Consider the following 56,757-nt stretch of genomic DNA (forward strand, 5'->3'; position numbering starts at 1 on the left):
GCGCCCAGCGGCAGCGCGAAGTGGCGCTCAGCGGCGGCGCACGGCCGCAGCGCGAAGCGGCGCCTGGCGGCGGCGCACGGCCCGAGACTCGCGCTGGCCGACGGTTCTCGCCCTCTGCTGTCTGGCCGAGACACCGCCGGCCGGACGAGACGCCGTCGTCGTGCCGAGACGCCGCCGGATCCGGCGGCGTCTCGCGAACTCGGCCTCGTCTCGTGGATCCCACGGCGTCTCGCGGCGTCCCGGGCGTCTCGAGGGACCAGCTGGCGGACGGGAGGCGAGGCGATGACGGCCACCGCGCCTCCCGGCCGTCAGGTCGACCCTCCGGGCGCGTGACACGCCGCGTGCCGACGCTCAGGTCGCACGACACGTCGGCACCAGCGGCGCGGGACGGCAAGTCGTGCGACCAAGGCGGGAACACGGCGGCCGCACACTCGCGCGCAGCGGCGGGCGGGACCCCGCCTACGCCTCGCCCGCGGTACCGTCCAGGGCTGCTGCGCTGCCGCCGATCGAGCCGATCACGGCCTCGAGCGGCGCTCCCGACCCGTCGCGCTTCGACAGCCAGTCGGGCAGGGTCCGCGCGGCTCCGTCCGACCCGACGGCGTGCGGCGGCGCGATGCCGGCCCACGCCACGGTCAGACCGTCCTCGCCCTTGAGGAACGCGTGCGCCCGCACTCCCTGCGTAGCACGTCCCTTCGCGGGGAACTCCGAGAACGCCGAGACCTTCGCCCGTCCGGGGTCCGTTCCGGGCAGCGCCCCCGACGCCGTCGACACGGTGGCGACCACCGCGTCCTCGGACAGCGCCACGGACCCGAACCAGATCACCGATGCGCCGGAAGCCAGGGAGACCCCGGCGACGCCGCCCGCGGGCAGCCCCTGCGGCCGGACGCCCGAAGCCGGGAACCGCAGCAGCTGCGCGTTCGACGTGATGAACACGAGGTCGTCCGACTCGGGCGCCTGCGCGGCCCCGACGACGGTGTCCTTCGGCTTCAGCCCGATGGCGACGAACTCGTCCTTGTCCGGCCATGCGCCGGTGGCGACGCGCTTCACGACGCCCTGCGCGGTACCGATGGCGAGCGAGTCGCCCGCCCCTGCGGACAGGTCGACGAGCGCGACGACGGACTCGGTGCGAGCGATCCCGAGGTAGTCGGACACCCGCACGCCGGCGTCGAGCCGGACGGACGCCGGCGGCACCGCGGGGACGTCGACGGGGGAGAACCGCAGCACGCGGCCGGTCGAGGTCAGTGCACCGACCTGCCCACGGACGGTGGAGACGACGGTCGAGCGGACCGCGTCGTGCTTCGACCGCTTCGGCACCCGCACGATCCCGAGGTCCGAGGAGGGGATGTCCACCCGCACGAGTCGACCGGTCGTGGAGAGCAGCACACGGCACGGAGCGTCGGCGATCTGCAGCGACTCGGGGTCGACCGCAGCCTTGCGACCACCGCGCACCGGGGCATCCGCCTCGGTGAGCAGGGTGCGGCGCGGCGTGGCGAACCGGTCGGAGACCTCGGTCAGTTCGACCGCAACCTGGGCACGGAGCCGGGCATCGGACGCCAGCAGTTCCTCGAGCGCGGCGATGTCTGCGAGGAGCTGGTCGCGCTCGCCCTCGAGCTCGAGGCGCGAGAACTTCGTCAGGCGCCGCAGACGCAGCTCGAGGATGTACTCGGCCTGCACCTCGGACAGGTCGAAGACGTCCTGCAGCTTCGTCCGTGCGGCCTCGGAGTCGTCGGACGAGCGGATGACCTCGATGACCTCGTCGATGTCGAGGATCGCGATGAGCAGACCCTCGACGAGGTGCAGCCGTTCCTTCCGACGGGCGAGCCGGTACCGGGAGCGCCGGGTGACCACGTCGAGCCGGTGCTGCACGTAGACGTCGAGCAGTTCGCGCAGGCCGAGCGTGCGCGGTGATCCCTGCACGAGCGCGACGTTGTTGATGCCGAAGCCGTCCTCGAGCGGGGTGTGCTTGTAGAGCTGCTCGAGCACGGCCGTCGGGTTGAAGCCGGACTTGATGCCGATGACCAGCCGCAGCCCGTGGTTCCGGTCCGTCAGGTCGTTGACGTCGGAGATGCCGACGAGCTTCTTCGCCTGGACGCCGTCCTTGATCTTCTCGATCACGCGTTCGGGGCCGACCAGGTACGGCAGCTCCGTGACGACGAGGCCGACCTTGCGCGGCGTGAGGTTCTCGACGGACACCTTCGCCCGGGTGCGGAACGAGCCGCGGCCCGTCGCGTAGGCGTCGCGCACTCCGGAGAGCCCGACGATCGTGCCACCGGACGGCAGGTCCGGGCCCGGCACGAACTCCATCAGTTCCTCGAGGGTCGCCGTCGGGTTCAGGAGCAGGTGCTTCGCGGCCTCGACCACCTCGCCCAGGTTGTGCGGCGCCATGTTCGTCGCCATGCCGACCGCGATGCCTGAGGCGCCGTTGACGAGCAGGTTCGGGAACGCCGCCGGCAGCACGCCCGGCTGCATGATCTGGTTGTCGTAGTTCGGGACGAAGTCGACGACGTCCTCGCCCAGGCCCTCCGTCATCGCCATCGACGGCTCGGCCAGACGGGCCTCGGTGTACCGGGCGGCCGCGGGGCCGTCGTCGAGCGACCCGAAGTTGCCGTGCCCGTCGACCAGCGGCACACGCATCGTGAACGGCTGCGCCAGGCGCACGAGGGCGTCGTAGATCGCGCCGTCGCCGTGCGGGTGCAGCTTGCCCATCACCTCGCCGGTGACGCGGGCGCTCTTCACGTGCCCACGGTCCGGTCGGAGCCCCATCTCCGCCATCTGGTAGAGGATGCGTCGCTGCACCGGCTTGAGGCCGTCGCGCGCGTCCGGCAGGGCCCGCGAGTAGATGACGGAGTACGCGTACTCGAGGAACGAACCCTGCATCTCCTCGGAGACGTCGACGTCCTCGATGCGCTCACCGTCGGGCAGGCCGACTGCTTCCGTGCGTGCCATGGGACCTTTCTGGGAGGATCGTGGGGTGCCCCCCAGCGTACCGAGCGCCCCAGACACCACCGCGAACCTCGCCGACGTGCTGCCGAGTTGCCTCGTCGCGCTCGGCGCCGCCGACGACACGTGGTTGCGCACCACCGGCCGGGAGGCACGGATCACCCTCCGTCCTGCCCGCTCGGTCGTCGTCGTGCTGGTCGACGGCCTCGGGTCGTCCGCCCTGTCGGCCCGCGCCGGGCACGCCCGCTGGCTCACCGCCGCCACCGGCGGCGGCACCCTCAAGCGCCTGCGCAGCGGGTTCCCGACGACGACCGCCGCGGCGCTCAGCACCCTGACGACCGGCCGCTCGCCCGGCACGCACGGCGTGGTCGGCTACAGCGGGTGGGAGCCCGAGGGCGAGCGGGTGGTCAACCTGCTGTCCGGCTGGGACTCCGAGGTGCCGACGGGCTGGCTGCTCGCCGACACCGTCTTCACCGAGGCCAGCGCGCTCGGCATCGAGCCCGTGGTGGTCGGTCCGGCCCGCTACGAGTCCTCGGGGATGACCGCGAACGTGCTCGGCGGTGCCCGGTACACCGCAGCCGACAGCATCGCGCAGCGGGTCGACGCCGCACTGGCGGCGACGGCGTCCGGCCGATCGCTCGTCTACCTCTACGTGCCGGAGCTCGACTCGATCGGGCACAAGCACGGGTGGGAGTCCGACCGCTGGACCGCGGCGCTCGAGTCACTCGACGGCGAGCTCGCCCGGCTCGCGACCCGCGGCGCCGCCGACGTGGGCATCCTCGTGACGGCCGACCACGGCGTGCTCGACGTGCCGGCCGAGGCGAACATCGCGATGGACCCCGCGCTCCTCGTGGACGTCGTGGGGATCGCCGGGGACCCCCGCTGCCGTCAGCTGGCCGTGCGCCCCGGCACCGACGTCCCGGCGCTGGTCGAGGCCTGGCGCACCCGCTACGGCAAGAAGGCGTACGTCGCCAGCCGCGACGAGGCCGTGGCCGCCGGGTGGTTCGGTGCCGTGGACGACCGCGTGCTCCCGCGCATCGGGGACGTCGTCGTGGTCGCGAGGGGGTCGTGGGCCTTCAACGACGACCGCGACCTCGACCCGCGCAAGGAGCCGAAGCGGATGATCGGGCAGCACGGTGCCATGACGGACGACGAGGTCTTCGTGCCCCTGCGGCTGGCGGGCGCCTTCGCGGGCTGACCCGGGCGGGAACGCGAGCAGCCCCGCGACGCGACGAGCGTGGCGGGGCTGCACCGGGCCTCCAGGCCGGACGGACCGGACCGAGGAGGCTGGATCAGGCGGGGTCCTCCGGGCGGGTGCCGAAGACGATCTCGTCCCAGCTCGGCATCGACCGGCGGTTGCGCTTCTTGCGCTCGGAGCGGCCGTCGGTCTCGGGAGCCGATGCCGGACGGTCGTCACGCTCGGGGGCGGAGGCCGGCGAGTCCCAGCCCTGGAGGGGGACGTCCACGACGCTGATGGAGGTCCCGCGGGGCTCGTCCTGCTGTTCGGTGAAGGATGCCGCCTCGCGCTCACCGCGCCGACGGCGGAGTGCCTCGAGCAGGTCGGCGGTCTCGTTGCCGGGCGAGCGTTCCTCGACGGGCGCGGCCCCGATGCGGGGGAGCGGCGCACGGAGCGGACGCTCCTGGGCCTCGGGGGCCGGCGCGTCCTCGGTCTGCTCGACGCGGAAGGCACCGGAGTCGAAGCGCGTGCCGTCGGCGTCGTGGTGGTCGTTCTCCACCGCACGCAGGCGCGGAGCGATGCCCTCGTCGTCGGTGTCGGAGAGACGGTGGGCGTCGCCGTTGTCGGGCGTGAGCGTCGACGTCTTGGGGTCGAAGGACCACTGCGCGTCGTGCTCGACCTCGGACGCGGTGTAGCGGACCCGGACCTGCCACCCCTGCTCGGCGTTCTTCCACGACGCCCACGCGACGCCGGTCGCGTCGCCGGCCTCGAGCTTGGCCTCGATGGCCTCGCCGAAGGTGTCGGGCGCCTCGGCGTCGGTCGGGGTGACCGGGACACGTCGTGCGGCGTCGAGGACGAAGGAGCGCTCGGCGAGCACCGGACCCTCGAACCGCCGGACGTACTCGACGTCGACGTCGAGCGCCGCTGCGACGTCGGCCGCGTCGGCGCCACCACGGATGCGGGCCTGCACGTCCTTCGGCGACACGCGCTTCTGGGGGCCGGCGTCGGGGTTGGCCTGGCGGACCTGGCTCGTCAGCGACGCGGTGACCGGCAACCGGTACTCGGTGCCGCCGTCGGTCGCGAGCAGGAGTGCCCCGGACTCGACTCCGATGACTCTCACGTCTTGCATGGTTGCGCCTCCCGAGCGTTGCGTACGGTCGTGCTCGTACCCCAGGAGTATGCAGCGGTGCATCCCCGTTGCCGCGGAGGCGCACGGGCGTGCCGCCGACTCCCGCACGCCCGCGGACGGTCCTCGTCCGCTGCCGGCCCCGCGCACCGTCCTCGTCCGCTCCCGGCCGCCGGGAATGTCCGACCACCACAGTGGGTTGCACGGCCTGACGATCCCGCACGGCGTTCGGTTTGCGCTCTCGCGGGTCGTGGTGCAAACTGTCGCCGCCGATCACCGGCGACGACCTCTCGACACGAGAAACGGATGGGCATGGCCACCGATTACGACGCCCCCAGGAAGACCGACGAATCCTCTGACTCGGAGTCGATCGAGGCCCTCAAGGAGCGCGTTCCCGACAAGATGTCGGGGGTCGTCGACGATGATTCGGACAACCCCGGCAGCTTCGAGCTCGCTGGACAGGACCTCAGCGACGTCGACCTCGACGTCGTCGTGCTGCCGCCGCAGGTGGACGAGTTCACCTGCGTCGAGTGCTTCCTCGTGAAGCACCGTTCGCAGCTCGACCACGAGTCGAAGCTCGGCCCCGTGTGCGCGGAGTGCGCGGCGCTCTGAGTCGCAGCTCCACCGGAACGGCCCGTCACCCTTCGTGGGTGGCGGGCCGTTCCGCGTTGCGGCGCAGGGCGGGCGCGGGCGTGCCTGGCGGGGGCGGGCGCACCTGGCGGAAGCGGGCGTACCTGGTCGGATCGGGCGTACCTGGGGGGATCGGGCGTACCCGGTCTTCCGGAACGACCAGGTGTGCCCGGAACCGCTTCCTCCTGCACCCGTTGTGAAAGGAACGGGCGGGGCGGGGGCGGTGCGAGCCGCCCGGCCCGCGCGCCCGGAGCGTCAGGAACGCAGGGCGTCCACCACGGCCTGCGGGTTGCGCGCGCTGACCAGCCAGTAGGGCGTCGGGTCCGCCGGGTCCGTCACCTCGACGCGCACGACCCCGCGCACGTACCCGCGGAAGAGCGTCCACGCGCGGGCGTCGAGCGCCGGACCGCGCTGGGTCGTGGCCTCGGCGCCGGTGTGTGCAGTGGCCTCGCCGACGAGCGTCCGCGGCAGGTGTGCACGGCCGGCGCGGAACTCGGTGTCGGTGACCTCGATCGTCGGGGCGAGCGCCCAGAGCAGCACGACCACGCCGAGGTACATGCCGATCGCCACGAGGACGCCGGCCAGGACGCTGATCGGCAGGAACACGAGCAGGCTCGCGGGGATGACGAGCGCCGTCGCCAGGTAGAGGGCGGGCGGGGCCCAGAGTCGTTCGCGGTACACGGTCACCCCTCCATCCCACCACGAGTCGGGGCAGGTCACGGAACGGTCACGGAACGACCACGCTCGTGCACTACCCTCGTCTCGTGACCGAACCAGTCGACGTGCTCTGGACCGGGGAGAACGCCCCCGTCCACGCCCACCCCGGTGATGCCGGAGCCGACCTCGTCTCGACCGAGGCCTTCGTGCTGCAGCCCGGGGAGCGCCGTCTCGTCGGCACCGGGCTCCGGATCGCACTGCCGGACGGCCACGTCGCCTTCGTGGTGCCCCGGAGCGGCCTCGCGGCGAAGCACGGCATCACGATCGTGAACGCCCCCGGTACCGTCGACTCCGGCTACCGGGGCGAGGTCAAGGTCGCCCTGCTCAACACCGATGCGTCCGAGCCGTACGAGGTGCACGTGGGGGACCGCATCGCGCAGGTGGTCGTCATGCCGGTGCCGCGGGTCACCTACACCCGCGTCGAGGAGCTGCCGGACAGCGTCCGCGGCGAGGGCGGCTTCGGCTCCTCGGGCTACGGTGACCACCGCAGCGGCGCACTGTACGGTGCCGCCGACGACTTCCAGGAAGGATTGGGCGCATGAAGTTCGGTCGACGCAAGCGTGACGAGGTCGAGGTGGCGGACGCCGTCGCCGACGACGCCGTGATCGCGGGGACGACGCCGGAGGTCGACATCGCGACCGATGCCGACGCCGACCTCGACGAGGTGGACGCGGTCGCACCGACCGACAAGTCGGCTCCGGCCGACCGTGCCGACAACGGCCCGCACGACGAGACCGAGGCGAACCTGGTCCGCCCGTACGTCGACCTGGGCGGCGTGAAGGTCCTCCCGCGTGAGGGCCTGCACCTGCGCCTCGAGGTCGAGGAGGGTTCGCAGCGCGTCGTCGCGGTCGGGCTCGACTACGACGAGTCCACGCTCCAGGTCCAGCCCTTCGCCGCGCCCCGGTCCACCGGGCTGTGGCACGAGATCCGCGCGCAGATCGCCGACCAGATCGAGCGGCAGGGCGGCCGCGTGGACGAGGTCGACGGCCCCTTCGGTCCCGAGCTCCGCGCTCTCGTGCCGGTCGTCGTCGACGGCTCCGGCGCGACCGACGGTGCACGCGCCGCACGCTTCGTCGGTGTCGACGGCCCCCGCTGGTTCCTGCGCGGCGTGATCGCCGGCAAGGCCGCGGAACAGCCGGACGACGCCGCAGAGATCGAGGAGCTCTTCCGCAGCGTGGTCGTCGTGCGTGGCACGACGCCGATGCCGCCGCGCGACCTCATCCCGCTGCACATGCCCAAGTCGACGCAGACCGCCGTCTGACGACCGTCCGCGACGAACGACCCACGACACGGCCTGGAGGCACGGTGCCGGACCACGACGAGACCCCCCGTCCCGCGGACGCGAGCGACCAGGGCGCGGCTCCGGTCGACGGGACGGCCGCGGGTGCGGTGCCGGCCGGCCCGGTCGCGGGCCCGCCGACGCCCGGTGCGGGCGCGGGTCCGACCGCGTCCGGACCGGCCGTCCCGGCTGGACGGAGGGCCCCGGCCCGGACGGCTGGTGACGACTCCGTCGACGAGGACGTCGTGCCGTCGTTCTCGGCGCAGTTCCGCGCGGCGGTGCAGAACGCCGGCATCGCCCGGGTCGCGCCGGGCGAGGCGCCCTCCGGCCGTGCGCTGCTCGGTGCGGTCGGCGGCGTGCGCGGGCTCGCCGAGTCGGTGCTGCCCGGTTTCGCGTTCCTCGTCGTCTACGCGATCACGAAGGAGCTCGTGCCGAGCGTCGTGATCCCGGTGCTCGTCGGGCTCGTGTTCGTGGTGGTCCGTCTGGCGCAGCGGCAGTCGCTCGTGATGTCCTTCGCGGGCATCGCCGGCGTGGTCGTCTCGGCGGTCCTGGCGCTGGTCACCGGCCGGGCCGAGACGAACTTCATCCCCGGCATCGTCATCAACTCGGTGTGGCTCGTCGGGCTGCTCGTCACCCTGGCGATCCGGTGGCCGCTGATCGGCGTCGTGGTCGGCTTCCTGCTCCCGCCGGACGAGGACGGCTCCCACGTCGACTGGCGTGCCGACCCCACCAAGCGCCGGGTGCTCACGGTGGCGACGTGGATCTGGGTCGGGCTCTTCGCGCTCCGGCTGGCCGTCGAGGTACCGCTGTACCTGACCGCGCAGGTCGAGCTCCTCGCCGCGGTGAAGCTGGTGCTCGGCGTCCCGCTCTACGCGGCCGTGCTGTGGGTCACGTGGTTGCTCGTCCGCACGGTGTTCGTGCGTCGGGAGGACACCGCCGCGGTGTAGAGTTGTCTCGACATCGAGACAGTTTCCCGGGGGCGCGCCAGCACCGTCGGGATTAGGTTTGCCTTGCTGGTGGGACGTTCCGACGCCCGCGATGATGAGGGCACACCGATCAGTAGGGAGGCGGCACAGTGGCTGCAGTCAACAGCTTCGGCTCGAAGGACACGCTCTCGGTTGGGGGTGTCGACTACGCGTTCCACCGGATCGACACGGTGCCGGGGCACGAGAAGCTCCCGTACAGCCTGAAGGTGCTGCTCGAGAACCTGCTCCGCACCGAGGACGGCGCGAACGTCACCGAGGAGCAGATCCGCGCGCTCGGCTCCTGGAAGCCCGAGGCCGAGCCGGACACCGAGATCCAGTTCTCGCCGGCCCGCGTGGTCATGCAGGACTTCACGGGCGTCCCGTGCATCGTCGACCTCGCCACCATGCGCGAGGCGATGGCGCAGATCGGCGGCGACCCGAACAAGATCAACCCGCTCTCGCCGGCCGAGATGGTCATCGACCACTCCGTCGTCGCCGACCTGTTCGGCCGCGAGGACGCCCTCCAGCGCAACACCGACCTCGAGTACGAGCGCAACGGGGAGCGCTACCAGTTCCTCCGCTGGGGCCAGACCGCGTTCGAGGACTTCAAGGTCGTCCCGCCGGGCACCGGCATCGTGCACCAGGTCAACATCGAGTACCTGGCGAAGGTCACGTACACCCGCGAGTTCGACGGCGAGCTCTACGCGTACCCGGACACCCTCGTCGGCACCGACTCGCACACCACCATGGTGAACGGCCTCGGCGTGCTCGGCTGGGGCGTCGGCGGCATCGAGGCCGAGGCAGCGATGCTCGGCCAGCCCGTGTCGATGCTCATCCCGAAGGTCGTCGGCTTCAAGCTGTCCGGTTCGATCCCCGCCGGCGTCACCGCGACCGACGTGGTGCTGACCATCACCCAGGAGCTCCGCAAGCACGGCGTCGTGGGCAAGTTCGTCGAGTTCTACGGCGAGGGCGTCTCCGAGGTCCCGCTCGCGAACCGCGCGACCATCGGCAACATGTCGCCGGAGTTCGGCTCCACCGCCGCGATCTTCCCCGTCGACTCCGTCACGCTCGACTACCTGCGCCTGACCGGCCGGTCCGAGGACCAGATCGCCCTGGTCGAGGCGTACTCCAAGGCCCAGGGCCTGTGGCACGACCCGTCGGTGGAGCCCGCGTACTCCGAGTACATGGAGCTCGACCTCTCGACGGTCGTCCCGTCGATCTCCGGCCCGAAGCGCCCGCAGGACCGCATCGAGCTGTCGAAGGCCAAGGACCAGTTCGAGGTCGACCTCGCCAACTACGCGAGCATCGACCACACGCACGAGGACAAGGCCGTGGCGGACACCTTCCCGGCGTCCGACCCGGTCGCCGCCGCGCCCGGTGACGAGCACGCCGTCGACGACCTGCAGGACGCCCCCGCGTCCGAGGTCCCCGTGCACGCCTCGAGCGCGCCCGGCACGGTGTCGAAGCCGACGTCGGTCTCCGTGGCCGACGGCGACACGTTCACGATCGACCACGGTGCCGTCGCGATCGCCGCGATCACCTCGTGCACGAACACGTCGAACCCGTCGGTGATGATGGCCGCCGGCATCCTCGCGCGGAACGCCGCGAAGAAGGGCCTCAAGGCCAAGCCGTGGGTGAAGACCACCCTCGCGCCGGGCTCGAAGGTCGTCACCGACTACTACGAGAAGGCCGGGCTCACCAGCTACCTCGAGGACCTCGGCTTCTACACGGTCGGCTACGGCTGCACCACCTGCATCGGCAACTCGGGCCCGCTGCCCGAGGAGATCTCGCAGGCCGTGCAGGACAACGACCTCGCCGTCACCGCGGTGCTCTCGGGCAACCGCAACTTCGAGGGCCGGATCAACCCCGACGTGAAGATGAACTACCTGGCCTCGCCGCCGCTGGTCATCGCGTACGCCCTGGCCGGGTCGATGCACTTCGACTTCGACAAGGACGCCCTCGGCACCGACCAGGACGGCAACGACGTCTACCTGCAGGACATCTGGCCCGACGCGGCCGAGGTGCAGGACGTGATCGACACGTCGATCGACACCGAGATGTTCACCCACGAGTACGGTTCCGTGTTCGAGGGCGACGACCGCTGGAAGAACCTGCCGACCCCGACGGGCGACACGTTCGAGTGGGACACCGAGTCGACCTACGTCCGGAAGCCCCCGTACTTCGAGGGCATGACGATGCAGCCCGACGCGGTCTCCGACATCTCCGGTGCCCGCGTGCTCGCGAAGCTCGGTGACTCGGTCACGACCGACCACATCTCCCCGGCCGGTTCGATCAAGGCCGACAGCCCGGCCGGTCGGTACCTCGACGAGCACGGCGTCGACCGCAAGGACTTCAACTCCTACGGCTCGCGCCGCGGCAACCACGAGGTGATGATCCGCGGCACGTTCGCGAACATCCGCCTGCGGAACCAGCTGCTGGACGGCGTCGAGGGCGGCTACACCCGCGACTTCACGACGCCCGACGGCGAGCAGTCGTTCATCTACGACGCCTCGCAGCACTACCAGGAGCAGGGCATCCCCCTCGTCATCTTCGGCGGCAAGGAGTACGGCTCCGGCTCGTCGCGCGACTGGGCGGCGAAGGGCACGAACCTGCTCGGCGTCAAGGCGGTCATCACCGAGAGCTTCGAGCGCATCCACCGCTCGAACCTCATCGGCATGGGTGTCGTCCCGCTGCAGTTCCCGGCGGGTGAGACGGTCGAGTCGCTCGGTCTCGACGGCACCGAGGTCGTCTCGATCTCGGGGCTCACCGAGCTGAACGAGGGCCGCACGCCGAAGACCGTGCACGTCACCGCGGAGCCGAGCGAGCACTCGCCGGCCGGCAAGCAGACGGTCGAGTTCGACGCGGTCGTCCGCATCGACACCCCCGGTGAGGCGGACTACTACCGCAACGGCGGCATCCTGCAGTACGTGCTCCGTTCGCTCGTCTGATCCATCCCGCGAAACGCAACCGAGGCGGTTCCGCGCAGCGTCACAGCGCTGTGCGGCACCGCCTTCGTTGCGCTCTGCGGAGTGCGACCGGACGGACGGGAGGCGCGTGGCGGGGCCGCCACGCGCCTCCCGTCCGTGTCCCGGTCGCGCGGATAGTGTGGGGACCTGCCCCACGAAAGGAGCGCCCGTGAGCCTGCTGAGCAGCATCACGTCGCCGCGCGACCTCAGGCGTCTGTCCGACGCACAGATGACGGAGCTCGCCGCCGAGATCCGACGGTTCCTCGTCGCCGAGGTCGCGAAGACCGGCGGGCACCTCGGACCGAACCTCGGGGTCGTCGAGCTGACGCTCGCGATGCACCGCGTGTTCGACTCGCCGCACGACCCGTTCGTCTTCGACACCGGGCACCAGTCCTACGTGCACAAGCTCGTCACCGGGCGGCAGGACTTCTCGAAGCTGCGCGAGCGCGGCGGGCTGGCCGGCTACCCGCAGCGGAGCGAGTCGGAGCACGACATCGTCGAGTCCTCGCACGCGTCCTCGTCGCTGTCCTGGGCCGACGGGATCTCCCGCGCCTTCCGGCAGACCGGGCAGGACGACCGCACCGTCGTGGCCGTCGTCGGTGACGGCGCCCTCACGGGCGGGATGACGTGGGAGGCGCTCAACAACATCTCGGACAGCAACGACCGCCGCCTGGTGATCGTGGTCAACGACAACGGTCGGTCCTACGCGCCGACGATCGGGGGCATGGCGCGCTTCCTCAGCTCGGTGCGCACCCGCCGTGAGTACCGGGCGCTGTTCGAGAAGTCGCAGGCCGTCGCCTCGCGGTTCGGTGCGCCGGGTCGTGCGTTCTACCGGGGGGTCCGTGGCGGACTCCACGGGTTCCTGGCGCGGTTCACCAACAACGAGGCGCTCTACTCGAACCTCGACATCAAGTACATCGGGCCGGTCAACGGTCACGACCAGCGGGCCGTCGAGGCGGCGCTCCGGCAGGCGAAGGCCTACGGCGCGCCGACCATCGTGCACGCGATCACGGAGAAGGGCCACGGCTTCGAGCCGGCGCTCCGCGACCAGGCGGACCAGTTCCACGCCGTCGGGCACATCGACCCCGAGACGGGGGAGTCGCTCGACGTGTCGTCCGGGCCCTCGTGGACGTCGGTGTTCGCCTCGGAGCTGGCATCGGTCGGTGCGGCCGACGAGCGGATCGTGGCGATCACCGCGGCCATGCTGCGACCGACCGGGCTCCACCGCTTCCAGGAGCAGCACCCCGACCGGGTGATCGACGTCGGCATCGCGGAGCAGCACGCCGTGACGACCGCGGCGGGTCTTGCCTACGGCGGGCTGCACCCCGTCGTGGCGCTCTACGCGACCTTCCTCAACCGGGCGTTCGACCAGGTGCTCATGGACGTCGCGCTCCATCGTGCCGGCGTGACGTTCGTCCTCGACCGCGCGGGCATCACCGGGCCGGACGGGCCGTCGCACCACGGGATGTGGGACCTCGCGCTGCTGCAGGTCGTCCCCGGGATCCGCATCGCCGCACCGCGCGATGCCGCGACGCTGCGCGAGGAGTTCCGCGAGGCCGTCGCCGTGGACGACGCCCCGACGGTGCTGCGCTGGTCGAAGGGATCCGTCGGACCGGACGTCCCGGCGATCCGTCGGCTGCACGACGGCGTGGACGTCCTGCGGGACCCGTCCGAGGGGCAGGAACCCGACGTCCTGTTCGTCGCCGTCGGCTCGATGGTGCCGGTCGCCCTCGAAGCCGCCGGGCTGCTCGAATCGCAGGGCATCGGCGTCACGGTCGTCGACCCCCGGTGGGTCGTGCCGATCCCGACCTCGCTCATCGACCTCTCGCGCGACCACCGGCTCGTCATCACGATCGAGGACGGCGTCCGCGTCGGTGGAGTCGGGACCCGGCTGCGGCAGGACCTGCGTGCCGCCGGGGTCGACACCGGGGTGAACGAGCTCGGGCTGCCGGACGAGTTCATCGACCACGCCTCGCGGTCGCAGATCCTGTCGGACGTGGGGCTCACGGCGCAGGCGATCGCGCGGGACGTCATCGACCAGGTGGTCGGCACGAAGCTGCCCCAGGCGAAGCCGGCGCGGACTCGGGAGTCGGCCGACCACTGAGGTTGGTGCGGCGTCGGTCGGCGCGGCACCGGCGCGAGTCGCGGCACCGTTCGTCCTGCCGGGGCGTGGTTCGGTGCCGGCCTGCCGGCGCGTGGTTCGGCGTGCCGCAGCACAACCGGAAGCACCTCGCGCCACGGGTTCCCGTGGCGCGAGGTGCTTCCGGTTGTGCGGAGTGGCCGAGCCGGCGGCTAGCGCGAGGCGGGGCCGACGATCGCCGGGGTGTGGAACGTGCCGCCGAAGACGCGCTCCGAGGCGCCGGAGCGGTCGAGGTAGGGGCTGATGCCACCGGCCTGGAACGGGTAGCCGGCGCCGAGGATCAGACCGAGGTCGATCTCCTCGACGTGCTCGACGACGTGGTCCTCGAGCATGCGGTGCACCTCGTCCGCCAGGGCGTCCTCGAACCGCTGCTGCATCGTCGCCGCGTCGACCGGCTTCGCGTCCTTCTTCGACGGTGCGACGAGCTTCACGGCGGCGGGGTCGTACCCGGTGACGGTGCCCTTCTTGTCGCGGGTCAGGATCGTGCCGTGCTCCGCGATCCGCTTCAGGCCGTCACCGGGGTAGAAGCGCTCCGGCCACGCCGCGTGGTGCGAGTCGAGCACGTGCGCACCGACGGGCAGGCCGACGAGCTCGAGCAGCTCGAACGGCGACATCGGCAGGCCGAGCGGCGCAGCACCCTCGGCGACGATCTCGAAGGGCGTGCCCTCCTCGACGCCGCGCATCGCCTCGCCGAGCACCCGAGCGAGCACGCGGTTGACGACGAAGCCCGGCTGGTCGGCGGTGATGATCGCGGTCTTCTTGAGGGTCTTCGCGACCGCGAGTGCGGTGACGAGCGCTTCGTCCGAGGTCTTGTCGGCCCGCACCACCTCGAGCAGCGGCATCACGGCCACCGGGTTGAAGAAGTGGAAGCCGACGAGGCGCTCCGGGTGCTCGAGCACCGACGCCATCTCGTCGACCGACAACGACGAGGTGTTCGTCGCGAGGATCGCGTCGGGCGCGATGACCTGCTCGATCTTCCGGAAGACGTCCTGCTTGACCGACATCTCCTCGAAGACGGCCTCGATCACCCAGTCGGCGTCGGCGAACGCGTCGTACGACACCGACCCGCTGACGAGCGCCGTGATGCGGTTCGCGTCGTCGGGGGAGATGCGGCCCTTCTCGCGGAGCTTCTCGACCTCACCGGCGATGCGCGCGACCCCGGCGTCCACGCGGGCCTGGTCGACGTCGGTGATGACGACCGGGACGCCGAGACGGCGGGCGAACAGCAGCGCGAACTGCGACGCCATCAGCCCGGCGCCGAGGACGCCGACCTTCGTGATCTTCTTCGCCTCGACGCCCTCGGGAGCGCCGACGGGCTTCTTCGCGCGCTTCTGCACGAGGTCGAACGCGTACATCGACGCGGCGAACTGGTCCCCGGCGAGCAGGTCGGCGAGGGCGTCGTCCTCGTCGGCGAAGCGGTCGTCGAGCGAGCCCGACTTCGCTGCGGCGACGAGGTCGAGCGCACGGAAGGGCGACTTCGGGACGGTGCCGATCTTCGAGGCCACCTGCTGTCGCGCCACCTTGACCACGGTGCCCCAGGCGGCCTTCTCGAGCATGCCGGGCTCGTTCGCGCGCTTGACCTTCGTTCGGCCGCTGACGACCCCGTCGGCCCACGCGACCGCGGACGGCAGGAAGGTCACGGAGGGGATGAGCGCGTCGCCGATGCCGAGCTCGACGGCGGCCTTGCCGTCCATGAGCCGGTTGTTCTTGAGCGGGTTCTCCACGATGACGCGGAGCGCCTTCTCGGGACCGATCAGGCGGGGGAGCAGCGTGGCGCCACCCCAGCCGGGAATGATGCCGAGGAAGACCTCGGGCAGCCCGATGCCCTGCGCCGCCGAGGAGAACACGCGGTAGGTGCAGTGCAGGGCGATCTCGAGCCCACCACCGAGCGCGATGCCGTTCACGAACGCGAACGACGGCACACCGAGGTCGGAGAGCTTGCGGAGCGTCGCGTGCCCGAGGGCGCCGAGCTCGTGGGCGACCTCGCGCGAGGGGAGCGCTGCCGCCTGCGACAGGTCGGCGCCGGCGGCGAAGCAGTACTCCTTGCCGGTGATCGCGACCGCCTGGATGCTCCCGGCGGAGGCCGCTGCGCGCAGCGTGTCGAGCACGTCGGACAGCTCGCGCATGGTGCGCGGACCGAGCGTCGACGGGCGCTTGTAGTCCTTGCCGTTGTCGAGCGTGACGAGGGCGAGCGTGCCGCCGGACGGCAGCGGCACGTGCTTGACGTACGAGTGGGTGACGACCTCGTCGGCGCTGAGCTCGGTCAGCTGGTCGATCGGGGTGGTGGTCATCGTCAGGCCGCCTTCCGTGCCGCGCTCTTGCTGAAGTTCGGGTTCTCCCAGATGACGGTGCCGCCCTGGCCGAGGCCGATGCACATCGTCGTGATGCCGTACCGGACGTCCGGTCGCTCGGCGAACTGGGCCGCGAGCTGGTTCATGAGCCGGACGCCGCTCGACGCGAGCGGGTGCCCGACGGCGATCGCGCCGCCCCAGGCGTTGACGTTCGCGGAGTCCTGGGCGATGCCGTAGTTGTCGAGGAAGGCGAGCACCTGGACGGCGAACGCCTCGTTGATCTCGAAGAGCCCGATGTCGTCGATCGTCAGCCCTGCCTTGCGGAGCGCCTTGTCGGTCGCGGGGACGGGCCCGACGCCCATCACCTCCGGCTCGACGCCCGCGAAGGCGAACGAGACCATGCGCATCTTCGTCGGCAGGCCGTGCTGCTTCGCGCCGTCCTCGGAGGCGAGGAGGCTCATGGTGGCGCCGTCGTTGAGACCGGCCGCGTTGCCGGCGGTGACCCGTCCGTGGGGCCGGAACGGTGTGCGCAGCGCAGCCAGGGCCTCCAGGGTGGTGCCGGGACGCGGCGGCTCGTCCGCCGTGACGATGTCCCAGCCCTCGCCGGTGTTCACCTCGACCGGGACCACGTCGGGCTGCAGCTTGCCGGCAGCCCACGCGGCGGCGTACCGCTGCTGCGACTGGACGGCGAAGGCGTCCGTGCGGTCCTTCGTGATGGCGGGGAAGCGGTCGTGCAGCCGCTCGGCGGTGCTGCCCATGACCAGCGCGTCGGTCGCGACCATGCGCTCCGCGACGAAGCGCGGGTTCACGTCGGCGCCGAAGCCCATCGGGTGGCGGCCCATGTGCTCGACCCCGCCGGCGATGGCGACGTCGGCAGCGCCGAAGGCGATCGCGCCGGCGAGCGTGGTGACGCTCGTCATCGCACCGGCGCACATGCGGTCGATGGCGTAGCCCGGGACCGACTTCGGCAGCCCGGCGAGCATGCCGACCGTGCGGCCGAGGGTCAGGCCCTGGTCGCCCTGCTGGGTGGTGGCGGCCACGGCGACGTCGTCGACCGCCGCGCCGTCGAGCTGGCTGTTCCGGTCGAGCAGACCGCGCATCGCGTGGACCGCGAGGTCGTCGGCGCGGGTCTTCCAGAACACCCCCTTCTCACCGGCTCGTCCGAACGGTGTGCGCACACCGTCCACGAACACGACGTCTGCTGCTCTGGCCAATCCGGGCCTCCAGATCCTCTTCGATCGAGTCGGGGCACGTTCCGCCCCGACCGGCCGGGCCGAGCCCGGCGACGGTACCGACGCTATGCCCGCCGCCTGGGCGAGCGCATGCCGGTTGGGGTGTTCCTACGAGCCGGTGTTGCTCTCGGCAGCAGGCTGCTGTGCGGCGTCGACAAAGGCGTGCGCGATGATCGACGCCGTCTCCTCGACCTGCCACGGGCGGGCGTCGTGCCCGGCAAGTGCGGCTCCGACGGTCTCGGTCGCGATCGGTGTCGGCGGTTCCCAGGACACCACCCGGAGGGTCTCCGGGGTGAGCAGGTTCTCGACGGGGACGTCGAGCTCCTCGGCACGCGCGACGACGGCGGCGCGAGCGGCCTTGTAGCGGCGGTCGGCCTCGGGGTTGCGGTCCGCCCACGCGCGGGGCGGGGGGAGCGTCGCCTCGCCGGTGCCGCGGAGCTTCGGCAGGTCCTCGGTCGTGCGCCCCTCCTCGACGGCGGCCCACCAGCGGTCGAGTTCCGACCGGCTCGCCCGGCCGGTGAAGGCCTTCACGGCACTCAGCTCGGCCTTCGAGGTCGGGTTCGCCGCCGCTGCGGCGACGATCGCCGAGTCGGGCACGATGCGACCCGGGGCGGTGTCGACCTGGCGGGCGTAGGCGTCGCGTGCGGTCCAGAGCGACCGGGCGATCGCGAGGGCCCGGGCGCCGCGGAGCGCGTGCATGCCGGACAGGCGGCGCCACGGCTCGGCCTTCGGGGGCTTCGGGGCGCGGGTCAGGACGGCGGCGAACTCCTCGGCGGCGATCCGCGACTTGCCGGCGGCGTCGAGCACCGCGGCGAGGGCGTCGCGCAGGTCGGGGAGCAGCTCGACGTCGAGCGCGGCGTAGACGAGCCAGGCCTGGGGGAGCGGACGCGTCGACCAGTCGGCGGCGGAGTGGGCCTTGGCGAGCGTGATGCCGAGGAGCTGCTCGACCACCGCCCCGAGACCGACGCGGGGGAACCCGGCGATGCGGGCACCGAGCTCGGTGTCGAAGATGCGGGTCGGGACGAGGCCGACCTCCTGCAGGCAGGGCAGGTCCTGCGAGGCGGCGTGGAACAGCCACTCCTCGTCGACGATCGCGGCCTGCAGTTCCGCGAAGTCACCGATCGCGATCGGGTCGAACAGGAAGGCGCCCGCACCGCGGCGGAAGACCTGGATGAGGTAGGCGCGCTGCGAGTACCGGTAGCCGCTCGCACGCTCCGCGTCGACCGCGACCGGGCCGTGTCCGGCGGCGATCGCGTCGACCGCCTGCAGGTACTCGTCGCGGTCCTCGATCACGCGCACGGTGGCGTGCGCGTCCTCGAACGCGGGGTCGGCCGAGGCGCCCGACACGGCGTCGCGGGCCTGGCTGGCGGGGTCGGTCACTTCGTGGTCCTCCTCGGAGCCAGCAGGGTCACGCCGTCGGACGCCGGAGGGAGCCCCGCGAGCATCGCGACGATCTCCTCCCAGGCCTCGACGTGCGCGGTCAGGTCCTCGTCGCGGGGCGTCCACGAGGCCCGGAGCTCGAGCTGTGCGCCGTCGCCCTGGGCCGCGAGGTCGCCGTAGCCGCGCGAGATGATCTTGGTCGCCGTGCCCGACGCCCGGTCGTACGTCGCACCGTGGGCAGCGAGCGCGTCGACGAGCCAGCTCCACGTCACGTCGGCGACGAACTCGTCGACGCCGATCTCCGGTTCGAGCGGTGCCTGGGCGAAGGTCACGACGCGGAACGCGCCGCCCCAGCCCTCCGGTTCTGCGGGGTCGTACAGGGCGATGAAGCGGCCGGTCCCGAGGTCGGAGTCGATGCCGTGCACGGCGCCCGACACGTCCGCCGCGAGGGCGATCGAGTGCGGTGCGATGCGTGACGGCGAGGGGATCTCGGTGACGGTCGTCTCGGTGCGGGTCCGGCCCGGTGCGACGAACGCGCGCAGGCGTTCGAAGGCCTCGGGCTCTCGGGATTCGGACACGCTTGCAGACTAGGCTCCGGACCATGTCCCGATCAGCGCGACCCGCCGAGGACGTGGCCCAGGAGACCGCACGATCGGCCGGGGTCGTCGCGCTCGGCGCGGGCATCGCGGCCGCTGCGGTCACCACCGCGGTCATCGGCGGCTTCGTCGCCGCCGTCGCCCGAGCGGTCGTCACGCCCGACCGGAAGCGCGTCGAGCGTGTCCCGATCCACGCGGTCGACACCGGTCGGATGACCGTGACGCTCGAACGGACCGCCGACACCGAGCTGCAGGGGCGCTACAGCCTGTGGTTCGGCGGCGGTACCGGGCACCTGCGCGTCGGTGAGGTGCTCGGCACCACCGACACCACGGTCACGCGTCGCATCATCGCGATCGACGCCGGCGACCCGACCGCGGCTCGGCGCGGGCGCTGGGGCGGGTGGTTCTACCTCACGCCAGGCGAGCTCGACGTGCCCGTCGAGGACGTCGACATCCCGACACCGAACGGCGCCGCGCCGGCGTGGGTCGTCCGCGCCGACGACCCCGACGCGCCCTGGGCCGTGCTCGTGCACGGTCGCGGGGTCACCCGCGCCGAGACCATCCGCGCCGTCCCGGTCTTCCGCGCCGCCGGCTACTCGGTCGTCCTCGCCTCGTGGCGGAACGACGGCGTCGCCCCGCGCAGCGAGGACGGACGCTACGGCCTCGGCAGCACCGAGTGGGAGGACGTCGACGGCGTGCTCCGCTGGCTCACCGCGCAGCAGGCCCGGAGCGTCGTGCTCATGGGATGGTCGATGGGCGGTGCGGTCGTCCTGCAGACCCTCGTGCGGTCGCGGTTCGCCGGGCTCGTCGACGGGATCGTGCTCGAGTCGCCGGTCGTCGACTGGCACGCGGTGCTCGAGTCGCAGAGCCGTGTCCTGAAGCTCCCGCGCCCGGTGCGCAAGGTCGCCCAGCGCATCCTCCGGACGCCCGTGCTGCACCACGTCGCCGGGCTGCACCACCCGGTGGACCTCCGGGAACTCGACATGGTCGCCCGAGCTGACGAGCTCGACGTGCCGATCCTCATCCTGCACAGCGACGACGACGGGTTCGTGCCGTCATCGGCGTCGCACGAACTGGCGCGGGTCCGGCCGGACATCGTCCGGCTCGAGGTGCAGACGACCGCGCGGCACACGAAGCTCTGGAACCACGACGCCGACTGGTTCGACGCACGGATCCTCGCGTGGCTCACCGAGGTGGTGCAACCGACGGACGCGACGAGCGCGCGGTAGACGCGAACGATCGTCGGACGGGAGGCACGGTGCCAGCTGGCACCGTGCCTCCCGGCCGTCCTGGGTCAGGGTCGGTCGTCGTCCTGGTCGTGCGGCAGACGTCGCGCGATCGTCGTCGCGAGGACCGCGGCGCGGTCCGGTGTGAACGCGACGGTCGCGACCACTCCGGGAGCGTCGAGAGCGCAGAAGGGGAGGTCGTCAGCGTCGAAGCGTGCCACTGCGGCGACGAAGGACTCGAGGTCGAGGACCGTGAACCCCCGCTCGGCGGGCAGACCGTACTTGGTCGCGAACGTCTCCGCGGTCGTTCGAGCGCCCTGCTCGACGAGTCTGATGCGGTCGTCGGGCGCGAGGAGTCGGACGAGTTCGAGGGCCCGGTCCGCGCCGGGTGCCGCGGTCGCGGCGAGCAGCGTCGCGAGTTCAGCGGCGCTGATGGTCTCGACCCCGGCGGTACGGTCGGTGACCGTAGCGGACAGGAACGCGCCGTCCGACGCCCGGAGCAGGACCGTGAGGACCTCGTCGCCGAGGTCGACCTACCGGACCAGCACCGGGTCGTGCCCGAGCTCGTCGAGGGGCGTCACGAGGGCATCGTCGCGGGGCGTCCCCGCTCGTCTGCTCCGGCGGAGTGCGCGGGCGATCGCGGCGGCAGGGGCGTCGTACCCGAGCACGTCCGCGTCGTCCGGCACGGCGTCCAGGATCTCGTGGGCTCGGGTGGGACGTCGAGGCGTCTGGGGAGGGTCAGGCGGAGCAGTGGCACGCTCGTGCCGGAGGTCGTCACGTCATGCCTCCACGAGGATGCGGGGAGCAGCCGGAGCGTGTCGGCTGTGGCCGTGCCGACTACCGGACACCGTGACCTCCGTCGCCCTCGTCCGCGGCGCGGATGAGCTGGTCCGGCCGGGGGAGTTCGGCCGGCATCTCCGTCGTGAACCACGGGAGCTCGAAGGAGTCGATCCGGCCGTCGAGCATCCACACGAGGACTTCACCCGCGAGCGGTGCCTCGTCCGTGCGGTAGGCCAGCGATCCCGGCAGACGACCGTCGGGCAAGTCGGCTCGGGGTGTCTCCGCGAGCACGACGTCCCAGATCCTCGGAGCTGTCTCCTGGACGGCTCGCACCGCCTCGGCCTGCTGTCGGAGTTCCGCCGCTCCCGGCGCGGGGAGCGTGTCGAGGAACGCGAGCAGGAGCGACTGGACGCGGTACGCGGCGAGGTCAGCGTCTCGAGTGCCGATCGAGGGTACCGCGACCTCCGGACCGAACAGCCGCTCGAACGCTTCCGAGACGCCGATGACCGAGGGATCCAGGACCACGGAGGCCTCGCCGCTGTGGAAGAAGTCGATGCGGAGGACCGCCCGGGCCGGGTCAGCCGCGGCGCCGAACGGGACGCCGAAGAACTCGCCGTCGATCAGCTGGTCGTTGTCACGGACGAGCGTCAGCATCTCGTCGTGTGAGAACCACAGGCCAGGTGGCGGTGCTGCTCTGAGACGACGGTCCCACTCGTGCACGTTCACCGTCGATCCCGAGCGCACGACGATGTCGAGATCGGTGACGAGCCACCGGAGCGGTGGGACGGTCAGCGATGTGAAGACGTCGTGGAACGCGGGGAGCAGGTGTTCGTCCGACGGCCGTGTCCGGAAGGACAGAAGGCCGCTTTCGGTCTCTGGGTGGTGAAGCCAGATGGCAGGGCCCCCGCCCGGCATGATGATGATCCTGGTCGGGGGCGTCTCCGGTCCGATGTAGTGCCACGACTCGAACTCGGGGTGCGGTCCGGCGGTCAGACGCGAGCCGTCGGAGAACGTCATCGACAGCGTCGAGCCCGTGGCGTGCGCCTCGGTGACCACGAGCGTGTGCAGGCGGAGAGCCGGCACCAGCCCCGACTTGTCGCCCTCCGGATCGATCATCGTTGCGGTGTCCGGTGACCCACCAAGGGAGAACGGACACTCGAGGATGACGGTGGCGCCGTTCGAGAGCAGGAGTCGGAGCGAGTAGTCGACCCAGATGGCGTCGATCGTCTCTCCGACGAGGAGCAGGGGGACGTCCTCGATGGCCAGTTCGCTCATCGTTCGCTCTTCCGCGGGCGGTCCGGATTCGTGCGTGCTCGCTCAGAAGGTTGAGCGGCCAGCTCGTGCATCCGCGCGTCCGCCTCAGTCTTGTAGATCTCACCCCAGGCGATGCTCGCAGGCATGTCATGGGCAGGCTGGTCGACGTCAGGCAGACAGATCTGCACGAAGTGCGGGAAGGCGGGGAACGTCCAGAGGTCTTCGTCCTCGAACCGACTCCACAGCAACAACTCGCTGATGCCGAGCGGGTGACCGAGCTCCCGACCGTGGACGGGTGGATCGCAGCTGACCATCAGCGCATGACGACCGTTCGGGAGCTCGACCGGTCGTTCGACCTCGCACCGGAAGACGGACGAGAACCGCAGGCTGTCCATGGACGAGAGGAAGAACACTTCTTGCATGTCAGAACTCCGGTCTGATGCCGAGATACACGATCAATCGAACAGCTTCGCCGACGCTATCCCCGGTCGGTGCCGAACTTCTTCGAAAGCCGGAAGCCAGCGACGGATGCCGTGATGTGCCTGGATGGCTTTCTCCAAGATCAGCGGCGAGTCGATCGCGCGACGGGGAATCTCCTTCGACTCGGATTCTGTCGCATGCCGAACCTCGGAGCCGCTGAATTCGTGATCTTGACGCCATCGAGTTCGGCAGCCCCGTAGGTGAAGGCAGGCAGATACCGCTCAGAGTCGGCGGCAGCGTGTCCGATCATCTCCCACATTCCTGGTCGAAATCGGGAGTCGAAGATCAGCCGGGAAAACAGCGGTTCCGACCCCGTCAGATCGTCGAGTCTGAGCGACGGGTCCTCGTCAGCTCCGAAGATTCGGTCGAGGATGATGACGTAGAGAGCAGATATGTACTCGCTTACGACCTGGCCGGCCGAGCGGCGCTGGTCGTCGACGGGAATCGTGAACACTTCGCCGATGGACACGTCGGAGACGCTCCTCGCATTGTTCAACATCAAGCGACCGATGCTGTGGTGAGCCTTGAAAGCCCTCTCCAGTACCATTGGCGAGGCGATCGCGAGACGTTGACGCTGGCCCCGGTGCAAGCCGAACTCAGTCCGGGAAGAGTTCCGACGATGATGGCATCGGCACCCAGCGCACCTTCTCGAGAGCGGGATTTCTGGGTGCCACACCGGCAGCCATCATCAGGAACTTCTCGATGAGCATGGGCGATCGCGTCGTTCTCGGAGGGATGGTAGCGGCTTCTTCGGCGGTCGCAGCGCGGGTCCTCGTCTCGTCGAAGCTCGTAAGTCGGACGCCCCCGGTTTCTGGCAGCCCCCAGGTGGAAGCGGGCAGATACCGCCGATTGTCGGTCTGCGCCTGGGTGACCACTTCCCACATTCCCGGCCGGAATCGCGCGTCGTGGGTCCAACTGGCCACGATCGGCGGGTGCATCAGCGCGGCGAGCGCATCGGGGATCGCGACCGGATGCCGAACGAGGTGGTCGAAGACAACGACGAAGACCGCACCCTCGCCGACATGCAGAACTTGACCGACATAGGCGCGATCGTCGTCAATCTTCACACTGAAGACGTCGCTGACCCTGACCTCCAGGACGTCCTTCGAAGCACTCAATACGGATCCCCTCCTGCTGCTTGGTAGCGCGCCTCGCGCATCTGGTGTCGTTTGTTCTCGAGCAACCCATCAGGATTGCCCTTGTTGGTCGGACCACCGTGTCCGCCCACGAGGCGTCGTGTCCGTTGTCCGTGAGCCAGTCCTGCACCGCCGTCACGAGGGACTGTGCGTGCAGCGTGCCCCAGCACGTGTTGCACCCCGACTCGTAGTCGGCCAGGGCGTTGCGGAACGACGACACCGCGCCGGACAGGGAGTCGTCGGCACCACGGGTGCTCGAGGCGAACGATCGGAGATCGGCCGGCACCGCCGACGACGTGCCCCCGCTGCCGCCACCGCCCGCCGGGATCGTGCGACTGCGGACCGAGACCGCATCGGCCTGGAGCTGGGGCTCCGGCTCGGGTTCCGGGGGCTTCGGGTCGTCCTCGGCGCCGAACCACGTCGACACCTCGTGCGCGGCACCGACGAAGAAGTTCTCCTCGCGCTCGCGCTTCCGTGCCTCCCACGCCTTGGCGTCGGCCCGTCGTCGGTCCTCCTGCTTCGCCGCCTCGCGCAGCTCGTCGACGAAGCCGACCAGGGACGACAGCGCGTCCGAGAGCTTGCTCGCGCTGCGGGAGGCGATGCCGGCGTTGTCGGCGAACACCTGCGAGAAGTACCCGCGGAACTCGCGTCCCGCGCTCGTCACCGCAGCGGCACGCGTCGCAGTCTGTCCGTTGATCGCGGACGCCAGGTTGCGCGCCGCGGTCGTCAGTGCGTCGGCGTCGCCGTACGAGTACCCCGTTGGATCGTTGCCGTGGACCTTCGCCATGTCGTCTCCCCCCGATGACACCTCGATCTTGGCACGGGAGGAGCGCGGATGACCATCGGAAGAAATGTCGTACGCGACCATCGAACGGACGGGAGGCGCGTGGCGGACCCGCCACGCGCCTCCCGTCCGTCGGTCAGCTCGGTCTCAGGCGGCGACGGCCGCCTGCACCTGCCGCTGCACCCGACCGAGCATGCCCACCATGCCCCGGATCCGCAGCGGGCTGACCGCCTCGGTGAGCCCGAGCGTCAGCGGGTAGTCCACCGGAACCGCCAGGACCTCGGGTGCGGACAACCCGGACAGTCCCTGCGCCAGGATCGACGCGAAGCCACGGGTGGTCGGTGCCTCACGGGGCGCCGTCGCGTGCATCCGGACCACGTCCGGCGCATCACCTTCGGCACCCACGGTGACGGTGATGAAGACGGGGGACTGGCACTCCTCGACCCGCTCGAGCTCGTCCTCGTGCCCCTGCAGCCGCTCGGGCAGCGCGGGGAGCTCGTCGGAGAACTCGAGGAGCAGCTGGAGGCGGTCCTGCTGCGAGAGTTCGAGGAAGTCGTCGCGGATCTCGGCGAGGGGACGGGGGAGTTCGGTGCTCATCGGGTGGGAACGGTACCCGGCTCGGTGCCCGTGGCGATCGGGACGCGCACGGCGCTGCCCCACTCGGTCCACGAACCGTCGTAGTTGCGGACGTTGTCGTAGCCGAGCAGGTGCTGCAGCACGAACCAGGTGTGGCTCGAGCGCTCGCCGATGCGGCAGTAGGCGATGACCTCGTCGGCGCCCCCGATGCCGGCGCCGTCGCGGTAGACGGCGTCCAGTTCCTGCCGGCTCTTGAACGTGCCGTCGGGAGCGGCCGCGGTGGCCCAGGGGATGTTCACGGCGGTCGGGACGTGTCCGGCGCGCAGGGCGCCCTCCTCCGGGTAGTCCGGGGCCGTGGTGCGCTCGCCGGAGTACTCGGGGGCGCTGCGCACGTCGATGAGCGGCTTGCCGAGGTGCTCGAGCACGTCCTCCTTGAAGGCGCGGACCTGTTCGTCGCGGCGCTCCACGACGGGGTACTCGACCGGGGTGACCTCGGTACGGTCGGTCGTGACCGCGCGGTCCTCGGCGATCCACTTCGCCCGGCCACCGTCGAGCAGCCGGACGTCCTCGTGGCCGAACAGCGTGAACACCCAGAGGGCGTACGCGGCCCACCAGTTGTTCTTGTCGCCGTAGATGACGACGGTGGTGTCGCGGCCGATGCCCTTGCCGCCGACGAGCCGGGCGAAGGCCTCGCCGTCGATGTAGTCGCGCTGGACGGGGTCGTTGAGGTCGGTGTGCCAGTCGATCTTCACCGCGCCGGGGACGTGGCCCGTCTCGTAGAGCAGGACGTCCTCGTCGGACTCGACGACCACGAGGTCGGGGGACCCGGTACCGGCGTCGAGCTGCTCCTGGAGCCACTCGGTCGACACCAGGCGCTCGGGGTGGGCGTAGGCGGCGAACTTCTCGGACGGGTCGACCGGTGCGGTCATCGGGGGTACCTCCAGGCTGCGGGACGAGCGGGCGGGCGAGGCATAGGATCGGTCCTCGGTGCCCGCGGGCAACGGTACGCGGACGTACCGACCGCCACCTGCAACGTGACACCGCACGACATGCTTCCCGGAGGGGCCACACTTGCCTGCACACCTCGTCGACCGTGATCCGCAGGTGACGCCGCAGCAGATGGCCGCCGCGCTCGTCCCGCCGCCGCAGTTCGCCGACGCGTCGTTCGCCAGCTACCGGCCGGACCCCGAGTACCCGTCGCAGGCGGCGGTGCGCGACGCGGTCGAGGCCTTCGTCGCGACGCGGCCGGAGCCAGCGCGGCGCGGGCTGTTCGGCCGCCGCCGCGAACCGGTCCAGCCGGCGCGCTCCGGCGTGTACCTCGACGGCGGGTTCGGTGTCGGCAAGACGCACCTGCTCGCCGCGGCCTACCACGCGGAGCCGTCGCGGAAGACGTTCGGCACGTTCATCGAGTACACCGCGCTCGTCGGCGCGCTCGGGTTGCAGGGCACGGTCGACCTGCTCCGTGGGACGTCCCTGGTGTGCATCGACGAGTTCGAGCTCGACGACCCGGGCGACACGATGGTGATGACCCGGCTCATCAAGGAGCTGTCCGAGTCGGGCACGCGTTTCGCGGCGACGTCGAACACCCCGCCCGGTGCGCTGGGCGAGGGCCGGTTCGCCGCGCAGGACTTCCTGCGCGAGATCCAGGCGATGTCCGACCGGTTCGAGACGATGCGGATCGACGGGCTCGACTACCGCCGTCGGGCCGTGGACGAGTCGGCGCGGGTGGTCGGGGACGTCGTCGGTGCACTGCCCGGTGGGGCGACGACGCTCGACGACTTCCGTGCGGTCGTGGACCACCTGGCGACCGTGCACCCGTCGAAGTACGTCGCGCTGGTGGACGGGCTCGACGCCGTCGGGCTGACCGACGTGCAGGCGTTCACCGACCAGACCGACGCACTGCGCTGGGTGGCGCTCGTCGACCGCCTCTACGACGCGCAGGTGCGGATCGTCGCGTCCGGTACGCCGCTCGACCAGGTGTACCCGCAGGCGATGCTCGACGGCGGCTACCGCAAGAAGTACCTGCGGGCCGCGTCGCGCGTGGTCGCGCTGTCCCGCGCGGCCGACTGAGCCACCGTCGGACGGGAGGCCCGTGGCGACACCGCCACGGGCCTCCCGTCCGACGCGCGCGTCCGTCCGGCCCTCGCGGCGTCCCGTCAGCGGTGTCGGACCCGTCATCCGGTGTCCGGAAACACACCGTTCACACGGGAGCCCCACGCGTTACACCCGCGAAACACATCGTGCTCCCTCGCGAAACGTCGCCTCGCCAGACTCGTCAGCACCCGAGGGCGGTCCCGAGAGCCGCACTGCAATCGCGAGAGGTGAACAGATGCTTGATCAGGGCAACACGGCATTCGTGTTGATCATGGCGGCGCTGGTGTTGTTCATGACACCCGGCCTGGCCTTCTTCTACGGCGGCCTGGTGAAGGCCAAGTCCGTCATCAGCATGATGATGATGTCCTTCGGAGCGATCGCCCTGGTCGGCGTCCTCTGGGTGCTCTACGGCTACGCGATCGCCTTCGCGAACCACGGCGAGGGCACGAACGTCGCGGGCATCGTCGGGTTCTTCAGCATCGACTGGAACCAGATCGGCCTCGGCCAGGCGTTCGAGGAGGCCAAGGCCTCGACGATCAACGCTGCGTACCCGTCGATGGCGTTCGTCGGCTTCCAGGCCACCTTCGCGATCATCACCGTCGCCCTGATCTCCGGTGCGATCGCCGACCGCGCGAAGTTCGGCGCGTGGATGATCTTCGCCGGCGTCTGGGTCACCGTCGTCTACTTCCCGGTCGCCTCCTGGGTCTTCAACCTCACCTCGGGCATGTTCGCCACGTGGGGCGTCATCGACTTCGCCGGCGGCACCGCGGTGCACATCAACGCCGGCGCCGCAGGTCTCGCCCTGGCGCTCGTGCTCGGCAAGCGCGTCGGCTTCGCCAAGGGCGCGCACAAGCCGCACAACCCGCCCTTCGTGCTCCTCGGTGCGGCCATCCTCTGGTTCGGCTGGTTCGGCTTCAACGCCGGCTCGGAGGGCGCCGCTGACGGCATCGCCGCCCTCGCCTGGGTGAACACGCTCGCCGCTCCGGCCGCCGCGATCCTCGGGTGGCTCCTCATCGAGAAGCTCAAGGACGGCAAGGCCACCTCCGTCGGTGCCGCCTCGGGTGCCGTCGCCGGTCTCGTCGCGATCACCCCGGCCTGCGCCGCGCTCACCCCGGGCTGGGGCATCCTGCTCGGCTTCCTCGCCGGTGTGGTCTGCTGCTTCGCGATCGACCTCAAGTACAAGCTCGGCTTCGACGACTCGCTCGACGTCGTGGGCGTCCACCTCGTCGGCGGCATCTTCGGCACGCTCTACCTCGGCTTCTTCGCCGACGACACCGGTCTCATCTACTCGGGCTCCTTCGAGCAGCTCGGCAAGCAGGCCGTCGCAGCCGCAGCCGTCCTGGTCTACTCGTTCGTCCTGGCCTTCGTGATCGGCTTCGCCATCGAGAAGACGATCGGCTTCCGCGTGAAGACCGAGGACGAGGTCGCCGGCATCGACACCGCGGTCCACGGTGAAGAGGGCTACGTGCTCTACGAGGAGCGCGACGAGACCCCGGTCGCGGTCCGCTAGACACCGCACCACCCGCATGACGACGGGCCCCGCGCACACAGCAGGCGCGGGGCCCGTCGTCCTGTGCGGTGCCGGTCACAGTGGTCGCGACCACGGCGCGTGGCGCCTGCCACGCACGGGAGGCGCGGTGCGGGGCGGACCCGCACCGCGCCTCCCGTCCGGTGGTCGCGACCACGGCGCCTGGTGCGCCGTGCTGTCAGGTCACCAGGCGTAGTCCTCCGGCGAGGTGTCGTGGCCCGGGAAGATCTCGTCGAGCCGGTCGAGGGCGCGCTGGTCGAGTCGGATGTCGACGGCGCGCACCGCGGACTCCCACTGCTCCATCGTGCGCGGGCCGGTGATCGGCGCCGTCACACCGGGCTGGTGCAGCAGCCACGCCAGGGCCAGCTCGCCCGGGGTGTGACCGAGCTCCTTCGCGAGCGACTCGTACGCGGTGAGCTGGTCGCGGTGTCCCTCGACGTACTCCGCGCTGCGGCCGGACAGGCGCCGGGAGCCGTTCTCGGTCTTCTCGATGACCCCGCCGAGCAGTCCGCCCTGCAACGGCGACCACGGGATGACCCCGAGGCCGTACTCACGGGCGGCGGGCAGGACCTCGCGCTCGACGTCGCGCACGACGAGGTTGTAGATCGACTGCTCGCTCACCAGGCCGAGGCTGCCCCGGCGTACGGCTGCCTCCTGCGCCTGCGCGATGTGCCACCCGGCGAAGTTCGACGATCCGACGTAGAGCACCTTGCCCTGCTGCACGGCGACGTCGATCGCCTGCCAGATCTCGTCCCACGGGGTCGCCCGGTCGACGTGGTGGAACTGGTACAGGTCGACGTGGTCGGTCTGCAGCCGACGGAGGCTCGCGTCGAGCGACTGCCGGATGTTCAGCGCGCTCAGCTTGCCGCCGTTCGGCCAGTCGGTCATCTCGCCGTAGACCTTCGTCGCGAGGACGGTCTTCTCGCGTCGACCGCCGCCCTTCGCGAACCAGCGGCCGATGATCTCCTCGGTGGCACCCTTGCCCACCGAGCCGCCGTAGCCGTTGGCGGTGTCGAAGAAGTTCACGCCGAGCTCGTGCGCCCGGTCCATGATCGCGTGCGAGTCGTCCTCGCTGGTCTCCGGTCCGAAGTTCATCGTGCCGAGCACCGCTCGTGACACCGACAGCCCTGTCCGTCCGAGGTGTGTGTAGTCCATGCCTCCGGTCTACGCGGGTGCGGGTGTGCGAACCAGGCCCTGCGGGTGCCGGTCATGCGCCCGGCGTAGAACGGGACGAGCCGTCCTCCACGGAGCGCGGCCGATGGACCCCACACGGAAGGACGCACCATGCCCGCGAAGGACGAGATCCCCAGCACCCTGCAGCGGTCGCCGGAGCACGCGCAGGACATCTTCGCCGAGACGCTCGACTCGGCGAACGAGACGTACGGTCCGGGAGAGCGCGCACACCGCACCGCCTACGCCGCCGTCAAGCACGAGTACGAGAAGGTCGGCGACCACTGGGAGGAGAAGGACTCCTCCGGTCCGTCGGACTCCGGCGCGGAGGGCACGCGCGGCTCCGGGGAGACCCAGGGCGGCGTCGACGCGAACGCCTCGAAGGCGCACCTGATGGAGGTCGCGAAGCGCCTCGATGTCAGCGGCCGCTCGAAGATGGACAAGGACGAACTCGTCCAGGCGATCAAGCGGGCGAACGACCGGGCGACGGCAGCGGCGCGGCGGTGACCGGACCGGCGACGTTCGCGTGGGGGTGACCGCGCCGGCGACGGCTGCGGTTGCGCGGCGTCCGGACCGGCTGTCGACTCGTTCGTGCATGCTCCGCCCGGCATGCGCCGTGGACCGAGGGGAGTAGCGTGCCGCGGGTGAACACGCCAGCACTCCGTGGCAGCCGGATCCTCGGCTTCGGCCACCACCAACCCGACCGGGTCCTCACCAACGACGAACTGTCGACGATGGTCGACACGAACGACGAGTGGATCACCACCCGCACCGGCATCAGGACCCGCCGGATCGCGGGCCCCGACGACAGCGTCGTGTCGATGGCGATCGAGGCCGGTCGGATGGCCGTCGCCGACGCCGGTCTCGAGCCCTCCGACATCGGGCTCGTGATCGTCGCCTCGACCACGCACCGCGAGCGGTCGCCGTACACGGCCGGACGGGTCGCCGCGGCGCTCGGGATGGCGAACGGTCCGGCACCCATCGACATCAACACGGCGTGCAGCGGCTTCGAGTACGCGATGGCCCTCGCCGACCAGTCGATCCGCGTCGGCGCCTCGGACACCGCCCTCGTGATCGGCTCCGAGACCCTGTCCAGCATCGCCGACTGGACGGACCGCTCGACATGCGTGCTCGTCGGCGACGGTGCCGGAGCCGTGGTGATCGGTGCTGCCGACACCGCGGAGATCGGACCCGTGTCATGGGGGAGCGTGCCGCACCTCAACGAGGCCGTGCTGGTCACGCGCGACCCCGAGTACTTCACGCAGCAGGGTCGGTCGATCTACCGCTGGGCGATCACGGAGGCCGAGGGACACGCCCGCGCGGTCGTCGACGCAGCCGGAGTGACGCTCGACGACATCGGCGTCCTCGCCTTCCACCAGGCGAACCTCCGCATCATCGAGCCGCTGGCCGAGGCACTCGGCGGCGGGGACAAGTACGTCGTGCGGGACGTGGTCGAGTCCGGGAACACCTCGGCCGCGAGCGTGCCGCTCGGGCTGTCGAAGGCGTGGCACCGCGGGGAGCTGCCGGAGGACACCCTGGCGCTGCTGTTCGGCTTCGGCGGGGGCTTCGCGCACGCCGGGCAGGTGGTGCGGACGCCGAAGCGGCGGTCGTGACCCGGTGACGCGCTGACGGAGGCGGCCCGTCGACGGACGCGGACCGCGCACGGATGGGAGGTGCGGTGCACGCTGGCACCGCGCCTCCCGTCCGTCAGCCGCGCGCCGTCAGCCGTGCGACGTCAGCCGCGCTCGCCGCGCCCGTCGGGTGCCTCGCGGTCGTGCTGGGGGTCACGGTGCGGCGTGTCCGCCCAGAGGTCCTCGTCGTCTCGCTCCTTCCGGCGCCACGGCAGCACTCGACGTTCCTTCTCGTCCGTTCGTCCGTCGCCGGCCGCTCGGTCCTTCGCCCCACGGCCGCGCTCCTTCGTCGGCTTCGTCTCGAGGACGACGGTGAAGTGCCGCGGTGGCAGTCCGAAGCCCTCGCGGGACGCCTGGACGACCTTCTTGCCGAGTGCGTGGTTGCCCAGGCCGCCGACGGCCGCGCCGATGCCGAACGGCAGCGCACGGCCGAGGACCGAGGCGCCCTGCCGCGCTGCGAAGCGCTTGATGAACTGGTCGCGGACCTTGCCACCGATGCCGCTCACCACCTGCTTCGGCAGGGAGGCCGTCACCATCTCGCCCCAGAACGCCGAGCGTGCCTGGCCCCCGGTGGCTTGACCGGCGAGCTGCTTGACGAGTTGCGTCCCCGGAGCGCCGAGGATGAGGGCCATCACGAGGGTGCGCGAGCGTTCCGGATCCTCGAGGGCGATGCCGTGCACCTCGGTCACCGACTGCGCGAAGAGTGCCGTGGCTTCGAGGAAGCCGACCGTCTCGGCACCGCTGAGGCCGAGCGCCGCTGCCATGCCGACACCGGGGATCACCGCACTCGCTCCCACGGCAGCGCCACCCGTGGTCACCGCCGTGAGGTACTGCCGCTCGAGGATCTGGATGACCTCGGCGGGGCTCGCATCCGGGTGGCGACGCCGCACGGCGTTCACGTGCGCGACCACCACGGGACGCTGCACGGCGATGACGCGGTCGAGCATCTTGGTCCACCCCGTGGGGTTCTCGGGTGTGGGGGTGCGGTCGTCGCGGGTGTCGGACTGGACCGGGGCGGGCGGCATCGGCACGATCGCCCCGTCGTTGTGCTGTCGGGCCATGACGCAGAACGTACGCCGACGCGGTGGGAGCTCCGCACTCGCAGCATGCCGCGCGCGCCGGCTCGGTGGTCGTGCAGGTCGCCGTCACCGGCACGGCACACCCGCTCGGAGGAGCTTCGCGCGCAAGCGCTCGGGTTCCATCAGGTCGGCCCAGACGACCCGGACGACCGTGCGGACCTCGGGGAACGACCGGATGAAGTCCTCGCGCTGCTTCTCCTGCCAGTGTGCGGCGGCGGCGTCCGCACCGTCGCCGTACTTCGCCCGCCCGTCGACCTCGACGACGACGCCCTGGTCCGGGAACCAGAAGTCGACGACTGCCGTCCGGTCTCCCGCGCGGCTGAAGACGTGCTGCTGGACGGGCTCCGGCGTCCCGAGCAGTCGGAAGCGCACCCGGCACACCGACTCCGCCGGGGAGTCGGACAGCGCCGACCCCATCCCGAGCGCCGCCGCCGCCTTGTCGCGCGCAGTGGCGGACGCCCCTGCTGTCTCCGAGAGCATCGACGAGAGCACCCGACGGCCGTGCAACGCGGCGTCGATGATCGGGAGCGCTGTGCAGAGCGGTTCGGTCGCGGCGATGTCCAGCAGGACGTCGACGAGCGGTTCGACGGCGACGCCAGCGAACATCGACGGGCTGTACGGCGGAGTGCCGTCCCACTTTCCGCGAGGAGCACGCGCGACCAGCGGCCGAAGCCGCTGGTAGGTCGTGGTCTCCGCGCGAGAACGCCGTGGATCCCGCAGTTCCACGCGGTCCGGTGGGGCACCGACGAGGGGGAGCCCGTACGCGAGTGCAGCGCTGCGATGTGCCAGCAGTCTCGGGGGCTGGATGCGGTGTGCGGTGGCGCGCACCAGCAAGAGGTGGTGTTCCTCTGGCAGGAGGTCGGTGATCGCTGCTGGATCGACCAGGACACCGGGCCGGATAGGCCGGAGCTCGCCGCGCTGTGCTCGACGTTGCAGTGCGCGGCGCTCTGCGGAGGGGAAGCGACTCGTCCGGATCAGCGGGACGGCGAGGACTCGTTCGTGCATGTCCGTAAGCGTCGCGCCGTGGACCGGCGAGACCGGCGGGGGAGAGCTGAACTGGGGATGGTGAGCCGGACCTCCCGGCTGTGGAGGAGTGACGGTGGCGAGGAGTGCGACAACGTTGATGTCGTACGACAGCGGATCTGTCGTGTCAGCCGCGAGGGGCCGCGGTCTCGCGAGAAGTACGACGAATCCGTTGTCGTACGACAGCGGGTGAGTCGTACGACAGCGCCAGCCAGCGAGCCCCGCTCCCCGCGCCCGCAGCGTGCGCCAGGGCCGCCGCGCTACCGCCGCGCGAGCTGCGCACGCAGCGGCAGGTCCTGGTCCTCGAGGATGAACTGGGCGCCGACGGCCGTGCGCGCGTGCACGACGACCGGGGCGAGCAGGTTCACCGTCGTGCCGGACGCCCCCGGGTTGGCGACCACGAGGAGCATCGCGTCGGCGGGGTCGGTCAGGCCGATCAGGGCCGCCTGCTCGTCGGTGAGCTCGGGCGCGTAGTCGGGCAGGTGCACCGCGGCGTCGAGCAGGAACAGCCGGGCGTCGTCGCCGTGCAGGGCGAACAGCCCCTCGGCACCCTCGACGGGCTCCAGGGTGAACACGGGTGCCGGCGACAGCCCGAACGGCGGCGTGGGGAAGGTCAGGTCGATGCTCATCGGAGGTAGTCCATCAGGGTCGGCTGCAGGACCTTCGCGGTGACGGCGAGGGCTGCCTGGTAGGTGGTCTGCTGCACCTGCAGGTCGAGGACCGCACCGGCGAGGTCGAGGTCCTCGATGCCGGCGCGACGGGTCTCCAGCGCGACGGACGAGGTCTTCAGCGCGTCCTGCGCCCCCAGTGCCGCCGCGTGCCGCACACCCACGTCGGCCTGCGCCGCACGGAGGGTGCCGAACGCCGCGTCGACGTCGTTGAGCTTCGGGTTCACGTTCACACCGTTCTGCAGGTCGGCGACGATGCCGTCGATCACCGCGAAGGCCGACGTCGCGCCGGAGCCGAACGCCGCGGCCCCCGGGGTGTCGACCCGCACGGTCTGGGCGTCGCCGACGCGTCGGGACACCGCGGTGGTCGCAGCGGCGAAGCCGTCGGCGCTCGTGTAGGCGGTCGCCTCGGTCGAGGAGCCGGCGAAGACCGACCGCGTGCCGTAGGTCGTGTTGGCGGCGGACTCGAGGTCGGCCTTGAGCGCCCGGAACTGCGTGATGAACGCGTCGCGGGCGGTGTCGTCCATCACACCGGAGTTCGCGGCCTGCACGGTCAGGTCCCGCACCGTCGTCAGCACCGCGTGGGCGCCGGACAGGGCACTGTCGGTCGTCGCGAGCCAGCCCACCGCGTCGTTCGCGTTGCGCGTGTACTGCGCGGCGGCGGCCTGCTCCTTCCGCACCTGCATCGACGAGCCGGTGCCGACCGGGTCGTCCGACGGCTTCGCGATCGCCTGCAGCGTGGTGGCGCGCTGCGTGGCGTCGGCGACGCGGGCGGCGTTCGCCTGCAGCCGCTCCGTCGCGGCCGTGATCGACATCTGGGTGGTCACACGGGTGATCACGGTCAGCCCCTCCCGACGAGTCCGACGCGGTTGATGAGCGTGTCGAGCATCTCGTCGACCGCGGTGAGGACGCGCGCTGCGCCCTGGTAGGCGTGCTGGTAGCTGAGCAGGTTGACGTTCTCCTCGTCGAGGTCCACGCCGGCGCCGGACTGCTGCTGCGTGCGCGCGCTGGTGAGGGCGAGTCCGGTGAGCGTCGCCTCCGACGAGGCCGTCCGGGAGGCGCTGCCCACCCCCGCCACGAAGCTCGCCCAGGTGCGGTCCGCACCCCCGGCGACCGTACCGAGTCGCGAGAGCGTGTCGGCGAACGAGTCGTCGAGTTGCCCCGCCGCGTTCCGCGTCGCCAGCCCGTCGCCGTCGGTCGGGACGACCGAGAGGCCCTGCGCGGCCGGGGTGCCCGCGGCGAGGGCGAAGAACGGCGCTCCGGTGGCACCCGAGGGCGTGGTGCCCTTCGCGTGCTCGGTGTTCACGGTCTCGGCGAGTCGGGTCGCGACCCGGTCGTACGCGGCTGACGCCTCGGCGATGGCGCCGCCCGTGCCGCCGGCAGCGGGGGCGAGGAGTGCGAGCGCGCCACCGATCGAGCCGCCGCCGAGCGTCACCGAGCCGGCACTGCCCGAGGTCCAGCGGAGGGACACGGCAGCGCCGTCGCCCAGACGCGCGCCGCCCTCGAGCGCGACGGTGCGGACGGTGTCGCCCTGCACGAGCGGGTTGCCGCCGAGGAGGACGTCGACGGTGCCGTCGGAGTTCGTCCGGACCGTGCCACCGGCGAGTCCCGCGATCTGCTGCGTGAGCCGGTCGCGCTGGTCCTGCAGTTCGTTCGCGCTGCCACCGGCGGCGAGGGCCGACCGGATCTGCACGTTCAGCCCGGCGACCTGCTCCGCCGCGGCGTTGAGCTGGTCGACCTGGGTCGCGGCCGTCGAACGGACCGTCGCCCACTGCGTGTCGAGCGCCCTCGAGCCGGTGGCGAGGGCGGTCGCGACGGTGGTCGCGGCGGCGATCACGGACGAGGCGGCGCCCGCGTCGTCGGGGTGCGCGGCGAGGTCGCCCCACGCGGACCAGAAGACGTCGAGCTGTGCCGACAGACCGTTCTTCCCGGGCTCGTGCAGGCCGTCCTCGATCGCCGAGAGCCCGGTCGCGCGGGTCTGTGCCCAGGCCGACGAGCCGGTCGCCGCGCGGAGGCCGGCGTCGAGCGTCAGGGAGCCGAGGCGTGCGATGCCGTCGACGGAGACGCCCTGCCCGGCGAGGGCAGCGGTGCCGTGCACGAAACCGGTCTGCACGGCGGGGACCGACGACTGCGTGACGCGCTGGCGCGTGTACCCGGCGGTGCCGGCGTTGGCGATGTTCTGCCCGGTGACGTCGATGCCGGCGCGTGCCGCAGTCAGGCCGGAGTAGGCGGTCGCGAGGGATCCGAAGGTGCTCACCACGGTGCTACAGGGTCCCCTCGAACAGGCGTGCGCCGTCGGGACGGGAGCCGGAGCTGCCCGAGGCGTCGTACGTGGACGCGTCGCCGACCGAGCCGGCGAGGGTCTCCTCGGTGGCCTGGGCAGCCGTCCGGAGGAAGCGGTCGTTCTCGTCGCGGAGCGCGCCGATGTGCGTCGTCAGCTCGACCATCGCGGCGAGGTGCGTCGCGAGGATCTCGCCCCAGGGGCCGTTCGGCGCGGCGGCGACCACGTCGCGCAGGGGAGCGTCGGGGTCGACACCCCACTCCTCGGCGACGGCGGCACTCGACGCGGCGCGCTCGAGCCCGGTGCTGCGGAGCCGTTCGAGGACCTGCTCGACCTCGCGGCTGGCGTGCGACACCCAGCGGGAGCGCCCGGCGGCGAGCAGGAGCTGCTCCTCCTCGAGCTTGAACGTGAGCAGTTCGAGCAGTTCGCGCTCGCGCCAGAGGACGGCGGACAGGTCGTTCACGCTCATGGCTCCTCCCGGTTCGGGATCGGTGTCGGCGACCAGCGGGTCGTGCCGGTCCGCCTTCCGGTGGACAGCGGGGACTATCGACGCCGGGCGGTCCGTCGTAAGCGGACCGCGGCGGTGGACGCGAGCACGAGGCGGGCCGGTGCTGCTCGGCGGAGCGGTGCTGCGCCTCCCGGCCGTGCGCTCCCGGGGGACGCACCGTCACCCAGACCGGGGGACAGAACCGGCGGTTCGTGCCGGTTTGTCCGCCGAAGTGCGGACCGCTGGAACCCCGCGTCCCCCCGCACTGGGGACGTTCACAGCCTGCACCGGTCACTTCCCAGCCGATACATTCGAACCGCACCGCGGGGGACACTCCCGCACCGCGTCGCAGGGGCGCGGGTGCACCGCCCGGAGGGAACCGGGTGGTTCTTCGTCGACCGCACCGGCCTCCCGAGGGCCGGTGTCCGTCGCGCCCACGGACGGGTCAATCAGCACGTCGACCAGGGGAAGCCAATGGACCGGAACGCACGCAACGCGATGATCGTGGAGCACCTGCCGCTCGTCGGCTACATCGTGTCGGACGTCCGTGCGCGGGCCACCCACCTCGACCGTGACGACCTGGCTGCCGTGGGCTCGCTCGCACTCGTCGCCGCCGCCGAGGCCTTCGACCCGGAGCTCGGCGTGCCCTTCGGCGCCTACGCCCGAACCCGGATCACCGGTGCGCTCGCCGACGACATGCGCTCGTCCGACTGGGCGTCGCGCGGCACCCGGAAGCGCATCCGCGAGACCCTCGCGACGCAGGAGGCCCTGTCCGCCCGACTCGGTCGCTCGGTCGGCGTGCAGGAGATCGCCGACGCGATGGGCGTCGACCGCCAGACGGCAGCCGACGCCATGTCCGACGCCGCCCGGACGGTCGGCACGATCGACGAGACCGTGCACGACGTCATCGCGTCCGAGGACCCGCTGCCCGGTGAGGACCTGCTCGAGGCCGAGAAGCGCCGCTACCTGCGCGCCGCCGTCGCCGCGCTGCCCGACCGGATGCGCTACGTCGTCGAGAACGTCTACTTCGGCGACCGCTCGGTCACCGAGGTCGCGGCCGAGCTCGGGATCACGCACTCCGCGGTGTCGCAGCAGCGGTCCGAGGCGATGCGGCTCCTGCGGGACGGCCTCGCCGAGCACTACGGCGACGGCACCGCGGTCGAGCCGGTGTCGCGCACGACCGCCGCGCGGCGCAGTGCGTACCTGGCGCGGGTCGCGGCGAACGCCGCTGCCGGGGTCGCCAGGGCCGTGCAGGACGCGTCGGTGCCGACGGTCGTCGCAGCCAGCTGATCTTCGGCGAGGAGATTTCCTCGCCGACACCTAACGACCTCGGCGGACCTGCCGAGAGTCACGGATGTCAGCCCATGGACGGGCAGACACCACCACCCAAGGATTCACGGAGGAAACCACCATGGGTATGTCCATCAACACCAACCTCTCGGCACTCAACACGTACCGGAACCTCAACGCGACGCAGAACGACCTGTCGAAGTCCCTCGAGAAGCTCTCGACGGGTCTCCGCATCAACCGCGCCGCTGACGATGCTGCCGGTCTGACGATCTCCGAGGGACTCAAGTCGCAGGTCGGTGGCCTCACGGTCGCCGCCCGCAACGCGCAGGACGGCATCTCCGTCGTGCAGACCGCTGAAGGTGGCCTCACCGAGACCCACTCGATCCTCCAGCGCATGCGCGACCTGGCCGTGCAGGCGGGTAACGATTCGAACAACGGCACTTCGCGGGACGCGATCAAGACCGAGGTCGGCGAGCTCCAGAAGGAGCTCACCCGTATCTCGTCCTCGACCAACTTCAACGGACTCAACCTGCTCGACGGGTCGAACTCTTCGATGAAGTTCCAGGTCGGCGCGAACGGCGATGAGAGCAGCCAGATCACGGTCGACCTGTCGAAGGCCGATGTCTCCAAGGTGGTGGCCGGCCTCGGCGCGACCACGACCTCGGGGTCGAAGTTCACCCTCGCCACAGGCAAGACCGTTGCCGATCTCCCGACGAGCGCTCTGGAGTTCACGTCCACGGTCGGTACCGCGGGTGGCACTCAGGACGTCTCGAAGGTCACCACCGGCACGCTGACGGCACCCACGGGCGGCTTCACGTCGGTCGACCAGTACGTGTCCGCACTCAACAAGGACGCGAACTTCTCGGCCAACTTCACGGCGACGTCGACGAAGGACGCTAACGGTGCGACCACCGGCTTCACCGTCGAGGCTCGCAACGGCGGCGTCGTCGCGACCACGAGTCCGGCGGGCGCGACCGACACGACCCTCGTCGGCTCGGGTGGCGTGGCGACCACTGGTCTGCAGTTCGACTCGGCCGACCACGCCCAGGACGCGATCAAGAAGATCGACGAGCAGATCAAGGTCGTCTCCGAGGCCCGCTCGACCCTCGGTGCCATCCAGAACCGCTTCGACCACGCGATCAACGTGACGAACGTGGCCAAGGAGAACCTCACCGCGGCGCAGTCCCGCATCACCGACGTCGACATGGCGCAGGAGATGGTCAAGTACACCCGCGACAACATCCTGAGCCAGGCCGGCACCTCGATGCTCGCGCAGGCGAACCAGAGCACCCAGGGCGTGCTCTCGCTCCTCCGCTAGCACCACCGACGCCGTCGTCCGGAGGAGTTCGAGTCCTCCGGACGGCGGCGTCACCACATCCACGACCACCCCCGACGACAGGGAGCCCCGCGATGTCGACGTCGTCCGTCTCGGGCAACAGTCTCGCGATCGACGGTCTGGTCAGCGGTCTCAAGACCTCCGACCTGATCAACTCGCTGATGACCATCGAGCAGGTCCCGCAGACCCTGCTCAAGAACAAGCTCACCGACACCAACTCGTTCGTGTCGTCGCTGCAGACGATCAACTCGCTCGTGCAGACCCTCGCGACGAAGGCCGGCGACGCCGCCAAGGCCACGTCGCTCGACGTCTACGGCGCCACGAGCTCGTCGACCGGTGTGACCGTCGCGACCGACGCCACGGCCTCGGCCGGCTCCGTCAGCTTCCAGGTCGGGTCGACCGCGGCGGCACACGTCGGCGTCACCGCCGCGATGTCGACATGGGCGTCCGGCGCCGAGCCGCTCACGCTCGTCGGCGCCGACGGGAAGAAGACCACCGTCACACCGGCCTCGGGTTCGCTCGACGACGCGGTCACCGCGATCAACAAGGCCGGCGCCGGTGTGACCGCGACGAAGGTCGCCGCCGGGACCGACACCGACGGCACGAAGCTCTACCGCCTGCAGCTCAGCGCGACGAAGACCGGCGCAGCGGCCTCCTTCACGCTCTACCGCGGCTCGTCCGACGACGTGACGGCCGGTACCGCGACGAACGTCTTCACCCAGCCGGGGGCCGCCGTCGTCACGCAGGGCAAGGACGCGAGCGTCACACTCTGGGCGGGGACCGCCGCCGCGCAGACGGTCACGAGCGCCACGAACACGTTCGACGACCTGCTGCCGGGGCTCGACGTCACGGTCACGCAGACCACGACCGACCCGGTGACCGTCACGGTCGCGCAGGACACCACGAAGGCCCAGGCCGTCGCGTCCGGACTCGTCGACGCGCTCAACGCGATCAACTCGTACTACGCCACGAACACGGCGGTGACGAGCACCACGAGTCCGACCACCGGCACCACGTCGACGAAGGCCGGGGTCCTGACCGGGGACGGCACGACCCGCGACGCGGTACAGCGCCTCACCACGACGATGTCGACGCCGGTCAACGGGAAGTCGCCGTCGTCCATCGGCATCGTCATCCAGAAGGACGGCACCTTCAGCTTCGACGCCGCGGTCTTCCAGAAGGCCCTGGCGGACGACCCGCAGGGCACCCAGGCCATGCTGTCCGGCGTCGCGACGAACGTCGGCGCCGCGGCGACGGCCGCGTCGGACAAGTACACGGGGTCGATCACGACCTCGATCACCGGGCAGCAGTCGGTCGCGAAGGACCTGACGACGCAGATCGACAACTGGTCGGACCGGCTCACCGCACGACGGGCGACGCTGCAGGCGCAGTACTCCGCCCTCGAGACCAGCCTCAGCAAGCTCCAGTCCCAGTCGGCGTGGCTCTCCAGCCAGCTGGCATCGACGTCGAAGTGACGGGAACGACCATGAACGCCTTCGACCTGCAGTCCGCCGCCTTCCGTCAGGCCGCACAGCCCCGCACGGTGACCGACCAGCGCCGAGCGCAGTACACGAACGAGGCCGTGCTCTCGGCGACACCCGCACAGCTCGTCACGATGCTCTACGACCGGCTGCTCCTCGACCTGCACCGCGCCGAAGCCGCGCAGACGACGTCCGACTGGGAGGCCGCGCGCGAGCAGCTGCTGCACGCCCAGGCCATCGTCGGCGAGCTGTCGTCGACGCTCCGCATCGACGTGTGGGACGGCGGCGAGGGGCTCCTCGCGATCTACAACTACGCGTCGACGTCGTTGATCACCGCGAACGTGCACCGCGACGTGCAGGCGACGCGCGACTGCATCCGGATCCTGGAGCCGCTGCGCCAGTCGTGGCACGAGGCCGCCGCGGCCCTCCCGACGACCCAGGCGCCGCAGGTCGGCACCGGGGGAGCGCTCGGTGTCGCCTGACCCGCACCCCACCCCCGCCGCTGAGACCGCCGACGGTGCGTGGGCCGCGGTGCTCGACGCCCTCGAGCACGAGCTGACCACGATCGACGTGACCACGGACGGCACCGCAGCGATCGTCCTCGACGCGACCCCGTGGGTCGTCCCGACCACGCTCGGACCGGTGCCGCGCGCGCTGGTGGGTCGTGCCTCCCGGCTGCTGGCCGCGCAGCGCGACCGGATGTCGACGCTCGAGACCGAGCGGCGGCAGACCCTGGAGCACCTCGGCGCGCTCCGTCAGGTCGCGGCGACGGACGAGCCGCGCGGCTCCGTGTACCTGGACGCCTCCGCCTGAGGCGCGCCTGCTCGAGCGAGCACGACGACAGATGCGTCGTCGCACGACAGCGGTTCCGTCGTGTGGGTCGTGGGTCGTCGCGCACCTCCGGGCGAGACGACAGATGCGTCGCCGGACGACAGCGGCTTCGTCGCACCACAGCGGAGCACGCGACGAGTGTTCGACGAGCTCCGCCGCCGCAGCCAGCCCCCGCCCCCCGTTCGGGGCGAGCCCTAACGTCCCCAGCGCCGCCGCCGACAGCGCCCTCCGAGCACGGATCGCTCACTCGTTCGGCCACGGATCGGCCACCGCCAATCGGCGACGTCGCACGACGTCGCACACCGAGGGGACGGGCCACCCGTGTTCGATTCCGTGACGAGCGTCGCGCTGCAGAGCGCGCTCGACGGGCTGTCGCTGCGACAGCGCACCATCGCGAACAACGTCGCGAACATCAACACGCCGAACTACCACGCCGAGAAGGTGCGCTTCGAGGACGCCCTCGCGCAGTCGATCGTGCACGGTGACGGGCACGCGACCGCGACCACCGCGCGCAGCCTCGAGCCGACGAACGAGATCGGCAACAACGTCAACCTCGACCAGGAGACCCTGTCGAACGTGGACACGGTCCTGCGCTACCAGTTCGCCACCCAGGCGGTCGGCGGCGAGGCGACGGCCCTCCGCGCCGCGATGCGGACGAACTCGTGACGACCTTCGACGCGATCGGCATCGCGAGCACCGGCATGACCGTGCACCGGAAGTGGCTCGACGCGATCTCGGACAACATCGCCAACGTCAACACGGTCCGCTCGATGGACGACTCCGCGTTCCAGGCCCGCTACGTCGAGGTCCAGGAGGGCGCCGGCACGTCGGGCGCCTACGTCAAGGGCGCGGCGTTCGGCAGCGCCGCCGGACGCGTGACCTACGACCCGGACAACCCGCTCGCGAACGCGGAGGGCTACGTCCGCATGCCGGACATCGACCTCGGCACGCAGATGGCGGACCTCATCATGGCCCAGCGCGGGTACCAGGCGAACGCCGCCGTGGTCGACCGTGCCAAGACCGCCTACGAGGCGGCACTGCAGATCGGGAAGAACTGATGCCCATCGACGCACTGAACGGTGTGACCACCAACGCGATGACCCGTGCGTTCGCCGGCGCCACGGACGCTGCGACCGGTGCCGGAGCGCTCGGCGGTGCCGCGGGCGCCGGCGCGGTCCAGCCGACCACCGGCGGCGACGGCTTCGCCGCGAGCCTCGGCAACGCGGTCGACGGGCTCCAGCAGCTGCAGAGCGACTCGAAGACCCTGGCGCTCAAGGCCGTCACGGGCAACCTCGACGACATCCACGACGCCACCATCGCGTCCACCCGTGCCCAGGTCACCCTCGAGCTCGTCACCGCCGTCCGCAACAAGGGCGTCGACGCGTTCAACGAGATCATGCGGATGCAGGCCTGATGCCCGCCGCGATGCAGAACACGTGGGGGCGGCTCGTCGCCTACGTGAAGGGCTTCTCCGCCGCGCAGCGCACCATCGCGCTGATCGGCGTCGCCGCACTCGTGCTCGGTGGGATCGCCCTCGCCAGCTGGCTCGGCAAGGCGTCCTACGCGCCGCTCTTCACCGGACTGGCCGCAGCCGACGCGAGCTCGATCACCGACCAGCTGACGACCGACGGTGTGCCGTACCAGCTGACCGACGGCGGCGCGACGATCCTCGTTCCGCAGGACAAGGTGTACTCGGAGCGGCTCAAGGCGGCGTCGAACAACCTGCCGTCGTCGAACGAGGGCGGCTACTCGCTCCTCGACAAGATGGGCGTGACGAGCTCGGAGTTCCAGCAGGACGTCACCTACAAGCGGGCGATCGAGGGCGAGCTGGCGAAGACGATCTCGTCGATGGACGGCGTGAAGGCCGCCACCGTGCAGCTCGCCATCCCCGAGAAGACCGTCTTCGTGTCCGAGGAGAAGGACCCGACGGCGTCGGTGTTCGTCGCGACCGAGAACGGCGCGCAGCTCACCACGGACCAGGTGCAGTCGATCGTGCACCTGACGAGCGCCGCGGTCGAGGGGATGCAGCCCACCGACGTCTCCGTCGTGGACCAGAAGGGCCAGACCCTCTCCGCGGTCGGTACCGGAGCGACAGGCAGCGGCGCCGACCAGGCCGCCGACTACGACGCGGCCACCCGGAAGAAGATCCAGGACCTGCTCGACACCACGCTCGGACCGGGCAACGCGAGCGTCGTGGTCTCGGCGACGATGAACCAGCAGTCGGGCACCCGGACGTCGGAGAGCTTCGCACAGCCGAAGGGCGGTGCAGTCGCCCTCAACGAGTCCAGCTCGACGGAGGAGTACGGCTCCGGGTCCGGTGCGGGCGCCGGTGCGACCGGCGTCCTCGGTCCGGACAACATCGCGGTGCCGAACGGGACCGCCGGCGGCACCACCACGAACGGCACGGCCGCCGGTGACGACGGCTACAAGAACGAGTCGGCGACGAAGAACAACGCCGTCGACAAGACCACCGAGACGACGCAGATCCCCGCCGGTGGTGTCGAGCGGCAGACCATCTCGGTCGCCCTGAACTCGCGCGCCGACTCGGTGCAGAACGCGAACCTGCAGAGCATCAACGACCTGGTGTCCGCCGCCGCCGGAGCCGACAACGCCCGGGGCGACCAGGTCCGCGTCGCGATGATGGACTTCGACGACTCCGCGGCGAAGGACGCCGCCAAGGCCCTCGAGGAGCAGCAGCAGGCCGAGCAGCAGCAGGCCATGTGGTCGGCCATCCGCACCGCCGGCATCGTCGTCGCCGTCCTCGCCGCCGCGATCGTGCTCGCGATCGTGCTGGCCCGCCGTGCCCGCCGTCAGTCGCGCGAGGCCGTCGACGTCGGTGAGCTCGACGCCTTCGCCGGTGAGACGTTCGAACTGCCCCTCGGTACCGACGACCTGGCGATCCCGGCCGTCGAGCCGCAGACGGTCGCGCTGCAGACGCTGCCCCACGACGACGCCCCGACCGAGGTGCTGACGACGGACGAGATCAGCGCCGAGCGTCGCCGGCAGGAGATCTCCGCGCTGGCCGAGCGCGACCCGAAGCGCACCGCCGACCTGCTCCGCGGGCTCCTCGACGACCGGTCGCCGGTGTGAGCGCGCTCGTCCCGGTCCCCGCCGGCGGGGGCACCACCGACCGCGCCCTGACCGGCGCGCAGAAGGTCGCGCTCATCCTCATGCAGATGGAGACCGAGCGCGCGGCCGAGGTGATGAAGCAGTTCACCGAGCTCGAGGCCGAGGAGATCAGCGCCGAGATCGTCCGGATGCGCCGCGTGGACGACTCCGTCGTGGACCGCACGATGAGCGAGTTCCACCGCATCACGCAGCGCGGCCGCGTGCAGAAGCGCGGCGGCAAGGACGCCGCGCTCGGGCTGCTCGAGGCGTCGTTCGGGTCCGAACGCGCCGCGGGCGTGATGGACCGGCTGGCCTCGAACCTCGCCGGGCAGTCGTTCGAGTTCCTCGACGACGCCGAACCCGGCCAGGTCGTCAGCCTGCTCGAGGGCGAGCTGCCCCAGACCATCGCCCTCGTGCTCGCGCACCTGCAGCCCGGGCAGGCGAGCGCGGTGCTCGCCGGGGTCGACGACCGTGTCCGCACCGACGTCGCCCAGGCCTTCGCGACGATGGGCACGGCGACCCCCGAGGCCGTCGGGATCGTCGCCGGCGTCCTCCGCCAGCGCGCCGGTGCCGTGGTCTCGCCGCGCGAGAGCGTCGAGGTCGTCGGCGGCATCGCGCCCCTGGTCGAGATCATCAACCGCTCGGACGTCGCCACCGAGAAGGCCGTGCTCGACGGCCTCGAGGCGCGCGACCCGGAGCTCGCGGAGGACATCCGCTCGCGGATGCTCACGTTCGAGGACATCGTCAAGCTCGAGTCGCGCGACATCCAGCAGGTGCTCCGCGGCATCGACTCGAAGCTCCTCGCGACCGCCATGAAGGGTGCGCCGACGCCGGTCGTCGAGACGATCCGCGCGAACGTGTCCGAGCGCAACCGCGAGCTGCTGGACGACGAGCTGCAGGCCATGGGCCCCGTGCGCGTCTCGCAGGTCGAGGAGGCGCGCGCCGAGGTGGTCCGCTCCGTCCGCGAGCTGGAGGCCGAGGGCACGATCACCGTCCACCGCGCCGAGGAGGACGAGCTCGTTGACTGACACCACCGTGCAGCGCGTCGCGTTCCCCGTGCTCGGGAGCGCGACGACCCGCGACCTCGCAGCGGCCGCCGACGTGCGCGGCCACGCCGCGGGCTACGCCGCGGGCCTCCGTGCCGCCCAGGCCGAGACCGCTGCGCTGCACGCCCGGCTCGAGGCCGAGCACGCAACGCGACTCGCGGCGCTCCAGGCCGAGACCGTCCGCCGTGTCCAGGTGCTCGACGCGGCCACGAACGCGATGCTCTCCCAGGTCGTGCCGGTGCTGGCCGACGCCGAGGAGTCCCTGGTCGACGCTGCGCTCGACCTGGCCGAGGCCGTCGTCGGACACGTGGTGCGTTCCGGGCGCCAGGACGACGCGACCGGCGAGGGCGACGGCCAGGAGGCACGCCCCACCACCGGTGCGGAGGCGACCGTCCGTCGGGCGCTCGCCTCGGTCGACGCCACCGTCGCGGTGGCCGTCCGGCTCAGCCCCGCCGACGCAGCCCGCGTCGCCGACCTCGCGCTGCCGGTCCCGGTCGTGCCGGACGTGGCGCTGCTCGACGGCGACGCCGTCGTGGACCTGCCGGACGGGCTGCTCGACCTCCGCATCGGCGCAGCGCTCGACCGTGCGCGCGCGGCGCTGGGCCGCTCCGCCGACCGGCCGGAGGCGTCCCGGTGACCGCGACCCTCCTCCGTCCCCGTGGGCTCGACGAGGCGATCGCCCTCGCCGCGCCGCAGCGCGTGGGCCTCGTCACGAGCGCGGTGGGCCTCGGGCTGACCGTCGCCGGGGTCGAGGCCCGGATCGGCGACGTCCTGACCGTCGGCACCGAGGGCAGTCCGCAGACCCCCGTCGAGGTCGTCGCCACCGATCCCACGGGTGTGCGCTGCATGCCGCTCGGACGCCTCGTCGCGGTGACCGCGGGCACCCCCGTCCGCCCGACCGGTCGTCCCGTGCTGGTGCCGACCGGCGCAGGGCTGTTCGGCCGGGTGCTCGACGGGCTCGGGCGGCCGATCGACGACCGTGGTCCGCTCGACACCGACGGCTGGGTGCCGCTCGACCACGCGACGCCGAACGCCATGGCGCGAACGCGGATCGACGCGCCGATGCAGCTCGGCGTCCGCGTGCTCGACACCCTGACGACCGTGGGTCGTGGACAGCGCATGGGCCTGTTCGCCGGCTCCGGCGTCGGCAAGTCCTCGCTGCTGTCGATGATCGCGCGCGGGAGCGACGCAGCCGTCAACGTCATCGCCCTGGTGGGGGAGCGCGGCCGCGAAGTTCGGGAGTTCCTCGAGGACGACCTCGGGCCCGAGGGCCTCGCCCGCTCGATCGTCGTGGTCTCGACGTCCGACGAGCCGGCCCTGATGCGCCTGCGCGCGGCGTTCGTCGCCACCCGGATCGCGGAGTCGTTCCGCGACGCCGGGCAGGACGTCGTGCTCATGATGGACTCGCTCACCCGCGTCGCGATGGCGCAGCGCGAGATCGGACTGTCCGTGGGCGAACCGCCCGCGACCCGGGGCTACCCGCCGTCGACCTTCTCGGTGCTCGCCGGGCTCCTCGAGCGCGCGGGCACCGACCGGGTCGGCAGCATCACCGGGCTCTACACCGTGCTCGTGGACGGCGACGACCACAACGAGCCGATCGCGGACAGCGCCAGGAGCATCCTCGACGGGCACGTCGTGCTCGACCGGAAGCTCGCCGTGACCGGGCACTTCCCCTCCGTCGACGCGCTCGGCTCGGTGTCCCGCGTCGCCTCGAAGGTCACCGAGCCGTGGCAGCGTGCTGCGGCCACCGCGCTCCGGAAGGTGATGGCGGCCCGCCGGAACGCGCAGGACCTGCTCGACGTCGGCGCCTACCAGCCCGGCACGAACCCGCTCGTCGACGCAGCGGTCACCCACCAGGACGCGATCGACGCGTTCCTCCGACAGGGGATGGACGACCGCGCCGACGCCGGGACGTCCTGGCGAGCCCTCGACGCCCTCGTCGCCCGACTGGGGGTGTCCGCCTGATGGCCCGACGCTTCCCCCTCGCCGGCCTGCTGCGTCTGCGGCACGCCGAGCAGGACCGCGCCGCCGCCGCCCTGGCCGCCGCGAACGACCGTGTCCGCGACGCCGCCGACGCCCGCATCGCCGCGCGGCGGAACCTGGCGGACCGCGAGCAGGAGCAGCTCGTCACGGACGCCGCGACGCTGAGCGCGCTCGCGGCCGCGCGGGCCTCGACCCGCGGGATGCTCGAGGAGCTCGACGCCGTCGCACGCACCCGTCGTGCCGATGCCGATGCCGCCCGGACCGCGTACTCCGCCGCCCGCCGTGCCGCGCTCGGCCTCGAGAAGCTCGAGGGCCACCACGACCACGAGCAGGCCGCCGCCGACCTGCGCGCCGAGCAGGACGCCCTCGACGAGATCGCGGCACGACGCCGCACGGAAGGTGGTGTCCGATGAGCGTCGACGCCGTGCTCTCCCGGATCGCCGAGATCCGCACCCAGATCGACGCCCTGCGCGGCGGTACCACCGCCTCCGCGGGCGGCTCCGCCTCGAACGAGGCCACGACCCGCGCGTTCGCCGACGCCCTGGCGACCGCGACCGGGACGTCGACGAGCGCCGGCGCCGCCGGCACCGCTGCTGCCGACGGGGCGTCCCGCACGCCGGCCACCTCGGTCGACGCGGGCCGCGGCACCCTGGCGACCGGCAGCGGCGCCACGGGGTCCGACGTGGTCGAGGACGCGAAGAAGTACCTCGGCGTGCCCTACGTGTTCGGCGGGACGACCCGGTCCGGCATGGACTGCTCCGGGCTCGTGCAGACGGTGTTCAAGGACCTCGGGGTGACCATGCCGCGCGTGGTGCCCGACCAGGCGGACATGGGGGTGCCCGTCGGGTCGCTCAAGGACGCGAAGCCGGGCGACCTCATCATCCCGAAGGGCGAGCAGCACATCGTGATCTACGTCGGTGACGGCAAGGTGCTGCACGCACCCCGACCCGGCAAGGACGTCCGGATCGTGGACAACTGGTACAAGGACTCCGACATCGCGACGATCCGCCGCATCGTGCCGAGCGAGGCCGCGGCTCCTGCGGCGACCCGCTCGGTCTCCGCAGCGGGTGCGGCGCAGTCGGTCACCGACCTGCAGACCGCGGCACTCCTGTCGGCGATGCGGGGGAGTGCTGCATGAGCACCGTGAGCACGACGACCCTCTCCCCGGCCCCCGCCGCACCGGGGAGCGCTGCGACCGCCGGGTCGACGACCTCGGCGCTGCCGTTCGGCGCCGCCCTCGCCGCGGTGCTCGCGCCGGCCGCGTCGAGCACGGCGGGCGGTGCGCCGGTGGGGACCGCGGGCGTCACCGGTGCGCCGTCCGGGACGGCCGCGGCCACGGGTGCCCCCACCACCGGCACTCCGGCCTCGACCGCCGCTGCCCCGAACACCGCGGACACGACCGCCGCTGCCCCGAACGCCGCAGACACGACGGCCGCTGTCCCCGCCACCGACCCGACGCTGCTCGGCATCGTGCCGGTGCCCACCGCCCTCGTCGCGGTCCCGTCGGCCAGCGCCGCCGCCGTGTCGGACGATGCGGTGTCGCCCCAGGTCGGGACCGCGGGGACGGACGGTGTCGCGCCCTCGGCCGGCAATGCACGACCGACCGGGGCCTCCGACCCGCTCGGAGTCACAGAAACGCGCGGGACCGCCGGTCCTGCCAGCACCGCGGACCGCGCAGCGGCGGCCGGGATCGCTACGCCGGCACCGGTTGCCGGCTCCGGACCCGCCGTTGCGCGCTCCACCGGACCGCAGGTCGGCGTCGTGCCGTCCACGACCGCTCGACCTGCAGGAACGTCCGGCGCTCCCCGGCCCGGTGCGGCACAGCCCGCCGTGGTCCGTCCCGCTGCGGCGCCGCTCGAAGGCGACGTGTCCGACTCATCCGACGTGTCCGCGGGAACGACGCCCGTCCTCGCGACCACGCCGTCGACGACCGGTGCACCCGGCGCGCCCTCGACGACCGCCACCTCTGCGGCGACCGGCTCGACCGTCGCGTCCCCGTCGGTCCTCGGACCCGTCGCGGTGGACGGGGCGTCGAGCTCCGCCGCTCCCGGAGCCGCGACAGCCGTCGCCGTGACCGCGTCCGCGAGCACGACGACCGAGACCACCACTGCCGGGACCACCACGACCGGGACCACCACGACCGGGGCCACCGCGACCCTGACCGCCACGACCCTTCCCACCACGACGGCGAGCAGCCCGCTCGCGACGACGGACGCCGCGGCCGCCGCCGCCGGCCCCACGGCAGCGACCAGCGTGTCGTCGGCGCCGCAGGCCGGTCGCCCTGCCGACACCGCTACGGCGAGCACGGCGACCGCCGCCGCCCCGGTCGTGCAGACCGGACCGGCCACCGGGGCCCGGAGCGACCACGGGTCGGACCGGCGGACGGGCGGCCAGGGTGATCCGAGCCTCCAGGCCGTGACCGCCCCGCGCAGTGGCGAGACGCCGTTCGCGGTCCCCGCACCCGCGACGACCGGGCTCCCGACCGCGCCGGGCGCGGCGACGGCGAACGCCCCGGCGCCCCTCGCACAGCAGCTCGCGCGCCCGGTGTTCACGCTCGCGCAGGCCGGTCCCGGCGACCACGTCGTCACGGTGCAGGTCACGCCTGACGCGCTCGGTCCCGTCACGGTCCGCGCGCACGTGACCGCGCACGGGATGCACGTCGAGCTCTTCGCCGCGTCGGACGCCGGCCGCGACGCGGTCCGGCAGGTGCTGCCCGACCTCCGCCGTGACGCTGCCGGCAGCGGGACCACCACGACCCTCGACCTGTCCTCCCAGAACCACCCGGGCGCGCAGCCCGATCGCGACGACCGGCCGGCACCGACGGTGCTGCGCCCGGGAGTCGGCCTGGAGGCCCGCCCCACCCCGACCGCGCCGGTCACCACCCGGCCCACCACCGTCCGATCCGTCGGACTCGACGTCCTCGCCTGACGCGGACACGAGAAGGAGACCACACCATGCCCCTCGACGGCATCACCGGCTCGGTGGACGCTGCCACGCAGGCAGCGGCGATCGCCCAGACCGCCGGTGCGAAGAAGTCCCAGACGATGGACTCGGAGGTGTTCATGAAGCTGCTCGTCACGCAGCTCCGGAACCAGGACCCGTCCTCGCCGATGGACACCAACCAGATGATCAGCCAGCAGACGCAGCTCGCGACGATGGAGCAGATCACCAACCAGACCACGACGGCGAACGAGAACTTCTCGCTGCAGATGCGGATCGCCGCCGCGAACCTCGTCGGGAAGCAGGTCAGCTACACCGACGCGAGCACCGGGACCGCGGTCTCGGGCACCGCCACCGCCGTGTCGTACGCGAACAGCGTGCCGACCGTGACCGTGAACGGGAAGGAGGTCGACCTCGACGTGATCTCCGGTATCAAGGCCGCCTGACCCGCGGCCGCGCTCCTCGTCCCCCTCCTGTTCGTCCTCCCTCCACGAGTCTTCCCTCCACGAGTCTTCCTTCCACGAAAGGTCGCACCATGCTCCGCTCCCTCTACTCCGGCATCTCCGGTCTCCGTTCGCACCAGCAGATGCTCGACGTCACCGGCAACAACATCGCCAACGTCAACACCGTCGGCTTCAAGTCGTCGACCACCGTCTTCCAGGACACCCTGTCGCAGATGACCCAGGGTGCCGGAGGACCGCAGACCGGCCTCGGCGGCACGAACCCCGCGCAGATCGGCCTCGGCGTGCAGGTCGCCGGCGTCTCCACCAACTTCGCGCAGGGCTCCGCACAGGCCACCGGCAAGGCCACCGACCTGATGATCTCCGGCGACGGGTTCTTCGTCACCCGCCTCGGCAACGACACCGTCTACTCCCGCGCCGGCGCGTTCGACTTCGACGCCGACGGTCGCCTCGTCACCGCCGACGGCAAGATCGTGCAGGGCTACTCGGCCACGAACGGTGTGGTCAACGAGGGTGGCGGCCTGACCGACATCCGGCTGCCCATCGACGCCGCAGCACCCGCGGTGCGGACCACGACGGCCGGGGTCACGGGCAACCTGCCGTCCGAGACCGCCGTCGACGCCCAGAAGGTCCGCGAGGCCACCGTCTACGGCCCGGACGGCGAGAAGCGCTCCCTCACGCTGACCTACACGAAGACCTCGGCGACGCAGTGGAGCGTCCAGGGCCGCATCGACGGCGGGACGCTCGGCCCGGCGACGACGCTGACGTTCAACACCGACGGGTCGCTCGCCAGCGGTGGCCCCGTCACCGTCGGCGGGATCACCGTCGACGTCTCGAAGACGACCGGCTACGCGTCGCTCGACACCGCGTCGATCTCGGAGCAGAACGGCAGCGCGGCCGGCTCCCTGCAGGGGTACTCGATCTCGAAGGACGGCACCGTCGTCGGGTCGTTCTCCAACGGGTCCTCGCTGGCGATCGGCCGCATCGCCCTCGCCACCTTCGCGAACCCGGCCGGCCTCGAGAAGACCGGCGCATCCGGCTACCGCGCGACCGCGAACTCCGGCCAGGCCACCGTCGGCGCTCCCGGCGACCCGGGTGTGGGACAGCTCGCCTCGGGCACCCTCGAGATGTCGAACGTGGACCTGTCGCAGGAGTTCACGAACCTGATCGTGGCGCAGCGCGGCTTCCAGGCGAACGCGCGGATCATCACGACCTCGGACGAGGTGCTGCAGGAGCTGACGAACCTGAAGCGGTAGGGGAGCGGGGCGGTCGGTCGCGGCCGCTCCGTCCCTGCTCCTGCTCGGTGTGGCGCCGCCCCTCGAGCCGTGGCGAACCACGGCTCGAGGGGCGGTCCCGCAGGCGCTAGCGGGTCCCGGCGCCGGGCGTGTCCCAGTACGACGGCTGTTCGTACTGCTCCGACCACCCGCGACGCATCCGCGTCGCCGCACGGTCGAACGCGTCGACGAGGTCCGTGTCCGTGGTGAGCAGCGCCTGCAGGCGGAGCCCGTCGTACAGCGCCAGCAACTGCTGCGCGCCCCGGACCGGGTCCATGGTCGCCGGCTCCCGTCCGTCGCGGACGTCCGCTGCGAGTCCGTCACGGATCGACTGCCGGAACCGCCGGTAGGTGGATCGGTGGTAGTCGGCACCCTCCACCGTCGGGTCAGCGGCGGACGCGAGACTCGCGGCGAGGAGTTCCATCAGTGCCGGCTGCTCCGCATGTGCAGCGAGCAGGGCGTGCAGGAACGGGACGGTGCCCTTCTCCGCCATCAACGGCACGAGCGGCGCCGCGATCGTCTGCGTCCACCGTTCGACGGTCGCGGCCAGCAGCGCCCGCTCCGTCGGGAACGCCGCACGGACCTCGTCGGCGTCCATGCCCGCGCGCTCAGCGACGACGTCGAGGGTGAACCGGGAGACGCCGCCGTCGTGGAGCGCGGCGATCGCCCCGTCGATCGCGCGCGTGCGCGGTGCTTCGTCCGCTTCGGCCGTCCGGCTCGTCAGGGGTGCCAGCGGGTGCTTCCGGAACCACTCCAACAGCCCTCGCGCCCGGGTCAGGCCGAACATGGGGTCGGCTGGCTGGCTGGGGCCGAACAGGTCACTGAATCCCGGGACCTGCTGCATCAGCGGATCGAGCGGCTGGAACGCCATCGACCAGTCCGGGAACGACCGCTGGGCGACGGGCTCGTCCGCCAGGATCCGGACGTTCGTGTGCCGAGGGTCACGGCGGACCTGTTCGAAGCGGACAGCAACGGTCTCGTCGTCGCCCTCGATGATCCCGAGGCAGTTGTCACCCTTGTGCGCCAGGATGCCCGTCACCCCGAGGGCCGTGTTCTTCTCCCGCCCGACCGCGAGGATCTGCGCGAGCTCGGTGTCCGTGATCGGACGGGTCTGTGTGCTGGTGTACACGATCGAACGCATCGGTGCTGGTCTCCCTGCCGTAGTGGAACACGGTGCGCTCTCGAGTGAACTGCCCTGTCTACTGCTCCGCAACCCCCCGACCGAGCGCGGACAGTGGTCATCCCGTGAACGCCCCCGTGCAGGAGTTGCGGACCGGCCGGAGACGGGCGGGACACGGGACACGGGAAGCAGTGCCTGGCTGCAACCCGAATGCAGCCAGACACGACACCGTCCGGATCACGAGTCCGGTACGGGGACCATCGAACCAGGCCGTGAGGAGGCCCTCGAGACGCACAACGCGGGGAGAACGACCGTTCCCCGGCGTGCCTCGCTCGTCGACAGATCGCCTCGCAGGTGCTCCGGCGTTCACCGCTCGCGGAGGATCCCGAGGAACTCGTCGGCCATGCCGAGGTGCTGTTCGAGCTTCGCGCGCCGCTGCTCGGTGTCGCGGATGTACTCGTCGAGCTGCTCGCGGAGACGCGCCTGCCCGGGTCCGTCACCGACGACCTCGAGGGCGTCGACGACGGCGAGCAGTTCGGCCATCTGTTCGAGGGAGAAGCCGAGCGGCTTCATGCGACGGATGATGAGCAGCCGGGCGAGGTCGGTGTCGGTGTAGAGCCGGAAGCCGCCCTCGGTCCGGCCGGACGGGTGCAGGAGACCGACCTCGTCGTAGTGGCGGATCGTCCGGTTCGACAGGCCCGTACGGTCGGCGAGCTCGCCGATGTGCATCGTCGTCGGTGCGGCTCGCTCCGTCATCGGCTTCTCCTTCGTGGTCCTGCTGGGCTCTGGCGAGCGTAGCGCCGTCGTGTCCCCGGCCCCTGTACCAGGTATCGACAACCCTTCCGTGGCGGTAGGGTTCGGGAGTCCCCAGTGAAAGCGAGCGTGGCATCACGTCCTCCCCGAACACATCTGACATCACCCTGCCCACCCCGGGTGCCGTCCCACCGGCGGATCCGACAGCGACGCCGCCCGGCCGGACGGCGAGGGGTGTACGTGGCTGGTTGCCGTGGGTCGCGGTGATCGCTGCGGGCGGTGCCCTGTCGGTCATGAGTGCGCCGGGGCAGACGGCGGGCCTGTCGGTGTTCACGGACCCGCTGATCCGGGAGCTGGGCATCTCACGGACGGAGGTGTCGACGAGTTACCTCATCGGCACCCTGCTGGGTGCGTGCGTCCTGCCGTTGACGGGTCGAGCGTTGGACCGGTGGGGCGTCCGGCGGATGACGATCATCATCGGGGTCGCGTTCGCCGTGTTCCTCGCCGCGTTGAGCTTCGTCGCGGGGATCGTCGGCCTGACGGCTGGGTTCGTCGGTGTGCGCATGGCCGGGCAGGGCGCGCTCTCGCTCGCCGCGACGACGCTCGTCGCCCGCAGCATCGCCGACCGACGGGGCCTCGCGCTCGGGATCGCGTCAGGGATCGGCTCCGGGGGGATCTCCCTGGTGCCGGTGTTCGTCGAGACCCTGATCGCGGGCACCGACATCCACGTCGCGTGGCGGGTGGAGGCGGTCGTCGTCGCCGCGGTCGTGATCCCGATCGGATTGCTCCTTCCGCGACGTACCGCCACTGCCCAGGGCAGGAAGTCCGCGGAAACTGCCGGTGGCGGGCCGGTGTGGACGCTCCGGGAAGCGGCCGCCACCGGCATGTTCTGGACCATCGCTGCCGGGCTCGCGGTGTCCGGGATGCTCAGCACCGCGCTGGCCTTCCACCAGGTCGCCGTCCTCGGCGAGCAGGGCCTCACCCCGGGGGAAGCGGCCGCGAACTTCCTCCCGCAGACCGTCACCGGCATCGCCGCGACCCTGCTCACGGGCGCGCTGTCGGACCGCATCCCGCCGAAGTTCGGCGTCACCATCGCGATGACGACCCTCACCGGCGCACTCCTGCTGCTCCCGATCGTGCACACCGGGTGGACCGCTGTCCTCTACGGGCTCGTCCTCGGCGCCGCCGGCGGAGCCCTGCGTGGCATCGAAGCCGCCGCGTACGTCCGGTACTACGGAACGGCGAACATCGGCGTGATCCGCGGCGTCGCGACCGGGACGAACCTCGCCTCGACCGCGTTCGGACCGCTGCTGCTCGCGCTCGGCCACGACGTCGCCGGCGACTACACCACCCCGGTGCTGGTCGCCGCGATCCTGCCGGCAGTCGTCGCCGTCGGCTCCGTCTTCGCCCGCGCCCCACGTCACCCGGCACTGCACAGCTGATCGGCCAGCGGCACGCGAGTACCAGCGGCTGCCCGCGCGCGGGTCAGTGCGCGCGG

General features: G+C 71.6%; 55 protein-coding genes (1 of these 55 only partly in view). 30 read left to right on the forward strand and 25 right to left on the reverse strand.

Annotated elements, in window-relative coordinates; genetic code table 11:
• Nucleotides 1-459: 459 nt before the first annotated feature.
• Nucleotides 460-2,946, reverse strand: coding sequence for a DNA topoisomerase (ATP-hydrolyzing) subunit A (locus ACH0A8_RS10570; protein ID WP_251161067.1), 2,487 nt, complete (start codon nt 2,944-2,946; stop codon nt 460-462).
• A gap of 25 nt (nt 2,947-2,971) precedes the next feature.
• On the opposite strand from ACH0A8_RS10570, the gene ACH0A8_RS10575 reads away from it, so the two are divergent.
• Nucleotides 2,972-4,138, forward strand: a complete 1,167-nt coding sequence (locus ACH0A8_RS10575; RefSeq protein ID WP_251161066.1) for an alkaline phosphatase family protein — start codon at nt 2,972-2,974, stop codon at nt 4,136-4,138.
• A 94-nt stretch (nt 4,139-4,232) separates the two neighbouring features.
• Here ACH0A8_RS10575 and sepH read toward each other — a convergent pair whose 3' ends face one another.
• Nucleotides 4,233-5,237, reverse strand: a complete 1,005-nt coding sequence (sepH, locus tag ACH0A8_RS10580) for a septation protein SepH (protein ID WP_251161065.1) — start codon at nt 5,235-5,237, stop codon at nt 4,233-4,235.
• A 318-nt stretch (nt 5,238-5,555) separates the two neighbouring features.
• On the opposite strand from sepH, the gene ACH0A8_RS10585 reads away from it, so the two are divergent.
• Nucleotides 5,556-5,855, forward strand: a complete 300-nt coding sequence (locus tag ACH0A8_RS10585; protein ID WP_066658128.1) for a DUF4193 domain-containing protein — start codon at nt 5,556-5,558, stop codon at nt 5,853-5,855.
• 273 nt (nt 5,856-6,128) lie between these two features.
• On the opposite strand, the gene ACH0A8_RS10590 is transcribed toward ACH0A8_RS10585, so the two are convergent.
• The gene (locus tag ACH0A8_RS10590) at nt 6,129-6,560 is read right to left on the reverse strand and encodes a DUF3093 domain-containing protein (RefSeq protein WP_066654067.1); all 432 of its coding nucleotides are present in this window, start codon (nt 6,558-6,560) and stop codon (nt 6,129-6,131) included.
• Nucleotides 6,561-6,637: 77 nt separating this feature from the next.
• Here ACH0A8_RS10590 and dut point away from each other — a divergent pair, with 77 nt between their 5' ends.
• From dut to dxs, 5 genes are all read left to right on the forward strand, one after another.
• Nucleotides 6,638-7,132, forward strand: a complete 495-nt coding sequence (dut, locus tag ACH0A8_RS10595) for a dUTP diphosphatase (RefSeq protein WP_406907179.1) — start codon at nt 6,638-6,640, stop codon at nt 7,130-7,132.
• Entirely contained in the window at nt 7,129-7,851 is a 723-nt protein-coding gene (locus tag ACH0A8_RS10600) for a DUF3710 domain-containing protein (protein ID WP_235426579.1), read from the forward strand. The genes dut and ACH0A8_RS10600 overlap by 4 nt, the downstream gene beginning before the upstream one ends.
• A 263-nt stretch (nt 7,852-8,114) precedes the next feature.
• Nucleotides 8,115-8,816, forward strand: coding sequence for a DUF3159 domain-containing protein (locus tag ACH0A8_RS10605; protein WP_209682836.1), 702 nt, complete (start codon nt 8,115-8,117; stop codon nt 8,814-8,816).
• 128 nt (nt 8,817-8,944) lie between these two features.
• Nucleotides 8,945-11,782, forward strand: a complete 2,838-nt coding sequence (locus tag ACH0A8_RS10610; RefSeq protein ID WP_066654071.1) for an aconitate hydratase — start codon at nt 8,945-8,947, stop codon at nt 11,780-11,782.
• 187 nt (nt 11,783-11,969) lie between these two features.
• Nucleotides 11,970-13,904, forward strand: coding sequence for a 1-deoxy-D-xylulose-5-phosphate synthase (dxs, locus tag ACH0A8_RS10615; RefSeq protein WP_271826546.1), 1,935 nt, complete (start codon nt 11,970-11,972; stop codon nt 13,902-13,904).
• Between the two features lie 188 nt (nt 13,905-14,092).
• Here dxs and ACH0A8_RS10620 read toward each other — a convergent pair whose 3' ends face one another.
• The 4 genes from ACH0A8_RS10620 to ACH0A8_RS10635 form a co-directional block, all read right to left on the reverse strand.
• Nucleotides 14,093-16,231 (reverse strand): 3-hydroxyacyl-CoA dehydrogenase NAD-binding domain-containing protein, encoded by a 2,139-nt coding sequence (locus ACH0A8_RS10620; RefSeq protein WP_406907180.1) that lies wholly within the window; start codon nt 16,229-16,231, stop codon nt 14,093-14,095.
• A 2-nt stretch (nt 16,232-16,233) separates the two neighbouring features.
• On the reverse strand, nt 16,234-17,445 hold the full coding sequence (locus tag ACH0A8_RS10625; protein WP_081984825.1) for a thiolase family protein: 1,212 nt from the start codon (nt 17,443-17,445) through the stop codon (nt 16,234-16,236).
• A 126-nt stretch (nt 17,446-17,571) separates the two neighbouring features.
• The gene (locus ACH0A8_RS10630) at nt 17,572-18,810 is read right to left on the reverse strand and encodes an HRDC domain-containing protein (RefSeq protein WP_374109574.1); all 1,239 of its coding nucleotides are present in this window, start codon (nt 18,808-18,810) and stop codon (nt 17,572-17,574) included.
• Nucleotides 18,811-18,839: 29 nt separating this feature from the next.
• Nucleotides 18,840-19,421 (reverse strand): DUF3000 domain-containing protein, encoded by a 582-nt coding sequence (locus ACH0A8_RS10635; protein WP_066654075.1) that lies wholly within the window; start codon nt 19,419-19,421, stop codon nt 18,840-18,842.
• 23 nt (nt 19,422-19,444) lie between these two features.
• On the opposite strand from ACH0A8_RS10635, the gene ACH0A8_RS10640 reads away from it, so the two are divergent.
• Nucleotides 19,445-20,668 carry an alpha/beta fold hydrolase gene (locus ACH0A8_RS10640; RefSeq protein ID WP_311205347.1) on the forward strand — a complete coding sequence of 408 codons (1,224 nt, stop codon included), beginning with the start codon at nt 19,445-19,447 and terminating at the stop codon, nt 20,666-20,668.
• A 530-nt stretch (nt 20,669-21,198) separates the two neighbouring features.
• On the opposite strand, the gene ACH0A8_RS10645 is transcribed toward ACH0A8_RS10640, so the two are convergent.
• The 8 genes from ACH0A8_RS10645 to ACH0A8_RS10680 form a co-directional block, all read right to left on the reverse strand.
• On the reverse strand, nt 21,199-21,351 hold the full coding sequence (locus ACH0A8_RS10645) for a hypothetical protein (RefSeq protein WP_158407750.1): 153 nt from the start codon (nt 21,349-21,351) through the stop codon (nt 21,199-21,201).
• Between the two features lie 151 nt (nt 21,352-21,502).
• Entirely contained in the window at nt 21,503-22,720 is a 1,218-nt protein-coding gene (locus ACH0A8_RS10650) for a DUF6188 family protein (protein ID WP_251161059.1), read from the reverse strand.
• Entirely contained in the window at nt 22,717-23,121 is a 405-nt protein-coding gene (locus ACH0A8_RS10655; RefSeq protein WP_406907181.1) for a hypothetical protein, read from the reverse strand. The genes ACH0A8_RS10650 and ACH0A8_RS10655 overlap by 4 nt, the downstream gene beginning before the upstream one ends.
• A 140-nt stretch (nt 23,122-23,261) precedes the next feature.
• A complete protein-coding gene (locus ACH0A8_RS10660) occupies nt 23,262-23,678 on the reverse strand; it encodes an Imm26 family immunity protein (protein ID WP_285844895.1) in 417 nt (138 codons plus the stop codon).
• A gap of 97 nt (nt 23,679-23,775) precedes the next feature.
• Nucleotides 23,776-24,297: a hypothetical protein gene (locus ACH0A8_RS10665; protein WP_066654081.1), complete on the reverse strand. Its 522-nt coding sequence runs from the start codon at nt 24,295-24,297 to the stop codon at nt 23,776-23,778.
• Complete coding sequence (locus ACH0A8_RS10670) at nt 24,236-25,102, reverse strand: hypothetical protein (RefSeq protein WP_406907182.1); 867 nt, start codon at nt 25,100-25,102, stop codon at nt 24,236-24,238. Before ACH0A8_RS10670 ends, ACH0A8_RS10665 begins: the two co-directional genes overlap by 62 nt.
• A gap of 144 nt (nt 25,103-25,246) precedes the next feature.
• Nucleotides 25,247-25,696 carry a SufE family protein gene (locus ACH0A8_RS10675; RefSeq protein WP_209682813.1) on the reverse strand — a complete coding sequence of 150 codons (450 nt, stop codon included), beginning with the start codon at nt 25,694-25,696 and terminating at the stop codon, nt 25,247-25,249.
• On the reverse strand, nt 25,693-26,604 hold the full coding sequence (locus tag ACH0A8_RS10680) for a sulfurtransferase (RefSeq protein ID WP_251160284.1): 912 nt from the start codon (nt 26,602-26,604) through the stop codon (nt 25,693-25,695). The genes ACH0A8_RS10675 and ACH0A8_RS10680 overlap by 4 nt, the downstream gene beginning before the upstream one ends.
• A gap of 190 nt (nt 26,605-26,794) precedes the next feature.
• Here ACH0A8_RS10680 and zapE point away from each other — a divergent pair, with 190 nt between their 5' ends.
• Nucleotides 26,795-27,745 (forward strand): cell division protein ZapE, encoded by a 951-nt coding sequence (gene zapE / locus ACH0A8_RS10685; protein ID WP_406907205.1) that lies wholly within the window; start codon nt 26,795-26,797, stop codon nt 27,743-27,745.
• A 259-nt stretch (nt 27,746-28,004) separates the two neighbouring features.
• Complete coding sequence (locus tag ACH0A8_RS10690) at nt 28,005-29,279, forward strand: ammonium transporter (protein ID WP_209682810.1); 1,275 nt, start codon at nt 28,005-28,007, stop codon at nt 29,277-29,279.
• A gap of 201 nt (nt 29,280-29,480) precedes the next feature.
• Here the strand turns inward: ACH0A8_RS10690 and ACH0A8_RS10695 are convergent, their stop codons facing one another.
• Nucleotides 29,481-30,452: an aldo/keto reductase gene (locus tag ACH0A8_RS10695; RefSeq protein WP_066654088.1), complete on the reverse strand. Its 972-nt coding sequence runs from the start codon at nt 30,450-30,452 to the stop codon at nt 29,481-29,483.
• 129 nt (nt 30,453-30,581) lie between these two features.
• On the opposite strand from ACH0A8_RS10695, the gene ACH0A8_RS10700 reads away from it, so the two are divergent.
• Both ACH0A8_RS10700 and ACH0A8_RS10705 read left to right on the forward strand, forming a co-directional pair.
• Nucleotides 30,582-30,974 carry a ChaB family protein gene (locus ACH0A8_RS10700; protein WP_209682807.1) on the forward strand — a complete coding sequence of 131 codons (393 nt, stop codon included), beginning with the start codon at nt 30,582-30,584 and terminating at the stop codon, nt 30,972-30,974.
• A 137-nt stretch (nt 30,975-31,111) separates the two neighbouring features.
• A complete protein-coding gene (locus tag ACH0A8_RS10705; protein ID WP_209682805.1) occupies nt 31,112-32,080 on the forward strand; it encodes a beta-ketoacyl-ACP synthase 3 in 969 nt (322 codons plus the stop codon).
• 122 nt (nt 32,081-32,202) lie between these two features.
• Here the strand turns inward: ACH0A8_RS10705 and ACH0A8_RS10710 are convergent, their stop codons facing one another.
• The 6 genes from ACH0A8_RS10710 to ACH0A8_RS10735 all read right to left on the reverse strand — a co-directional run bounded on the left by ACH0A8_RS10710 (nt 32,203) and on the right by ACH0A8_RS10735 (nt 37,618).
• A complete protein-coding gene (locus ACH0A8_RS10710) occupies nt 32,203-33,159 on the reverse strand; it encodes a hypothetical protein (RefSeq protein WP_209682803.1) in 957 nt (318 codons plus the stop codon).
• A gap of 84 nt (nt 33,160-33,243) precedes the next feature.
• A complete protein-coding gene (locus tag ACH0A8_RS10715) occupies nt 33,244-33,783 on the reverse strand; it encodes a hypothetical protein (protein ID WP_066654094.1) in 540 nt (179 codons plus the stop codon).
• Between the two features lie 677 nt (nt 33,784-34,460).
• Nucleotides 34,461-34,829, reverse strand: coding sequence for a flagellar assembly protein FliW (gene fliW / locus ACH0A8_RS10720; protein WP_066654096.1), 369 nt, complete (start codon nt 34,827-34,829; stop codon nt 34,461-34,463).
• On the reverse strand, nt 34,826-35,707 hold the full coding sequence (locus ACH0A8_RS10725; RefSeq protein WP_066654097.1) for a flagellin: 882 nt from the start codon (nt 35,705-35,707) through the stop codon (nt 34,826-34,828). Before ACH0A8_RS10725 ends, fliW begins: the two co-directional genes overlap by 4 nt.
• A 2-nt stretch (nt 35,708-35,709) precedes the next feature.
• On the reverse strand, nt 35,710-37,125 hold the full coding sequence (gene flgK / locus ACH0A8_RS10730) for a flagellar hook-associated protein FlgK (RefSeq protein WP_406907183.1): 1,416 nt from the start codon (nt 37,123-37,125) through the stop codon (nt 35,710-35,712).
• 7 nt (nt 37,126-37,132) lie between these two features.
• Nucleotides 37,133-37,618: a flagellar protein FlgN gene (locus ACH0A8_RS10735; RefSeq protein WP_066654099.1), complete on the reverse strand. Its 486-nt coding sequence runs from the start codon at nt 37,616-37,618 to the stop codon at nt 37,133-37,135.
• A 492-nt stretch (nt 37,619-38,110) separates the two neighbouring features.
• On the opposite strand from ACH0A8_RS10735, the gene ACH0A8_RS10740 reads away from it, so the two are divergent.
• The 17 genes from ACH0A8_RS10740 to ACH0A8_RS10820 all read left to right on the forward strand — a co-directional run bounded on the left by ACH0A8_RS10740 (nt 38,111) and on the right by ACH0A8_RS10820 (nt 53,368).
• A complete protein-coding gene (locus ACH0A8_RS10740; RefSeq protein WP_251160276.1) occupies nt 38,111-38,926 on the forward strand; it encodes a sigma-70 family RNA polymerase sigma factor in 816 nt (271 codons plus the stop codon).
• Between the two features lie 121 nt (nt 38,927-39,047).
• On the forward strand, nt 39,048-40,244 hold the full coding sequence (locus ACH0A8_RS10745; protein ID WP_406907184.1) for a flagellin: 1,197 nt from the start codon (nt 39,048-39,050) through the stop codon (nt 40,242-40,244).
• Nucleotides 40,245-40,336: 92 nt separating this feature from the next.
• Nucleotides 40,337-41,737: a flagellar filament capping protein FliD gene (fliD, locus tag ACH0A8_RS10750; protein ID WP_406907185.1), complete on the forward strand. Its 1,401-nt coding sequence runs from the start codon at nt 40,337-40,339 to the stop codon at nt 41,735-41,737.
• Between the two features lie 11 nt (nt 41,738-41,748).
• Nucleotides 41,749-42,225, forward strand: coding sequence for a flagellar export chaperone FliS (fliS, locus tag ACH0A8_RS10755; protein WP_235426581.1), 477 nt, complete (start codon nt 41,749-41,751; stop codon nt 42,223-42,225).
• Entirely contained in the window at nt 42,215-42,556 is a 342-nt protein-coding gene (locus ACH0A8_RS10760; RefSeq protein WP_406907186.1) for a hypothetical protein, read from the forward strand. Before fliS ends, ACH0A8_RS10760 begins: the two co-directional genes overlap by 11 nt.
• 339 nt (nt 42,557-42,895) lie before the next feature.
• Nucleotides 42,896-43,240: a flagellar basal body protein gene (locus ACH0A8_RS10765; RefSeq protein ID WP_066654107.1), complete on the forward strand. Its 345-nt coding sequence runs from the start codon at nt 42,896-42,898 to the stop codon at nt 43,238-43,240.
• Nucleotides 43,237-43,632 (forward strand): flagellar basal body rod protein FlgC, encoded by a 396-nt coding sequence (locus tag ACH0A8_RS10770; RefSeq protein WP_224442989.1) that lies wholly within the window; start codon nt 43,237-43,239, stop codon nt 43,630-43,632. Before ACH0A8_RS10765 ends, ACH0A8_RS10770 begins: the two co-directional genes overlap by 4 nt.
• Nucleotides 43,632-43,988: a flagellar hook-basal body complex protein FliE gene (fliE, locus tag ACH0A8_RS10775; protein ID WP_144411290.1), complete on the forward strand. Its 357-nt coding sequence runs from the start codon at nt 43,632-43,634 to the stop codon at nt 43,986-43,988. Before ACH0A8_RS10770 ends, fliE begins: the two co-directional genes overlap by 1 nt.
• Nucleotides 43,988-45,664: a flagellar basal-body MS-ring/collar protein FliF gene (gene fliF / locus ACH0A8_RS10780; RefSeq protein WP_066654109.1), complete on the forward strand. Its 1,677-nt coding sequence runs from the start codon at nt 43,988-43,990 to the stop codon at nt 45,662-45,664. The genes fliE and fliF overlap by 1 nt, the downstream gene beginning before the upstream one ends.
• Nucleotides 45,661-46,710, forward strand: a complete 1,050-nt coding sequence (fliG, locus tag ACH0A8_RS10785; RefSeq protein WP_081984829.1) for a flagellar motor switch protein FliG — start codon at nt 45,661-45,663, stop codon at nt 46,708-46,710. The genes fliF and fliG overlap by 4 nt, the downstream gene beginning before the upstream one ends.
• Complete coding sequence (locus tag ACH0A8_RS10790) at nt 46,703-47,365, forward strand: hypothetical protein (protein WP_144411291.1); 663 nt, start codon at nt 46,703-46,705, stop codon at nt 47,363-47,365. The genes fliG and ACH0A8_RS10790 overlap by 8 nt, the downstream gene beginning before the upstream one ends.
• Nucleotides 47,362-48,693: a FliI/YscN family ATPase gene (locus ACH0A8_RS10795; RefSeq protein ID WP_066654112.1), complete on the forward strand. Its 1,332-nt coding sequence runs from the start codon at nt 47,362-47,364 to the stop codon at nt 48,691-48,693. Before ACH0A8_RS10790 ends, ACH0A8_RS10795 begins: the two co-directional genes overlap by 4 nt.
• Nucleotides 48,693-49,124 carry a hypothetical protein gene (locus ACH0A8_RS10800; protein WP_066654114.1) on the forward strand — a complete coding sequence of 144 codons (432 nt, stop codon included), beginning with the start codon at nt 48,693-48,695 and terminating at the stop codon, nt 49,122-49,124. Before ACH0A8_RS10795 ends, ACH0A8_RS10800 begins: the two co-directional genes overlap by 1 nt.
• Nucleotides 49,121-49,849: a C40 family peptidase gene (locus tag ACH0A8_RS10805; RefSeq protein WP_066654116.1), complete on the forward strand. Its 729-nt coding sequence runs from the start codon at nt 49,121-49,123 to the stop codon at nt 49,847-49,849. The genes ACH0A8_RS10800 and ACH0A8_RS10805 overlap by 4 nt, the downstream gene beginning before the upstream one ends.
• Nucleotides 49,846-51,639, forward strand: coding sequence for a flagellar hook-length control protein FliK (locus ACH0A8_RS10810; RefSeq protein ID WP_406907187.1), 1,794 nt, complete (start codon nt 49,846-49,848; stop codon nt 51,637-51,639). The genes ACH0A8_RS10805 and ACH0A8_RS10810 overlap by 4 nt, the downstream gene beginning before the upstream one ends.
• Nucleotides 51,640-51,665: 26 nt before the next feature.
• Nucleotides 51,666-52,097 (forward strand): flagellar hook assembly protein FlgD, encoded by a 432-nt coding sequence (locus tag ACH0A8_RS10815; protein WP_251155430.1) that lies wholly within the window; start codon nt 51,666-51,668, stop codon nt 52,095-52,097.
• Nucleotides 52,098-52,186: 89 nt separating this feature from the next.
• The gene (locus ACH0A8_RS10820; RefSeq protein WP_251155431.1) at nt 52,187-53,368 is read left to right on the forward strand and encodes a flagellar hook protein FlgE; all 1,182 of its coding nucleotides are present in this window, start codon (nt 52,187-52,189) and stop codon (nt 53,366-53,368) included.
• Nucleotides 53,369-53,474: 106 nt separating this feature from the next.
• On the opposite strand, the gene ACH0A8_RS10825 is transcribed toward ACH0A8_RS10820, so the two are convergent.
• Nucleotides 53,475-54,527, reverse strand: coding sequence for a BLUF domain-containing protein (locus ACH0A8_RS10825; protein WP_251160267.1), 1,053 nt, complete (start codon nt 54,525-54,527; stop codon nt 53,475-53,477).
• 345 nt (nt 54,528-54,872) lie between these two features.
• Nucleotides 54,873-55,262, reverse strand: a complete 390-nt coding sequence (locus ACH0A8_RS10830; RefSeq protein ID WP_209682764.1) for a MerR family transcriptional regulator — start codon at nt 55,260-55,262, stop codon at nt 54,873-54,875.
• A 290-nt stretch (nt 55,263-55,552) separates the two neighbouring features.
• On the opposite strand from ACH0A8_RS10830, the gene ACH0A8_RS10835 reads away from it, so the two are divergent.
• Nucleotides 55,553-56,701 (forward strand): MFS transporter, encoded by a 1,149-nt coding sequence (locus ACH0A8_RS10835; RefSeq protein WP_406907188.1) that lies wholly within the window; start codon nt 55,553-55,555, stop codon nt 56,699-56,701.
• Nucleotides 56,702-56,744: 43 nt separating this feature from the next.
• Here the strand turns inward: ACH0A8_RS10835 and ACH0A8_RS10840 are convergent, their stop codons facing one another.
• Nucleotides 56,745-56,757 carry the final stretch of a MerR family transcriptional regulator gene (locus ACH0A8_RS10840; protein WP_058728562.1) on the reverse strand. The gene runs 368 nt beyond the window's last position, so only the last 13 of its 381 coding nucleotides appear in the window; its start codon lies beyond the right edge, outside the window — the gene reads right to left on this strand; its stop codon occupies nt 56,745-56,747.

Source organism: Curtobacterium sp. 179-B 9B NHS, from assembly GCF_045370965.1.
Lineage (GTDB): Bacteria > Actinomycetota > Actinomycetes > Actinomycetales > Microbacteriaceae > Curtobacterium.

Excerpts from the sequence above, each read along its gene's own strand:
- ACH0A8_RS10600 (WP_235426579.1), top strand. The coding sequence starts at position 7,129 with ATGAAGTTCGGTCGACGCAAGCGTGACGAGGTCGAGGTGGCGGACGCC.
- ACH0A8_RS10735 (WP_066654099.1), bottom strand. The coding sequence starts at position 37,618 with ATGAGCGTGAACGACCTGTCCGCCGTCCTCTGGCGCGAGCGCGAACTG.
- fliF (WP_066654109.1), top strand. The coding sequence starts at position 43,988 with ATGCCCGCCGCGATGCAGAACACGTGGGGGCGGCTCGTCGCCTACGTG.
- ACH0A8_RS10740 (WP_251160276.1), top strand. The coding sequence starts at position 38,111 with ATGGACCGGAACGCACGCAACGCGATGATCGTGGAGCACCTGCCGCTC.
- ACH0A8_RS10640 (WP_311205347.1), top strand. The coding sequence starts at position 19,445 with ATGTCCCGATCAGCGCGACCCGCCGAGGACGTGGCCCAGGAGACCGCA.
- ACH0A8_RS10570 (WP_251161067.1), bottom strand. The coding sequence starts at position 2,946 with ATGGCACGCACGGAAGCAGTCGGCCTGCCCGACGGTGAGCGCATCGAG.
- ACH0A8_RS10810 (WP_406907187.1), top strand. The coding sequence starts at position 49,846 with ATGAGCACCGTGAGCACGACGACCCTCTCCCCGGCCCCCGCCGCACCG.
- ACH0A8_RS10655 (WP_406907181.1), bottom strand. The coding sequence starts at position 23,121 with ATGCAAGAAGTGTTCTTCCTCTCGTCCATGGACAGCCTGCGGTTCTCG.
- ACH0A8_RS10675 (WP_209682813.1), bottom strand. The coding sequence starts at position 25,696 with ATGAGCACCGAACTCCCCCGTCCCCTCGCCGAGATCCGCGACGACTTC.
- ACH0A8_RS10815 (WP_251155430.1), top strand. The coding sequence starts at position 51,666 with ATGCCCCTCGACGGCATCACCGGCTCGGTGGACGCTGCCACGCAGGCA.
- ACH0A8_RS10670 (WP_406907182.1), bottom strand. The coding sequence starts at position 25,102 with ATGGCGAAGGTCCACGGCAACGATCCAACGGGGTACTCGTACGGCGAC.
- fliS (WP_235426581.1), top strand. The coding sequence starts at position 41,749 with ATGAACGCCTTCGACCTGCAGTCCGCCGCCTTCCGTCAGGCCGCACAG.
- ACH0A8_RS10650 (WP_251161059.1), bottom strand. The coding sequence starts at position 22,720 with ATGAGCGAACTGGCCATCGAGGACGTCCCCCTGCTCCTCGTCGGAGAG.
- ACH0A8_RS10830 (WP_209682764.1), bottom strand. The coding sequence starts at position 55,262 with ATGACGGAGCGAGCCGCACCGACGACGATGCACATCGGCGAGCTCGCC.
- ACH0A8_RS10690 (WP_209682810.1), top strand. The coding sequence starts at position 28,005 with ATGCTTGATCAGGGCAACACGGCATTCGTGTTGATCATGGCGGCGCTG.
- ACH0A8_RS10825 (WP_251160267.1), bottom strand. The coding sequence starts at position 54,527 with ATGCGTTCGATCGTGTACACCAGCACACAGACCCGTCCGATCACGGAC.
- ACH0A8_RS10700 (WP_209682807.1), top strand. The coding sequence starts at position 30,582 with ATGCCCGCGAAGGACGAGATCCCCAGCACCCTGCAGCGGTCGCCGGAG.
- ACH0A8_RS10805 (WP_066654116.1), top strand. The coding sequence starts at position 49,121 with ATGAGCGTCGACGCCGTGCTCTCCCGGATCGCCGAGATCCGCACCCAG.
- fliE (WP_144411290.1), top strand. The coding sequence starts at position 43,632 with ATGCCCATCGACGCACTGAACGGTGTGACCACCAACGCGATGACCCGT.
- ACH0A8_RS10620 (WP_406907180.1), bottom strand. The coding sequence starts at position 16,231 with ATGACCACCACCCCGATCGACCAGCTGACCGAGCTCAGCGCCGACGAG.
- ACH0A8_RS10835 (WP_406907188.1), top strand. The coding sequence starts at position 55,553 with ATGAGTGCGCCGGGGCAGACGGCGGGCCTGTCGGTGTTCACGGACCCG.
- ACH0A8_RS10660 (WP_285844895.1), bottom strand. The coding sequence starts at position 23,678 with ATGTTGAACAATGCGAGGAGCGTCTCCGACGTGTCCATCGGCGAAGTG.
- ACH0A8_RS10820 (WP_251155431.1), top strand. The coding sequence starts at position 52,187 with ATGCTCCGCTCCCTCTACTCCGGCATCTCCGGTCTCCGTTCGCACCAG.
- ACH0A8_RS10695 (WP_066654088.1), bottom strand. The coding sequence starts at position 30,452 with ATGGACTACACACACCTCGGACGGACAGGGCTGTCGGTGTCACGAGCG.
- fliD (WP_406907185.1), top strand. The coding sequence starts at position 40,337 with ATGTCGACGTCGTCCGTCTCGGGCAACAGTCTCGCGATCGACGGTCTG.
- ACH0A8_RS10745 (WP_406907184.1), top strand. The coding sequence starts at position 39,048 with ATGGGTATGTCCATCAACACCAACCTCTCGGCACTCAACACGTACCGG.
- ACH0A8_RS10710 (WP_209682803.1), bottom strand. The coding sequence starts at position 33,159 with ATGGCCCGACAGCACAACGACGGGGCGATCGTGCCGATGCCGCCCGCC.
- ACH0A8_RS10680 (WP_251160284.1), bottom strand. The coding sequence starts at position 26,604 with ATGACCGCACCGGTCGACCCGTCCGAGAAGTTCGCCGCCTACGCCCAC.
- ACH0A8_RS10800 (WP_066654114.1), top strand. The coding sequence starts at position 48,693 with ATGGCCCGACGCTTCCCCCTCGCCGGCCTGCTGCGTCTGCGGCACGCC.
- fliW (WP_066654096.1), bottom strand. The coding sequence starts at position 34,829 with ATGAGCATCGACCTGACCTTCCCCACGCCGCCGTTCGGGCTGTCGCCG.
- zapE (WP_406907205.1), top strand. The coding sequence starts at position 26,795 with ATGGCCGCCGCGCTCGTCCCGCCGCCGCAGTTCGCCGACGCGTCGTTC.
- ACH0A8_RS10715 (WP_066654094.1), bottom strand. The coding sequence starts at position 33,783 with ATGTTCGCTGGCGTCGCCGTCGAACCGCTCGTCGACGTCCTGCTGGAC.
- ACH0A8_RS10585 (WP_066658128.1), top strand. The coding sequence starts at position 5,556 with ATGGCCACCGATTACGACGCCCCCAGGAAGACCGACGAATCCTCTGAC.